The sequence below is a fragment of the Deferribacter thermophilus genome, assembly GCF_049472675.1.
GTDB classification, from domain to species: Bacteria; Chrysiogenota; Deferribacteres; order Deferribacterales; family Deferribacteraceae; genus Deferribacter; species Deferribacter thermophilus.
On record NZ_JAPNXM010000002.1, the window covers coordinates 171,517 to 229,187 of the forward strand.

The 57,671-nt window shown below is 29.7% G+C and carries 59 protein-coding genes, 2 tRNA genes and 1 pseudogene (2 of these 62 only partly in view); 58 read left to right on the top strand and 4 right to left on the bottom strand.

Translation table 11 applies throughout. The features are described from left to right. From OWM07_RS02975 to OWM07_RS03255, 57 genes and pseudogenes are all read left to right on the top strand, one after another. A protein-coding gene (locus OWM07_RS02975) for a type IV pilus secretin PilQ (protein ID WP_423302179.1) crosses the window boundary here: on the top strand, positions 1 to 11 show its final stretch. It extends 2,377 nt beyond the left edge of the window; 11 of the gene's 2,388 nt are visible here — the last part of the coding sequence; its start codon lies off the left edge, out of view; its stop codon occupies positions 9 to 11. After that, positions 11 to 1,114 (top strand): lipid-A-disaccharide synthase, encoded by a 1,104-nt coding sequence (lpxB, locus tag OWM07_RS02980; RefSeq protein WP_423302180.1) that lies wholly within the window; start codon positions 11 to 13, stop codon positions 1,112 to 1,114. Before OWM07_RS02975 ends, lpxB begins: the two co-directional genes overlap by 1 nt. Positions 1,115 to 1,216: 102 nt before the next feature. Beyond that, the gene (locus tag OWM07_RS02985) at positions 1,217 to 2,338 is read left to right on the top strand and encodes a flagellar hook-length control protein FliK (RefSeq protein ID WP_423302181.1); all 1,122 of its coding nucleotides are present in this window, start codon (positions 1,217 to 1,219) and stop codon (positions 2,336 to 2,338) included. Positions 2,339 to 2,352: 14 nt separating this feature from the next. Then, positions 2,353 to 3,018: a flagellar hook assembly protein FlgD gene (locus OWM07_RS02990; protein WP_423302182.1), complete on the top strand. Its 666-nt coding sequence runs from the start codon at positions 2,353 to 2,355 to the stop codon at positions 3,016 to 3,018. 18 nt (positions 3,019 to 3,036) lie between these two features. After that, entirely contained in the window at positions 3,037 to 5,511 is a 2,475-nt protein-coding gene (locus OWM07_RS02995) for a flagellar hook-basal body complex protein (protein ID WP_423302183.1), read from the top strand. Between the two features lie 61 nt (positions 5,512 to 5,572). Continuing rightward, positions 5,573 to 6,337, top strand: coding sequence for a motility protein A (locus tag OWM07_RS03000; RefSeq protein WP_423302184.1), 765 nt, complete (start codon positions 5,573 to 5,575; stop codon positions 6,335 to 6,337). Positions 6,338 to 6,344: 7 nt separating this feature from the next. Further along, entirely contained in the window at positions 6,345 to 7,094 is a 750-nt protein-coding gene (locus OWM07_RS03005) for an OmpA family protein (RefSeq protein WP_423302185.1), read from the top strand. Then, positions 7,094 to 7,603 (top strand): flagellar basal body-associated FliL family protein, encoded by a 510-nt coding sequence (locus OWM07_RS03010; RefSeq protein ID WP_423302186.1) that lies wholly within the window; start codon positions 7,094 to 7,096, stop codon positions 7,601 to 7,603. Before OWM07_RS03005 ends, OWM07_RS03010 begins: the two co-directional genes overlap by 1 nt. A 7-nt stretch (positions 7,604 to 7,610) precedes the next feature. Next, positions 7,611 to 7,901, top strand: a complete 291-nt coding sequence (locus OWM07_RS03015) for a FliM/FliN family flagellar motor switch protein (protein ID WP_423302187.1) — start codon at positions 7,611 to 7,613, stop codon at positions 7,899 to 7,901. After that, a complete protein-coding gene (locus OWM07_RS03020; RefSeq protein WP_423302188.1) occupies positions 7,894 to 8,661 on the top strand; it encodes a hypothetical protein in 768 nt (255 codons plus the stop codon). Before OWM07_RS03015 ends, OWM07_RS03020 begins: the two co-directional genes overlap by 8 nt. Before the next feature lie 5 nt (positions 8,662 to 8,666). Beyond that, complete coding sequence (gene fliP, locus OWM07_RS03025) at positions 8,667 to 9,398, top strand: flagellar type III secretion system pore protein FliP (protein ID WP_423302278.1); 732 nt, start codon at positions 8,667 to 8,669, stop codon at positions 9,396 to 9,398. Positions 9,399 to 9,407: 9 nt separating this feature from the next. After that, a complete protein-coding gene (gene fliQ / locus OWM07_RS03030) occupies positions 9,408 to 9,683 on the top strand; it encodes a flagellar biosynthesis protein FliQ (protein WP_423302189.1) in 276 nt (91 codons plus the stop codon). Between the two features lie 9 nt (positions 9,684 to 9,692). After that, positions 9,693 to 11,105 carry an HD domain-containing phosphohydrolase gene (locus tag OWM07_RS03035; protein WP_423302190.1) on the top strand — a complete coding sequence of 471 codons (1,413 nt, stop codon included), beginning with the start codon at positions 9,693 to 9,695 and terminating at the stop codon, positions 11,103 to 11,105. Continuing rightward, a complete protein-coding gene (mqnE, locus tag OWM07_RS03040) occupies positions 11,099 to 12,106 on the top strand; it encodes an aminofutalosine synthase MqnE (RefSeq protein WP_423302191.1) in 1,008 nt (335 codons plus the stop codon). Before OWM07_RS03035 ends, mqnE begins: the two co-directional genes overlap by 7 nt. Beyond that, positions 12,087 to 12,878 carry a hypothetical protein gene (locus OWM07_RS03045; protein WP_423302192.1) on the top strand — a complete coding sequence of 264 codons (792 nt, stop codon included), beginning with the start codon at positions 12,087 to 12,089 and terminating at the stop codon, positions 12,876 to 12,878. The genes mqnE and OWM07_RS03045 overlap by 20 nt, the downstream gene beginning before the upstream one ends. After that, on the top strand, positions 12,860 to 13,648 hold the full coding sequence (amrB, locus tag OWM07_RS03050) for an AmmeMemoRadiSam system protein B (protein WP_423302193.1): 789 nt from the start codon (positions 12,860 to 12,862) through the stop codon (positions 13,646 to 13,648). The genes OWM07_RS03045 and amrB overlap by 19 nt, the downstream gene beginning before the upstream one ends. 15 nt (positions 13,649 to 13,663) lie before the next feature. Beyond that, positions 13,664 to 14,530, top strand: a complete 867-nt coding sequence (galU, locus tag OWM07_RS03055) for a UTP--glucose-1-phosphate uridylyltransferase GalU (RefSeq protein WP_423302194.1) — start codon at positions 13,664 to 13,666, stop codon at positions 14,528 to 14,530. Positions 14,531 to 14,537: 7 nt separating this feature from the next. Beyond that, positions 14,538 to 14,939: an Hsp20/alpha crystallin family protein gene (locus OWM07_RS03060; protein ID WP_423302195.1), complete on the top strand. Its 402-nt coding sequence runs from the start codon at positions 14,538 to 14,540 to the stop codon at positions 14,937 to 14,939. 9 nt (positions 14,940 to 14,948) lie between these two features. Continuing rightward, positions 14,949 to 17,282, top strand: coding sequence for an endopeptidase La (gene lon, locus OWM07_RS03065; RefSeq protein WP_423302196.1), 2,334 nt, complete (start codon positions 14,949 to 14,951; stop codon positions 17,280 to 17,282). Between the two features lie 30 nt (positions 17,283 to 17,312). Further along, positions 17,313 to 17,723 carry a DUF2062 domain-containing protein gene (locus tag OWM07_RS03070; RefSeq protein WP_423302279.1) on the top strand — a complete coding sequence of 137 codons (411 nt, stop codon included), beginning with the start codon at positions 17,313 to 17,315 and terminating at the stop codon, positions 17,721 to 17,723. Then, a complete protein-coding gene (locus tag OWM07_RS03075; protein WP_423302197.1) occupies positions 17,724 to 18,608 on the top strand; it encodes a P-loop NTPase in 885 nt (294 codons plus the stop codon). It abuts the gene before it with no gap. 8 nt (positions 18,609 to 18,616) lie between these two features. Then, on the top strand, positions 18,617 to 20,236 hold the full coding sequence (locus tag OWM07_RS03080) for a chemotaxis protein CheW (RefSeq protein ID WP_423302198.1): 1,620 nt from the start codon (positions 18,617 to 18,619) through the stop codon (positions 20,234 to 20,236). 29 nt (positions 20,237 to 20,265) lie between these two features. Beyond that, positions 20,266 to 20,337, top strand: a tRNA-Val gene (locus OWM07_RS03085). A gap of 17 nt (positions 20,338 to 20,354) precedes the next feature. Next, the gene (locus tag OWM07_RS03090) at positions 20,355 to 20,717 is read left to right on the top strand and encodes a cupin domain-containing protein (protein ID WP_423302199.1); all 363 of its coding nucleotides are present in this window, start codon (positions 20,355 to 20,357) and stop codon (positions 20,715 to 20,717) included. 130 nt (positions 20,718 to 20,847) lie between these two features. Further along, positions 20,848 to 20,955 carry a twin-arginine translocation signal domain-containing protein gene (locus tag OWM07_RS03095; protein ID WP_423302200.1) on the top strand — a complete coding sequence of 36 codons (108 nt, stop codon included), beginning with the start codon at positions 20,848 to 20,850 and terminating at the stop codon, positions 20,953 to 20,955. A gap of 46 nt (positions 20,956 to 21,001) precedes the next feature. Further along, positions 21,002 to 22,402 (top strand): annotated as a pseudogene (locus OWM07_RS03100) (tetrathionate reductase family octaheme c-type cytochrome). 349 nt (positions 22,403 to 22,751) lie between these two features. Further along, entirely contained in the window at positions 22,752 to 24,074 is a 1,323-nt protein-coding gene (locus OWM07_RS03105; RefSeq protein WP_423302201.1) for an NAD(P)/FAD-dependent oxidoreductase, read from the top strand. A 994-nt stretch (positions 24,075 to 25,068) separates the two neighbouring features. Beyond that, positions 25,069 to 26,154 (top strand): hydrogenase small subunit, encoded by a 1,086-nt coding sequence (locus OWM07_RS03110; protein WP_423302202.1) that lies wholly within the window; start codon positions 25,069 to 25,071, stop codon positions 26,152 to 26,154. Further along, positions 26,138 to 27,040, top strand: a complete 903-nt coding sequence (hybA, locus tag OWM07_RS03115; protein ID WP_423302203.1) for a hydrogenase 2 operon protein HybA — start codon at positions 26,138 to 26,140, stop codon at positions 27,038 to 27,040. Before OWM07_RS03110 ends, hybA begins: the two co-directional genes overlap by 17 nt. Next, positions 27,040 to 28,284 carry a Ni/Fe-hydrogenase cytochrome b subunit gene (gene hybB / locus OWM07_RS03120; RefSeq protein WP_423302204.1) on the top strand — a complete coding sequence of 415 codons (1,245 nt, stop codon included), beginning with the start codon at positions 27,040 to 27,042 and terminating at the stop codon, positions 28,282 to 28,284. The genes hybA and hybB overlap by 1 nt, the downstream gene beginning before the upstream one ends. After that, positions 28,269 to 29,951, top strand: coding sequence for a nickel-dependent hydrogenase large subunit (locus OWM07_RS03125; protein WP_423302205.1), 1,683 nt, complete (start codon positions 28,269 to 28,271; stop codon positions 29,949 to 29,951). Before hybB ends, OWM07_RS03125 begins: the two co-directional genes overlap by 16 nt. Positions 29,952 to 29,993: 42 nt before the next feature. After that, positions 29,994 to 30,458, top strand: coding sequence for a HyaD/HybD family hydrogenase maturation endopeptidase (locus OWM07_RS03130; protein WP_423302206.1), 465 nt, complete (start codon positions 29,994 to 29,996; stop codon positions 30,456 to 30,458). A gap of 134 nt (positions 30,459 to 30,592) precedes the next feature. Then, on the top strand, positions 30,593 to 30,742 hold the full coding sequence (locus OWM07_RS03135) for a hypothetical protein (RefSeq protein WP_423302207.1): 150 nt from the start codon (positions 30,593 to 30,595) through the stop codon (positions 30,740 to 30,742). 725 nt (positions 30,743 to 31,467) lie between these two features. Next, positions 31,468 to 32,256: a hypothetical protein gene (locus OWM07_RS03140; protein WP_423302208.1), complete on the top strand. Its 789-nt coding sequence runs from the start codon at positions 31,468 to 31,470 to the stop codon at positions 32,254 to 32,256. A gap of 23 nt (positions 32,257 to 32,279) precedes the next feature. Continuing rightward, positions 32,280 to 32,978 (top strand): nucleotide-binding protein, encoded by a 699-nt coding sequence (locus OWM07_RS03145; RefSeq protein ID WP_423302209.1) that lies wholly within the window; start codon positions 32,280 to 32,282, stop codon positions 32,976 to 32,978. A gap of 181 nt (positions 32,979 to 33,159) precedes the next feature. After that, on the top strand, positions 33,160 to 33,354 hold the full coding sequence (locus OWM07_RS03150; RefSeq protein WP_423302210.1) for a hypothetical protein: 195 nt from the start codon (positions 33,160 to 33,162) through the stop codon (positions 33,352 to 33,354). Between the two features lie 15 nt (positions 33,355 to 33,369). Continuing rightward, positions 33,370 to 35,187 carry a primase-helicase family protein gene (locus OWM07_RS03155; protein ID WP_423302211.1) on the top strand — a complete coding sequence of 606 codons (1,818 nt, stop codon included), beginning with the start codon at positions 33,370 to 33,372 and terminating at the stop codon, positions 35,185 to 35,187. 801 nt (positions 35,188 to 35,988) lie between these two features. After that, positions 35,989 to 36,381: a hypothetical protein gene (locus tag OWM07_RS03160; RefSeq protein WP_423302212.1), complete on the top strand. Its 393-nt coding sequence runs from the start codon at positions 35,989 to 35,991 to the stop codon at positions 36,379 to 36,381. Beyond that, positions 36,368 to 38,779 carry a hypothetical protein gene (locus tag OWM07_RS03165; protein WP_423302213.1) on the top strand — a complete coding sequence of 804 codons (2,412 nt, stop codon included), beginning with the start codon at positions 36,368 to 36,370 and terminating at the stop codon, positions 38,777 to 38,779. Before OWM07_RS03160 ends, OWM07_RS03165 begins: the two co-directional genes overlap by 14 nt. A gap of 377 nt (positions 38,780 to 39,156) precedes the next feature. After that, entirely contained in the window at positions 39,157 to 40,239 is a 1,083-nt protein-coding gene (locus OWM07_RS03170; protein ID WP_423302214.1) for a toprim domain-containing protein, read from the top strand. Beyond that, positions 40,202 to 40,993, top strand: coding sequence for a hypothetical protein (locus OWM07_RS03175; protein ID WP_423302215.1), 792 nt, complete (start codon positions 40,202 to 40,204; stop codon positions 40,991 to 40,993). Before OWM07_RS03170 ends, OWM07_RS03175 begins: the two co-directional genes overlap by 38 nt. 97 nt (positions 40,994 to 41,090) lie before the next feature. After that, positions 41,091 to 41,246 carry a hypothetical protein gene (locus OWM07_RS03180; RefSeq protein ID WP_423302216.1) on the top strand — a complete coding sequence of 52 codons (156 nt, stop codon included), beginning with the start codon at positions 41,091 to 41,093 and terminating at the stop codon, positions 41,244 to 41,246. Beyond that, positions 41,236 to 41,601, top strand: a complete 366-nt coding sequence (locus OWM07_RS03185; protein WP_423302217.1) for a hypothetical protein — start codon at positions 41,236 to 41,238, stop codon at positions 41,599 to 41,601. Before OWM07_RS03180 ends, OWM07_RS03185 begins: the two co-directional genes overlap by 11 nt. 11 nt (positions 41,602 to 41,612) lie before the next feature. Further along, complete coding sequence (locus tag OWM07_RS03190; protein ID WP_423302218.1) at positions 41,613 to 41,888, top strand: hypothetical protein; 276 nt, start codon at positions 41,613 to 41,615, stop codon at positions 41,886 to 41,888. Between the two features lie 68 nt (positions 41,889 to 41,956). Then, a complete protein-coding gene (locus OWM07_RS03195; protein ID WP_423302219.1) occupies positions 41,957 to 42,865 on the top strand; it encodes a hypothetical protein in 909 nt (302 codons plus the stop codon). A gap of 18 nt (positions 42,866 to 42,883) precedes the next feature. Next, positions 42,884 to 43,405 (top strand): hypothetical protein, encoded by a 522-nt coding sequence (locus tag OWM07_RS03200; RefSeq protein ID WP_423302220.1) that lies wholly within the window; start codon positions 42,884 to 42,886, stop codon positions 43,403 to 43,405. 16 nt (positions 43,406 to 43,421) lie between these two features. Continuing rightward, a complete protein-coding gene (locus OWM07_RS03205; protein ID WP_423302221.1) occupies positions 43,422 to 44,237 on the top strand; it encodes a hypothetical protein in 816 nt (271 codons plus the stop codon). Beyond that, positions 44,230 to 45,918, top strand: coding sequence for a type IV secretory system conjugative DNA transfer family protein (locus OWM07_RS03210; protein ID WP_423302222.1), 1,689 nt, complete (start codon positions 44,230 to 44,232; stop codon positions 45,916 to 45,918). The genes OWM07_RS03205 and OWM07_RS03210 overlap by 8 nt, the downstream gene beginning before the upstream one ends. 60 nt (positions 45,919 to 45,978) lie before the next feature. After that, complete coding sequence (locus OWM07_RS03215; RefSeq protein WP_423302223.1) at positions 45,979 to 48,120, top strand: hypothetical protein; 2,142 nt, start codon at positions 45,979 to 45,981, stop codon at positions 48,118 to 48,120. Positions 48,121 to 48,216: 96 nt separating this feature from the next. Next, entirely contained in the window at positions 48,217 to 48,693 is a 477-nt protein-coding gene (locus tag OWM07_RS03220; protein ID WP_423302224.1) for a DUF1249 domain-containing protein, read from the top strand. A gap of 6 nt (positions 48,694 to 48,699) precedes the next feature. Beyond that, the gene (locus tag OWM07_RS03225; RefSeq protein WP_423302225.1) at positions 48,700 to 49,443 is read left to right on the top strand and encodes a hypothetical protein; all 744 of its coding nucleotides are present in this window, start codon (positions 48,700 to 48,702) and stop codon (positions 49,441 to 49,443) included. Further along, positions 49,430 to 49,687, top strand: coding sequence for a hypothetical protein (locus OWM07_RS03230; protein ID WP_423302226.1), 258 nt, complete (start codon positions 49,430 to 49,432; stop codon positions 49,685 to 49,687). Before OWM07_RS03225 ends, OWM07_RS03230 begins: the two co-directional genes overlap by 14 nt. Beyond that, positions 49,662 to 50,093, top strand: a complete 432-nt coding sequence (locus OWM07_RS03235; RefSeq protein ID WP_423302227.1) for a hypothetical protein — start codon at positions 49,662 to 49,664, stop codon at positions 50,091 to 50,093. The genes OWM07_RS03230 and OWM07_RS03235 overlap by 26 nt, the downstream gene beginning before the upstream one ends. A gap of 19 nt (positions 50,094 to 50,112) precedes the next feature. Continuing rightward, a complete protein-coding gene (locus tag OWM07_RS03240; protein ID WP_423302228.1) occupies positions 50,113 to 50,589 on the top strand; it encodes a hypothetical protein in 477 nt (158 codons plus the stop codon). A 19-nt stretch (positions 50,590 to 50,608) separates the two neighbouring features. After that, positions 50,609 to 50,989, top strand: a complete 381-nt coding sequence (locus tag OWM07_RS03245; RefSeq protein ID WP_423302229.1) for a hypothetical protein — start codon at positions 50,609 to 50,611, stop codon at positions 50,987 to 50,989. Between the two features lies 1 nt (position 50,990). Then, the gene (locus OWM07_RS03250; RefSeq protein WP_423302230.1) at positions 50,991 to 51,242 is read left to right on the top strand and encodes a hypothetical protein; all 252 of its coding nucleotides are present in this window, start codon (positions 50,991 to 50,993) and stop codon (positions 51,240 to 51,242) included. 428 nt (positions 51,243 to 51,670) lie between these two features. Continuing rightward, a complete protein-coding gene (locus OWM07_RS03255; RefSeq protein ID WP_423302231.1) occupies positions 51,671 to 52,873 on the top strand; it encodes an Arm DNA-binding domain-containing protein in 1,203 nt (400 codons plus the stop codon). Between the two features lie 32 nt (positions 52,874 to 52,905). On the opposite strand, the gene OWM07_RS03260 is transcribed toward OWM07_RS03255, so the two are convergent. Beyond that, positions 52,906 to 53,002 (bottom strand) — tRNA-Sec (locus tag OWM07_RS03260). 7 nt (positions 53,003 to 53,009) lie between these two features. Continuing rightward, the gene (locus OWM07_RS03265; protein ID WP_423302232.1) at positions 53,010 to 53,492 is read right to left on the bottom strand and encodes a cyclic nucleotide-binding domain-containing protein; all 483 of its coding nucleotides are present in this window, start codon (positions 53,490 to 53,492) and stop codon (positions 53,010 to 53,012) included. A 60-nt stretch (positions 53,493 to 53,552) separates the two neighbouring features. Between OWM07_RS03265 and OWM07_RS03270 the strand changes: the two genes are divergently transcribed. Beyond that, positions 53,553 to 54,932 carry a class II fumarate hydratase gene (locus OWM07_RS03270; protein WP_423302233.1) on the top strand — a complete coding sequence of 460 codons (1,380 nt, stop codon included), beginning with the start codon at positions 53,553 to 53,555 and terminating at the stop codon, positions 54,930 to 54,932. 22 nt (positions 54,933 to 54,954) lie between these two features. Here the strand turns inward: OWM07_RS03270 and ppdK are convergent, their stop codons facing one another. Both ppdK and glyS read right to left on the bottom strand, forming a co-directional pair. After that, positions 54,955 to 57,582, bottom strand: coding sequence for a pyruvate, phosphate dikinase (gene ppdK, locus OWM07_RS03275; protein ID WP_423302234.1), 2,628 nt, complete (start codon positions 57,580 to 57,582; stop codon positions 54,955 to 54,957). Between the two features lie 65 nt (positions 57,583 to 57,647). Further along, on the bottom strand, positions 57,648 to 57,671 hold the 3' end of the coding sequence (glyS, locus tag OWM07_RS03280; protein ID WP_423302235.1) for a glycine--tRNA ligase subunit beta. 2,025 nt of this gene lie beyond the right edge of the window; 24 of the gene's 2,049 nt are visible here — the last part of the coding sequence; its start codon lies off the right edge, out of view; it ends in the stop codon at positions 57,648 to 57,650.

A 57,671-nucleotide genomic window follows, 5' to 3' on the forward strand; every position in this document is an offset into this window, starting at 1 on the left:
TTGTGGAGTAATGAAGCTATTTTTAATAGCTGGTGAAGAGTCAGGCGATATACACGCAAGCAATATGATCCGCCATCTGAAAAAGATGGCGGATTTTTCTTTTTATGGCACAGGTGGTAATCGTTTAAAAGATTTAGGTCAGGTTCAGTTTTTTCATATCAATGATATGTCGATAATTGGTTTAGATGGTATTATTAAAAAAGCACCTTTTATTTTTAATATGTTTAAAACATTAAAAAGTAAATTGCTTGAAGTAAATCCTGATGCAGTGATATTGGTTGATTATCCAGGCTTTAATTTAAAATTTGCAAAATTTGCAAAAGAGAATGGATATAAAGTTATCTATTATATTGCTCCTCAAATATGGGCATGGCATTTTAGTAGGATAAAAAAGATACAAAAATATGTTGATTTAGTTTTGTGTATTTTACCCTTTGAAGAAGAGTTGTATAAAACTAACGGTGTAAATTCTAAATTTGTTGGAAATCCAATTATAAATAATATTAAATTTAATTTTAATAGTAAGGATGAATTTAAGAAAAAAATCGATTTAGAAGGTGATAAAAAGATTATTGGTATTTTACCTGGAAGTAGAAAAAAAGAAATAGATGCTTTGATCCCTATTATTAATGAAACAGTAGAAATGTTAGGAAATAATTACCAGTATCTACTGGCTAAAGCAAAGAATTTGGATCAAGATATTTTCAAAAATTATAAGTTGAGTGAAAAAATAAAAGTAATAGATGATTATAATTATGACATTATGAAATACACTGATTTATTATGGGTGTGCTCAGGAACAGCAACATTAGAAAGTGCTATTATAGGGACACCTCTAATTTTAATGTATAAAGTCAGTAAATTAACAGAAATTATAGGAAGAATAGTTATTAAAACTAAATTTATTGGTTTGCCAAATATTGTTGCAGGTGAGGAAGTTGTCCCCGAATTGATTCAAGATGAATTAACACCTGAAAACATAATCAAATATACATCAATCATTTTTTCTAAATACGAAACATATAAAAGTCGTTTATCTCAAATAGGAAAAATGTTTAATGTAGAAAACCCTTCTTATCAAGCAGCAAAGGAAATTTATTCCTATCTCTATTAATCCAAAGTAACAAGAATATCAAACAATTACATTACAGCGTTATTTTTGAATCTTCAAAAAATTCTGGCATATATTTTTCTAAAAAGTAGTCGGAGGTGTAAAATGGAAAAGATGGTTTTAAAAATGAAGCAAATTTTACCTATTGATAAAAGTATAGAAAAATCAACAAAAAAGGTAGCCAAACAGAATAATGGAGATTTTAAGAAAATTTTAACTGCTAAAATAAATGAAGAAAATAATAATAAAATAGCTAACAAAAAAGAAACAGAATTAAGTGATAAAAGTGAAAATATTAATGATGATATTGATAATTTAAATGTAGATATAGAAATGCTCAAATCCATTTTAAATATATTAAATATAAATATCGATGAAAAAATATTTGATGAGCTTAAAACTATTAAAAATTATAAAGATGCACTTCAAAAAATAGATGAGATACTTTCTCTAAAAGGGTTTTCTGAAAATGATATTAAGAAACTATTTGCATTGATAGAAGAAATGAAAAAGGAGCAATTTAGTGATTTTAAGAATAAAAATTTGGCAAACATAGATAGCTCATTAAAAAATACTGAAAGTCTACAAAATATAAAAAATAAAAATGAAGCACCAACTAGATTAAAAGATTTTGAAAACAAATTCTTTATCAGTGATAAAATAGATTTTAATAAAATTGAAAAATTAGAAAAATTTTTTCATGACATATTAAAGTCAAAAGAAGAGAACAGGCCTGTAATCAGAAGTATTCAATTAGATCTTATACAATCAGCAGATTTACACAGTGATAAACAAAACATGGTAAAAGCAGATTTTCATATTATTAAAGTAGAAAAACCATCAGATGTGTTAAAATTTGTAGATTTTATAAAACTAGTAAATATAAAAGATGGCCAAAAAATGGTGGTCAAATTACATCCTGCACATCTTGGAAATCTAAAAATAGAGCTAAGTGAAATAGCAGGAAAAATTACAGCTAAACTACTGGTCGATAATCATGAAGCAAAACACCTTTTGATGACAAATATTGATTCAATTAAACAACATTTGGAAACTAAAGGGATAATTTTGGCAGATGTAGAACTTGGTTATTTACATGATGATAATAATCAGGGTAGGTTTGATAGGGGAAACAATGGAAGTTCTGGTAATCCTAATGGAAGAGAATCTTTTAAAATAGAAGAGACAGAAAATTCTAAAGAAAATGATAGTGCAATTTATGCATAATTTGGAGGTTAGATATGATACAGCAAAGTAGTAATATAAATACAGTTACTTCTATAAGTAATATAAATAATAGAAAGCCGAAAAAAGAGTTGGATAAAGACGATTTCTTAAATCTTTTAGTTACTCAACTAAAAAATCAAGACCCTTTAAACCCTCTTGATAACAGTGAGTTTATTGCTCAAACTACTCAATTTTCTTCATTAGAGCAGTTAATTAACATATCTGAAAAGTTTGATAAATTGATTGATAATGAAGAAAGTAGCAATTTAAATCTATTTTCTGCAGTAAGTTTTATTGATAAAAATATAAATTTTTATGGAAACGATTTTAGTGCAGATGAAAATGGTGCTGTATTAAGATTTGATATTTCTGGTACTCCAGCTACTACTAACATAGAAATTTATAACGAAAAAGGAGCAAAAGTTAAAACAGTAAGCGTTGAAGGAGTAAATGGTTCAAATACTTTTAGCTGGGATTTGACAGATGATAATGGGATAAAACTAAATCCGGGGAATTATTCTTACAAAGTTGTTGCAAAAGATAAAGATGGTAATGAGCTACCAGTTAGATTGTCTTCTTCAGGTAGAGTGATAGGTGTATTGAAAGAGGGTAATTCTACGGTTTTTGATTTGGGTTTTACCAAAGTAAAACCTGATGAAATAATTTCTGTATATAATTAAAATTTTGGAGGTGCATAGATGCTAAGGTCACTATATGCTGGGATTACTGGTTTAAATGAGCATCAAAAAAGTATGGATGTTATTGGTAATAATATAGCTAATGTAAATACTGTTGGATATAAAACATCTCGTATTGTATTTCAAGATTTACTATTTCAAACGATTAGTGGTGGTAAGGCGCCTGCAGGAAATCTTGGTGGTATAAATCCTAAACAGATAGGAACAGGTACATCGACTGCCTCTGTTGATACCATTTTTACACAAGGGACATTGCAAAATACAGGAGTTACTACAGATATGGCGATACAAGGGAATGGTTTTTTTGTAGTAAGAAGTGAAAATGAAAATGAAAACTATTATACAAGAGCGGGAAATTTTACTTTTGATAAAGATGGATATTTAGTAACTCCTGATGGATTTATAGTTCAGGGTTGGATGGCAGATACAGATACTGGCGAGATTTTAACTAATACAGAAGTTTCTGACATTCAGCTATCATCAGCTTATACAAGCGTACCAGCAAAGGCCACAACTGAGGTTTCATTAGTGGGAAATTTGGACACAAGAGCAGAAGCAACAATATTAGAATTTCAGCCTTTAATGACAACAGCTGCAAACAATGATAATATATTTGATCTGTACAGTTCAAATGGTTTAAAGTTAGATTTAGTAGAAGGTGAGCCTGTAAGAATAAAAGCTCATGCTACAGATATTACTGATATGGCTGCAGTTTATAATGATAATGATGTTAACCTTGGATTAGATAGCAATCCAACATTAAACTTAATAGTGGATGGTAATAGTTATTCATTAACCTATAATTCAACTGCCCCTGAGACCAATACCAGTAGAAGTTTTACAACCTTACAAGAATTTTCTGATGATTTACAATTTATTTTAAATTATGCAGCTACTGGAGATGGGACTATTGGGCCTTTTACTGTAAATATTAATATGGGAAAGATTGAAATTACTTATAGTGGCAATAGTAATGTTGTAATAAATTCTTTTTCAGGTAATCCTAATTTGGCTGCTCTTTTACAACCTTTAGTTGGTACATATAATTCTACCACTGCCACTACCGTTCCGAAGACAAGTAATGAAATGTTTTACGAAAAAGTCTTAACTGCAGGTAATGATTTTAATAACTTGGGAGACTTAGCTGTTCAGATTCAAAGTGCAATAAACGATAATGTTTCTAATGGTTTTGTTGTGGATTACAATAACACATCAACTGGCAAATTTACTTATAATAATACTTCAGGTAACAATAATATAACAGGTTTTAGTATTGATAAGGCTTATAGTGGAACTGTTTTTGAAAGCAATATGGTTACATCTGATACAATCTCTGTTGGTAATTACACTGAAAGTAATATTTTTTTAAGATTGGCTTCTGAGACTGATAGTTTAAATAATCTATATACAAATTCTGGTGTTCCTCTAGGATTAGATAATAATACTACAATACAGTTTGATGCTCAAATTGGAGGTAATACTCCAAATGGTAATGGGGTAAACAATATTAGTGTTGCAAGTAATACACTTGGAGATTTATTAGATGCTTTAGAAGCATATATGGCATTACCTACAGATAGCATACAGATAGAAAACGGTAAAATAAAAGTAACAGGTGAAAAAGGTATCCCTAATAGTATTGACTATATAACTTTTACAGCAACTGGTCCAAGTACATATGCAACCTTTACGGACTATATGAAATACCAAACATTGCAAAATGCTTCAGGTGGGCAACTTGTAACAAGCCAGACAATTTATGATGCTCAAGGGAACCCTCATGTGGTAAATTATAATTTTGAGTTATATGATGAGGCAAATAATGAGTGGAAGTTGACTATTGAACCGGCTGATAGTAACGATTCTATTTCAGTAGATGGTACTACAGGAAATACTGTTATTGTGAGGTTTAATCAAGATGGTTCATTCCAGGGTGTTTACGATATTTTTACTAACAATGTGTTATCAAATTTATCATTTACTCTATCACCTGCTAATGGAGCTTCGATTATGAGTGGTGTTACAGTTAATTTGGGAACACCTGGTAGTTATGATGGTATGACATTATCTGCATCAGATTCCACTATAACTGAGACTGATCAAAATGGTTATCCAATGGGATCATTAGAAAGAATATCTGTTAATGATACTGGAGAAATAATTGGTGCTTATACAAACGGAGAGATTAAAAAGATAGCTCAAGTTGGTATTGCAATTTTTACAAATCATGAGGGTTTGTTAAAAGTGGGTGATACACTTTTTGCTGAAACTCCTAACTCAGGACAAGCTGCTATAGGTCAAGCAGCTACTGGAGGAAGAGGTTCAATTGCTGCAAGTGCGTTAGAAAATTCAAATGTTGATTTAGCTAGAGAATTTGTAAATATGATAACAACTCAAAGAGGTTTTCAGGCAAACTCAAGGGTTATTACTACAAGTGATGAGTTATTGCAGGAGTTGATGAATTTGAAGAGATAATATAAATTTTACTTTGAAACTTACAGTTTTTTAAACTATAATGAGTTAGGAGCGGATAAGTATGGATATTGCTACACTGCTTGGTATTGTTATTGCTTATGCTTTGGTGTTTGTATCCCTTTTGTTGGGGCCAGGTGTTGGTGTATATATTGATATCCCGTCTGTTTTGATAGTTATTGGTGGTACATTTGGTATTATTTTCATGAACTATCCAATGAATAAAGTTTTTAATATTATAGCAATAGTTATGAAAACATTTCTATTTAAATCTGAAGATCCTTCAAAACTTATAGAGCAGCTTGTAAACTTTGCTGTTAGAGCAAGAAGGGATGGTATACTTGCTCTTGAGTCAGCGGAAGGGGAAATAAGTGATGAATTTTTGAAAAAAGGGATAAGACTTGCTGTAGATGGTACAGAACCTGAAGTTATTAAATCTATTTTAGAGACCGAATTATCTTATATGGAAGAAAGACATAAAGAGGGTGTAGGTATATTAGAAAGTATTGCAAGTTTTGCACCTGCTATGGGGATGATTGGTACATTAATTGGTTTGGTGGCGATGTTGCAAACAATGAATGATCCTAGTTCTATTGGACCGGCTATGGCTGTTGCGCTTTTGACTACTTTTTACGGTGCAATTATTGCAAACCTTTTTGCTGCGCCTCTTGCTGGCAAATTGAAAACTAGATCAGCTGAAGAGATTCTTTTAAGAGAAATAATGATTGCAGGAATCATGGCAATACAGGCAGGGGATAACCCAAGAATAGTAGAGCAGAGGTTGAATGCCTATCTACCACCAAAAATGCGTAAATCACAATTTGATTAGGTGAAAAATGGCTGAAAAAAAATGTGAAGAGTGTAAAGCGGGGGCACCTCAGTGGATGGTTACATTTTCAGATATGACCACTTTACTATTAACCTTTTTTGTGTTGTTATTGTCTATGGCATCTCTTGATCAAAGGAAAATTAAAGAAGCACTTGGTTCTTTACAGGGCGCATTAGGTGTGTTAGAGGCTGGAAGAAAATCTGAGATGGGAAAAGAAGAAATATTGACTAAAATAGATTTTGTAGATAAAGTTAAAAAAAGTCAGGAGCAGATGCTTTCTGGATTACAAAATTATATTGAGCAAGCGAACTTAAGCAGCCAGATTTCTGTTGTTAAGACTGATAAAGGGATTTCTGTAAGAATTATGGATTCTGTTTTGTTTGCCCCTGGTAGTGCTGAAATTTTACCTTCTGCTATACCTATTTTAGAAAAATTGGCTGCAGTTATGAGAGATACGCCATACAATATTTTGGTTGAAGGTCATACCGATGATATTCCTATCAGTACTCCTAGGTATCCATCAAACTGGGAGTTATCTACTGCAAGGGCTGTATCTGTTGTAAAATTTTTAGTTAGTAGAGGTGTAAAACCTGAAAAATTGAGTGCTGCTGGATATGCCCAATATCACCCACTTGTTCCAAATATTACACCTGAAAATAGGGCTAAAAATAGACGAGTTGAGATAAACTTTGTAAGTCCAGAACTTGCAGAATCACATAAAAATATCTTTGAGGAAAATGAAGGTGGAGGTTTTTAATGGCTGATGAAGAAAAAAAAGAACAACAGGAAGAAGAAGGTGGGAAAAAGAAGAAAAAGTCGAAACTTCTACTTATCATTATAATTTTAGTAGTGTTATTGGTAGTAGGTGGTGGGGCAGCTTATTTCTTTGTTTTAAAGCCTAAAGCAGACAATCAAGCTGCTGAAGAGGCTTCAAAAAAGAAAGAGGTTAAGGCTGAACCTACAATAGGTCCGCTATATTCTTTAGATACATTTATAGTTAATTTAGCTGATCCAGGGGGCACTAGGTATTTAAAAGTGACTATGCAGTTAGAACTTGATGGTGAAAAGGTTCAAGAAGAGATGGATAAAAGAAAACCTCAGATAAGAGATGTAATTTTAACTGTTCTTTCTTCAAAAACGTACGCTGAGGTGAGTACTGCTCAAGGTAAGCTGGCATTGAAGCAAGAATTAATTAGAAGAATAAATCTGATTCTAACTAGTGGTACAGTGAAAAATATATATTTTACTGAATTTGTTGCTCAATAGGTGATAAATGGAAGAAAAAATTAAAAAAGTTAAAGAAGAATTCGGTGAAATAATTTTAAAAGTGGTTGTTGAGCTTGGAAGAGAAAAGGTTACAATACAAGAAATGTTAAATTGGCATACAGGATCTATAGTGAAACTGAACAAGACCTCTGGTGAATCGGTAGATATTTTAGTTGAAAACAGGCCTATTGCAAAGGGTGAAGTAATGGTTATTGATGAAAAGTTTGCAGTGCGTGTTTCTGATATTTATACTTTAGATAATATTATTGAGAAAAAGCGAAATGGGCTTTATGAATAAAATACTAAATATTGTTTTTGTCATTTTAATTTCGAGTAGATTATTTGCTTTTGATTATCAGATCGATGATAATAGTTTGAATTTCCAATTCAAAGTAAATAAAGATGTAAAGTTGATTAGTAAAGTTGTAGAAGAAAATAAAATTATTTTTAAATTAGACCACGAAATTAATGAAGTGATTAACAAGGAATTTTTAGGCATACCTGTTTCATCCATAAAAGTTTATAACGATAAAGGGGAAGGTTATTTAGAGATAGAGTTTGTTGAAAATATATTAGATACAAATGTTAATTTTCAAAATGGTTTTTTGATTGGTAAGGTAAATTTTGTAAAAAATGTTAATCAATTAAAAGGAGGGGTTACTTCTCCATATTTGCGTATTATAATTTCTTTAGCTTTCATTATCGTTCTAATATTAATATTATATAAAATAATTGCTAAAATATATAGAAGAAAAATTAATGATAGTATTCCTGGAGTTGGTTCTGTGTTGGGTAGGCTCGATATTTATCCAGGGGTTACACTGTTTTTTGTTGATTTTGAAAATTATCTTTATGTTTTAAGTTATACAAATAATGGTGTAAATTTAATAGATAAAATAGTTGATGAAAATGAAATGGTGAGATTAAGAACCGGTTTTGCTAAGAAAAAGGATTTTTCTAGTTATTTGAAGTTTTTTGGGAAAAATCTTACTAAAGATGAGGTAGAAGTTACTAAAACAATTGTTAAGGAGAAGGTGGAGTCATTAAGAAAAAGATAAATTTAATTTTATTTTGGCTGTTTTTATTTAAAGTTAAATTAGTTTTTTCTGCTGATACTATCCCTTTGCCCGCTGTTAGATTTGGTTTTGATACAGCAAATAGTCCAAATGATGTTGCAATTACTTTACAGATTATTTTGCTGATTACTATTTTGACCATTGCTCCTGCTATTTTATTAATGGTTACTTCTTTTACAAGGATAATTATTGTTTTTTCTTTTTTGAGAAGTGCATTGGGGACACAGCAGTCTCCACCAAACCAAGTTTTGATAGGCTTGGCTTTATTCTTAACTTTTTATATTATGTCTCCGGTTTTTAGTGATATGTATAAAAATGCTATTCAACCTTATTTAGATGGAAAATTAGGTTTTACTCAAGCACTATTAGAAGCTAAAAAGCCTCTTAGAAAATTTTTGTTGAAGAATACTCGCAAAAAAGAGTTATTAACTTTTATTGAGATTGCAAAAGTAAAAAGACCAAGAACAGCTGATGATATACCTGATATGGTTTTAATTCCAGCATTTATAACTAGTGAATTACAGACAGCTTTTGAAATAGGTTTTTTGTTATTTCTACCATTTTTAATTATTGATTTTGTAGTAGCAAGTGTATTGTTATCGATGGGTATGATGATGTTACCACCAGTGATGATATCTTTACCTTTTAAAATTTTACTATTTGTTTTAGTTGATGGTTGGGGTTTGATTGTAGGTTCGATTGTTAAGAGCTTTTATTAGGGGTGTTATATGACAGCTGATTTTGTGATAGAAATTACTACTAAGACATTGGAATTGACTATATTAATTGCTGCACCAATGCTTATTTTTGGTTTGTTAGTGGGTTTATTAATTAGTATTTTTCAGGCAGTTACTCAAATACAAGAGATGACATTGACTTTTATCCCTAAGATATTAGCTGTTGTTGTTGCTTTGATAATATTTTTCCCATGGATATTAGACAAATTGATAAACTTTACATATAATCTTTTTTTAAATATACCTGTGTATATTGGGAAGTTTTAGGAGTTTTATATGTCTCAAGATAAGATTAGAATTTTAATAGTTGATGATGAGGATTATGTTAGAGATAGTTTAAAAATTATACTTTTAACGGAAAACTATGATGTTGTGGATGTAGATAATGGATATAAGGCTTTAGAAATGTTGGAAAATATGTATTTTGATTTTGTTATTACAGATATAAAAATGCCTGAAATGGATGGAATTACTTTATTAAAGAAAATAAAATATAAATTTCCTGATATCCCAGTTATTGTTATGACAGGTTTCCCTAGCATAGATAATGCTATTGCAGCTTTAAAAGAAGGAGCTTTTGATTATGTTACTAAACCATTTAAGGTAGAAGATTTAGTTAATAAGTTACAAAAGGCTTATGAAACAAAAAACCTAAAACAACAAGTTGTGGAGCTTAATCATCTTGTTAAAATATATGATTTAGGTTTATATTTTAATAAAACTTTAAACCACGAAGATATTATGACTGCTATGGAAAAATCTTTATTTCTCGATGAAAATGTAGAAGGTTATTTTATTCATATATTTACAAAAGCGTTAAAGGTTTTTAAAAAATTAGATAAAAAATTAATAGAAAATATTGATTCTACTTATAATTTTAAAACTGCTTCCGAACTTTTTTATCAAAAAGAGTTTATTACCAACAAAATATCAATTGATGATAAAGATTATAATGTTTTAGTTATTCCAATGTTTTTTGAAAATTTTATATGGGGGATTTTTGTTATAGTAAAAAAGGGTACAACCATTTTTTCAGATGTGGATAAAAGATTATATTCCATATTTGTAAATCAATTTTCTATAGCTTTAAGAAATTCGTATACTTACGAAGACTTGGCTAAAGGTTATTATGAAACGATTAACTCTTTAGCTATAGCTGTTGATGCAAAGGATCATTATACCAGAGGGCATTCAGAAAATGTTAAAAATTATTCTTTAATGATTGTTGAGGAGATGTGTTTATCTGAAAAGTTCAAAGAGGTTATGACTTATGCAGGGTTATTGCATGATATTGGTAAAATAGGTGTACCTACACATATTATTGTTAAACCAGATAAATTGACTGACGAAGAATTTAATGAGATGAAAAAACATCCTGTTTATGGTAAAGATATTCTTGAGCCTATAGAATTTTTAGGGGATGTTCCTGATTATGTATTGTATCATCATGAAAAGATGGATGGCAGCGGTTACCCTTATGGCATAACTGATAAAGAAATTCCATTGGGTGCAAAAATCTTACAGGTAGCAGATTCTTTTGATGCTATGACAACAGATAGAAGTTATAGAAAAAGAAGAACATTAACATGGGCAATAGAAGAATTAGATAGGTGTAGCGGCACTCAGTTTGATCCAGAAATTGTGAAAGCTTTTAAATCAGCGTTAAAGAAAAAGGGGTATAAATGGTAGATTTACACTTGGATGATCTAATAGAGTTAGGTAAAAAAGCAAACAAGATAAAAGAAGAAAAATGGGGTAAAAAAGTTTTTTTTATTAAAAATATACACCTTAATTACACAAATATTTGTGTTAGTAAGTGTAAATTTTGTGCTTTTGCGAAAGATGAAGGGGATGACTCAAGTTATGCGATGAGCATAGATGAGGTTGTTAATTATATTGCTGAAAAAGGGAGTGAGGCAAATGAAATTCATATAGTTGGCGGGCTTCATCCTCATAAAAAGTTTGAATTTTATGTAGATATGGTTAAGAGTATAAAATATCACTTTCCTAATAAGGCTATTAAAGCTTTTAGTGCTGTGGAAATAGATTATTTTACTAAAATATCTGGGTTATCAGTTAGTGAAGTGTTAAAAAGGTTGAAAAAAGCTGGTTTAGATATGATGCCTGGAGGTGGGGCTGAAATTTTTGAACCAAAGGTAAGAAAAGTTATCTGTCCAGAAAAAATAAGTGGGGATAGATGGTTAGAGATTATGGAAGTTGCACATAAAGAAGGAGTGATGACAAATGCTACTATGCTTTATGGCCATATTGAGAGCTTAGATGATAAAATAAGACATTTAGAAAAAATAAGAGAATTGCAGGAAAAAACAAAAGGGTTTGTAGCATTTATCCCATTATCTTTTCATCCTGAAAATACTTTTTTAAAAAATTTAAAGCCTTCTACTGGAGTTGAAGATCTTAAGGTTATAGCATTATCAAGAATTATTTTGGAAAATGTGCCACATATTAAAGCGTATTGGGTTATGTTGGGTGAGAAAACAGCACAGGTAGCATTAAAATTTGGGGCTGATGATTTAGATGGTACAATTGTGAAAGAAAGGATAACACATTCTGCTGGTGCAAAAAGTAAAGAAGGGTTAACAATTGATGAGTTAGTTTTTATGATAAAATCAGCTAATCTTATACCTGTTGAGAGAGATTCATTCTACAATGAGCTTAAAATTTACTGAATTTATTATTCACAATCCATCCCCAAATCTTCATAAACTTGGTAAGATATTGATGAGAAAAGGTAATAAAGTATTGTTCACTTCAGATGATTTGTTTTTTCCAAAATTTATTGAAAGAATTTATATTATTGATGAATCAAATGTTAATGTTGTTAGGCCTACTATTGATAGTCAGTATAATGATAAATCAATATTTAAATTGAAAAAAGGATTATTTACTAAAGTGTTTAATTCAAAAGATAATAATCTTCCCTTTATAAAAGCTTTGAAAAAAACAAAAAACTTTAAAGAATATAATCCAATAAATGATACTGAGAAAAGAGATTTAGAAGATATTATTAAAGAAAAAGTTAATACTAATATTATAGCCCCTTTTGTTCATTATAATTTTTCTGAAAAATATAGAATAAAAGGGGATCTTTTTTCAATATACAAAGTAGAAGGTGAGATAACAGATATATTTTTTGATAACGGATTTTATATATTGGATAATCACATTGAATTTTTTAAAAGAGATGATTATCTTATTTTTATTACTTCGAACGATGAATTCAGCATTAAAAATTTATATAAACATGCTAATAAATATGAAATTAAAATAAGTAAGTTAGGAAAGATAGTGAAAAATAATAATCCCTGGGTATTGAAATATAAGATAGACAATAATAATTTAATATTAGTAAATGACTATAGTTTGTTGAACATTTCTGCAAAACTCAGTGAGGAGTGGTTTGAGAAAATGGAGAGGTTTTTATGTTTAGAAAAGCGGTAGTAAAAGGTTATTTTTATCCTGATAATAGAGAAGAACTAGTAAATTTTTTTGAACAAAACAAAGAAAAACAGAAAAGTGATGCAATCTTAGCCATTGTTCCTCATGCAGGATATATTTATTCAGGAAAGACTGCAGTAAAAACTATATCTTCTATTAATTTAAAAAAGAAAGTTTTGATGCTTGGTCCAAATCACACTGGATTTGGAGAAAAGGTTGCACTATTCCCAGATGGTGAGTGGGAAACCCCTTTTGGAATTTTGAAAGTAGATAATGTATTAAATAGTAAATTAAAGCTTGTTGAAGATATAAAAGAGGATATTGTAGCACATGTTAGAGAGCATTCTTTAGAAGTTATCTTGCCTATTTTACATTATTTTAGTGGTGATATAACTTTTTCTGCAATTACAATGATGCCAATGAGATATAATCAGTGCATAGAGCTGGCAGAAAAGATATATCAAAATGTTAGAGATGAAGAGTTTACTATAGTGGTGAGTTCTGATTTCAATCATTATGAAGATGCTGAGACTACAAATAAAAAGGATATGATGGCTATAGAAAATATTTTAGCTTTGGATTCAAAGGGGCTTTATGATGTTGTATTTAGTAAAGATATAAGCATGTGTGGTGTATATCCTGCAATAGTGGGGATAGAATTGGCAAAACTATTTGGTGCTAAAGAAGCTAAATTAATTGAGCATACTCATAGTGGTTATGTAAATGGTGATTATTCTCAGGTGGTAGGGTATGCTGGAATTTTGATTCAATAATTTAAGGGGGTTATAATGAAAAAAGTTAGGAAAGCTATTATACCTGCTGCTGGTTTTGGGACGAGGATGCTTCCTGCAACTAAGGCTATTCCAAAAGAGATGATTACTCTGATAGATAAACCTGTTATTCAATATGCAGTAGAAGAGGCCGTTAGTTCTGGTATAGAAACAATTGTTTTGATTACATCTAAACACAAGAAATCTATTGAAGACCATTTTGATAAGAATTTTGAGCTTGAAGAAATATTAAAAAAGGGTGGCAAGGAGAAAGAGCTAGAAAAAATTTTGGAGCTTGCTAATTGCTGTGAAATTGTTTCAATAAGACAGAAAGAGCAGAGAGGTTTGGGGGATGCTGTTTATTGTGCAAAAAATATTATAGGTGATGAGCCCTTTGCTGTTATATTACCAGATGATGTTATGTTAAGCAAAGAACCTGTCATTGGTCAACTTATTGAATGTTATAATAAAGTTGAAAAGAGTGTAGTAGCTTTACAGGAAGTGCAAATGGAAGATGTCTCAAAGTATGGGATTGTTTCTGTAAAAGAGAAAATAGAAGAAAGATTATTTCTATTAGACGATATGGTGGAAAAGCCTAAAGAGAATCCACCGTCAACTTATGCAATAATTGGAAGATATGTATTAGATTCAAATGTAATGAAAAATATTGGTGAAATTACACCTGGTGCTCTGGGAGAAATCCAGCTTACAGACGCCATTAAGAAAGAAGCAATATCCAGTAAAGTGTTTGGTTATCTTTTTAAGGGTGAGAGGTATGACTGTGGTAATGTGAACGGTTACTTAGATGCTATAATAAATTTTGCTTTAGAGCGTGATGATCTTAGAGATTATCTTGTTCAAATAATTAAAAATAAGTTTTTATGAGGAAACTATGTCAAATATCCCAGAAATTAGAATAATTCATGGTATAATAAACAGAGAGTTATCTGATCTGTTAGAAGTTTTGGAGAAAATTCTAAGCAAAAAAGGTGTATTTGAAAGTAATTACCCTTTGATGGATATTGCAATAACCAATGACAAAATAAAAATTTATGTTGATTTACCTGGTGTAAAGCTTGAAGATTTTAAGGTTTTTTTATATAACAAAAACCTTATTATAGAGGGGTATAAGTCCGATATTAGGATAGGGGAAAAAGTCAATTTTTTGCGTATGGAAAGAGATTTTTTCCCATTTAGAAGAGTTGTTCAATTACCTGAAAATATAAATGAAGATAATATTACAGCTGTTTTAAAAGATGGAGTGTTAGAAATTACTATTGATAAGAAGTTATAAGGAGGAATAATGGAGCATTTAGAGCAGGATATAAAAATTCCAGAACAGTTACCTTTATTACCAGTTAGAGATATAGTTATTTTCCCATACATGGTGTTACCTTTATTTGTAGGTAGAGATTCAAGTATTGCTGCAATTGATGAATCTCTAAATTCTAATAGATTGATCTTTTTAGCAGCACAAAAAGATGCAATGATAGAAGCTCCAACTCCAGATGATATCTATAAAGTTGGTTGTATTGCAATGATTTTGCGAATGCTCAAGCTTCCTGATGGCAGGGTAAAAATTTTAGTTCAGGGTTTAAAAAGGGGCGAGATAGAAGAATATGTTCAAAATGAACCTTTTTATAAAGTTAAGGTTAAATCTATTGATGAAATTCAGGTTGAAAAGGATTTAAATGTCGAAGCTCTAATTAGGTATGTAAAAGAGCAAATTAGTAAAGCAGTAAATCTTGGAAAACCGATGTTGCCTGATTTACTTGCAATAATAGATACTCTGGATGACCCAGGAAAACTTGCTGATATTGTAGTGGCAAATATTGGATTGAAAATCGAAGAAGCACAGGAAGTTTTAGAGATTGTCAATCCTGTGGAGAGACTTAAAAAAGTATCAGATTTTTTGAATAGGGAAATAGCAATTTTAGAGGTTCAGCAAAAAATTTTAAATGAGGCAAAGGGGGAGATTGACAAAAGTCAAAGGGAGTATTTCTTAAAAGAGCAGCTTAAAGCTATAAAGAAAGAACTTGGCGAGGAAGATGACTTTCAAAAAGAGATTGAAGAGTTTGAGAAGAAAATCAAAAAGGCAAAAATGCCTAAAGATGTTAGAGAAGAAGCTAAAAAGCAACTTGATAGATTATCTAAAATGCATCCTGATTCTGCAGAGGCAACAGTAATAAGAACTTATCTAGAATGGTTAGTTGAGCTTCCTTGGAGTAAAAGTAGTAAAGATAATCTTGATTTAACTCATGCTAAAAAAATCCTCGATGAAGATCACTACGGATTAAAAGAGGTAAAAGAGAGGATTTTAGAGTTTTTAGCTGTTAGGAAGTTAAATCCAAATATGAAAAGCCCGATTTTATGTTTTGTAGGTCCGCCAGGTGTAGGTAAAACATCACTTGGAAAATCTATTGCAAGAGCTATGGGAAGAAAATTTTATAGGATTTCACTGGGAGGGATGAGAGATGAGGCAGAAATAAGGGGGCATAGAAGGACATATATAGGCGCTATGCCAGGTAAAATAATTCAAGGTATTAAAGTGTGTGGGACAAACAATCCAGTTTTTATGCTTGATGAAATTGATAAGATAGGGATGGATTTTAGGGGTGATCCAGCTTCTGCTCTTTTAGAGGTACTTGACCCAGAGCAGAATAATAGTTTTGTGGATCATTATTTAGGTGTTCCCTTTGATTTATCAAAAGTGTTGTTTATAACTACGGCCAATTATTTGGATCCTATCCCTCCTGCTTTAAAAGATAGAATGGAAATTATTTATCTACCTGGTTATACAGAAGAGGATAAGATTAAAATTGCAGAAAAATATCTAATCCCAAGACAGGTAACAGAAAATGGGCTAGATATAAAACAGATAAAGTTTACAAAGAAAGCAATTGAGAAGATTATTACAGGTTATACTCGTGAATCAGGGCTTAGAAACCTTGAAAGGTTAATTGGAAAAATATGTAGAAAAGCGGCAAGGCTTTATGCAGAAAATAAGAAAACAAATTTTCTAATAAATGAAAAAGTGGTTGTGAAATATCTTGGTCCAGTAAAATTTCTAGATGAAGATGAGTTGAAAAATAATGAGATTGGTATTGTTACTGGGCTTGCTTGGACACCTTTTGGGGGTGAGATACTTTTTGTAGAGTGTACAAAATACAAAGGGAAAGGTAACCTTATTTTAACAGGTCAGCTTGGGGATGTGATGAAAGAATCTGCTAGGGCAGCTTTATCCCATATAAGATCAATTGCTTCAAATTATGGCATTGATGAAAATCTATTTGATCAACATGATATACATGTGCATGTTCCAGCCGGTGCTATTCCAAAAGATGGCCCATCAGCTGGGATTACAATTGCTACTGCAATATATTCGGTTTTTAAAAATGTTCCTGTAAGAAAAGATGTGGCTATGACGGGAGAAATTACAATTACAGGGAAAGTCTTACCAATTGGTGGTCTCAAAGAGAAGCTATTAGCAGCAAAAAGACATAATATAAAAAAGGTACTACTACCTAAAAAGAATGAAAAAGATTTAGTGGAAATAGATAAAGATATAAGAAAGTCATTTGAACTGGTTTTTGTTGAAAAGTTTGAGGATGTTATAAAACATGCAATAATAGAGTAAGAGGGGTATATAAATAAGTTACAACTTAAGATAAAAAAACTTTTTGAAATTAATAGAAGTGCAAATGTAGTTGCATTTTCTTTTGCATTAGGTATTTTTATTGGTTTTTCACCGTATATAGGTTTTCATACTGTTTTGGCAATAGCTGTTGCTTATGTTTTTAATTTTCCTATTTATCCGTTAATTTTAGGTGCTTATATTACTAATCCTTTAACTTTAATATTTATTTATGCATTTTGCTATAAAGTCGGTCTCTGGATAACCGATTTAGAAGTTACTATTTCGATAAATTGGAGTAATTTGACATGGCAAGCACTTTTTACTAATATTAAGGAGATATTAATACCATTTTTTGTGGGGACACATGTTGTGGGTATTATTTCATCCATTATTGTATATATTGTATCATATTTGTTATTGAAAAAGTTTAGAGGCTGGTAGGTGACTAAAATAATTGCTGTTGCAAGTGGTAAAGGAGGGGTTGGTAAAAGTTTTTTTTCTGCTAATCTCGCTATAAGTTTAAATAACAAGGGGTTTAATACATTATTGGTCGATGGTGATCTTGGTGGTGCTAATTTGCATAATTTTGTTGGGCTAAAGGTTGCTAATGTTGGTATATATGAATTTTTGAAAAACAAATTAGATATAAAAGAAATAATTATAAAAACTCCAGCAAAAGTTGATTTTATAGGTGGTGCTAGTGATATTTTAGGAATGGCACATATTACAAATTATGAAAAATTAAAAATAATTAATACATTAAAAAGATTAAATTATAATTATGTAGTAATGGATTTAGGTGCTGGTACAAGTTATAATATGTTAGATTTTTTCAATTTTGCTGACAAAAAAGTGATTATATTGAACAGTGAACCAACATCAATTGAAAATTCGTATGGTTTTTTAAAAATATCTCTCTATCGTGTAATTGAAAAACTTATTAAAAATAATCCTTTATTGGAAAAAGTAGCTGTTAGATTAAAGAGTAGAAGCAAGAATTATAAAAGGGTAGAAGATATTTTAGAAGATATTAAGGGTTATGATAGTAATTATGTTGATAAAGTAAAAGAGCTTATAAGTTCCTATAGGGTTGGACTTGTTTTAAATATGTTAAAGTTTAAAAAAGAATTAAATGTATTTTTCGGTTTTGAAACTGTAGCAAGAAAATATTTAAATATTCAAATAGAGAAATTAGGTTTTATCCCTTTTGATACAGAAATACAAGAATCGTTAAAAAGACTTGAACCTTTTTATTATTATTCCGATAATAGATTTATAAAGGAAAGATTTGATGAAATATCAGATAAAGTAATTTCAAATATGTGAGGTGCAATATGCAAGGTAATAATATGGTTGAAAAAAATGATTTTGATATAGATTTGGTTGAGGAAGAAGTTATACAGTTAGTAGGTTTTAAATTGGGCGATGAAGAATATGCAATAGATATTTTAAAAGTTCAAGAAATTATTCGAATGGTAGAAATTACTTCTGTTCCTAGGGTTGACCCTTTTGTTTTGGGTGTAATGAACTTGAGGGGTAAAGTTATACCAGTTGTGGATTTAAGATTAAGGTTTAATTTGGATAAAAGTGATTTTGATAAAAATACTAGGATTATAGTTGTAAATTTTGAAAAGGAAAGTATTGGGTTTGTAGTTGATGAAGTTACGGAAGTAATGAGAATAACTAAAAGTATAGTAGAACCTACACCACCATTGGTTGGTACAATAGGTCAAGAGTATATTTTAGGAATATGTAAATATAACGAAAGATTAATTATTTTGTTAGATATAGATAGAGTTATTTTTGGTGATAGTAAGGAAGAGAGTGAATTAAAAAAGAAATTTTCTAAAACTGATAGTGCAGATAGTGCTGTTGTGGACGAAAATGAAGTTTCAACCACTGCAAGCTCAACTATATCTAATTCTAATAAAAGTGAAGAAAAACAGGAAGATATTGTAAAAGAGATTGAGACAAATAATGAGTTAACTAATGAAGTTAATGAAGACAATTACGACATCGATGCTTTAATTGCTGCTGAGTTAGAAAAGAGAGAAAAAGAGACAGAGGAGCTTATAAAAAAGAAGAAAAAAGGTGTAGATACTCCTGTAGAAGAAGTCCTTAATGATGCTCTAGAACAAAGTGAAAAAATTTATAATGAAAGCGCTGATCAGGTTACACAAGAGGATTTAGATGCTTTGATTGCTGCGGAATTGGAAAAAAGAGAAAAAGAAACAGAAGAGCTAATTAAAAAGAAAAAAAGTAAAAAAAAAATAGTTGAAAATGATACAAATGAAAATTCAGTTGAAGTAGATATAACTTTAGAACAAAAAGAGGAAGAATTAAGTGATACGCTATTAGTTATTAAAAGAGATTCTCTAGAAGAGATTAAAAGTATTGCAGATAAGATTATAAATGGTGAAGTAACTGATTTAGATTTTGATATTAAAGGGGAGATAGGTGAGCTTTTAAAACTTTTATTAGAAACAAAAGGTAAAATTGATGAGTTAGAGCCAACAATTGATGATTCATCTAAAAAAATTCCTACTGTTAAAGAGTCATTAGATGATGTTACAGAAAAAGCGGAAAATGCGGCTTTAAACCTTATGAACAATACTGAAAAAATGATAGAAATATATAAAGATATGGAAAATTTAGTCAGCAATCTTGAAAATGTAATTAATATGAATGATGAAAATAGTGCAATGGAAATTTTAGGTCAGGTTGAAGAGAGAATATCAAATCTTGATAGCATGGGTTTTGAGATGCTTAATTCATTGGAATTTCAAGATATTACTGAGCAAAAAATTAGAAAAATTATTAATTATGTTGAAGAGATTGGCGCAAAGTTCGGTGCCATATTAGGTTATATGAAAGTAAAACAAATCAAAGGTGAAAAAATTGAAGTAAGTCAGGAAGATGTAGATAAACTGCTGAGTGATTTTGGCTTGAATTAAAAATTAATTTTTAATATAATTGTTTATATAGGCGCGTAGCTCAGTGGGAGAGCACTGCGTTGACGTCGCAGGAGTCGGCGGTTCAATCCCGCCCGCGCCTATTTAGTGGGGGAAGATTATGAAGGTTGTTAGATTTGATTCAGCAAAAAGATATCAACCTGAGAAAGGTTGGGAGAGACTTTCATTTTGTGAAGAGGAAGATATTTCAATCGAATATTTTGTAAAACCTCCAAAGCACTCTTCACCTAAGCATAGTCATCCAAATTCTCAGATTTTAATTGTCTTAGAAGGGCAGCTTTCTATTTGGACTGAAAAAGATGGAGATGTATTGCTAAACAAGTTGGATACTGCTTATATTGAAGGTAATGAAGTTCATATTGTTACTAATCCATTGGATAAAGTCTCAATTGGTTTAGATATATTCGTTCCTGGACGAAGTTTTGATTTTTGGCTCAAACGCAAAGAGATGTTGAATAAATAACAAAAAGTTAAATAAGTGGAATTGATTTAAACATTTTTTTAAAAAAGTTGTATATTGTATACATTTTTTATTGACAATATTAGGATATAGATATATTCAATAAATTAAATCCTATGCAGGGAGGTAAAAAATGTCTTTATTGAAATCAAAAATCACGAGAAGAAAATTCCTTGGAGCAACGAGTGGCGCAGTAGCTGCTACTTTGGTTGCTACTAATTTAATATTTAATTTGGAGTAACATGTAACATAAAAATAAGTACTATAATATCTTGTAGGAGGTCAATATGAAAAAGCTTAGTGTATTATTTACCTTTTTATCGTTTTTCATTTTTTTAGGAATGGCTGTAGCATCTGTAGACCATTCTGAGTTTATTGATGGCGAATTCAAAACTGGCAAAGATGTAACTAAGAAATGTTTAGAGTGTCACGAGGAACAAGCAAAAGAAATACTATCTACTTCACATTGGAAATGGAAAGGGGAGCCAAAACTTTTAGTAGATGCTCCTAACGAAGAGCTTGGGAAAGCTAATTTGATTAATAACTTTTGTATTGCAGTGTTAGCTGATAATTATAAAGGTTGTACAAAATGTCACATAGGCTATGGTTGGAAAGATGCTAGCTTTGATTTCAATAATCCAGAAAATATTGACTGTTTAGTATGTCACACAAAAGAAAAAAGTTATTTTAAAGCCAAAAAAACAGGAAAAGCTGGCGAGCTTAACCCTGCTGCAATCAGTGCGGGGATTGTGGATCTAAAGAAAGCAGCGCAAAATGTTGGAAAACCAGATAGAGATAACTGTGGGACTTGTCATTTTTATGGAGGTGGTGGAGATGCAGTTAAACATGGTGATTTAGACTCAACAATGGCTAACCCTTCACCTGAATTAGATGTGCATATGGGTAAACTCAACTTTACTTGCCAAGAATGTCATAAAACTGAAAATCATAAAATTGCTGGTGCTTCTACAATGTTGGCTACTTATGAAGGGCGTGTAAGCTGTTCAGACTGCCATGATAATCCACATGCAGAAAATAAAATACTTAATCAACACACAAAGTCAGTTGCTTGTCAAACATGCCACATACCTGCCTTTGCTAGAGAAATGGCAACAAAAATGTACTGGGATTGGTCTAAGGCTGGTAAAGATTTTGATGAAATAGAAGAACAGTATGGACATGAAACCTATAAAAAAATAAAGGGAGAATTTTTCTGGGATAAAAATGTAATACCTACTTATGCTTGGTATAATGGTAAAGTTAAGCGCTATTTAATAGGTCAAACTATTGATCCAGCGAATATTGTTAAAATAACTAGTCCTGTTGGAAGTATCAATGACCCTAACTCTAAAATTTATCCTTTCAAAGTACACAGAGGTTGGCAGCCTTATGATACAAAATATAAATATCTTTTAACACCTAAAACTGTTGGTGGTTTCTGATCTCACTTTGATTGGATAAAAGGTTTAAAAGATGGTGCTAAAGCTGCTGGTATAAAATTTAGTGGTAATTTTGATTTTGTAAGAACTCAAGAGTGGATAGCTATATCACATATGGTTGCTCCTAAAAAGGATGCTTTGAAGTGCAATGATTGTCATGGCACTAATGAAAGGATTAATTGGGAGGAACTTGGATACGAAGGTGATCCAATTGCTGTTGGTAGTAAAAGAATGGAATATATTAAGTAATACTTCATTATGGGTAGTATGCTCATTATGGGTGTACTACCCTTTTTTATAAACTTTATAATTTAAATATTATGATAAAAAATTAACAAGTATAAATTTTCCAATTTGGATTAAGCTTATTGTTTGATTTAACTTTTTTATGTTATAACCTTTTTTATATTACCTTTTTATTAGAAATATTCCTTAGTTAATAAATTTTCAAAAGTACAAAGTATATTTATTAGAATCAGTCATTAAGTAATTTAGCTTGTTGTACTATAAATAAAACTAAACATATTTAAAAATTTATATATATTAATATGTAAAGAATTGTAAAATGATTAAAGTTCTTAGGATGAAGGAGGATTTGATGAAAAAGGTTGTTATAATAGGGGGTGGGCCAGCTGGTAGAGTCACAGTTCATACATTACATGCTGCAAAAGAAGAGTTTGATATTACTCTCATTAAAGATGAAGAGATAAATGTAAACAGATGTGCAGTTCCTTATGGGATTATTGATAAAAAACCAGTAGATAAATTTTGTATCCCAAATTCACTTGTTACAGATTTTGGTGCAAAGCTGGTAATTGATAAAGCAACGAAAATTAATACAAAAGAGAATTTTGTTTTAACAGAAAATGGTGATAGATACGATTATGATTATTTACTTCTGGCCACTGGTTCAAAACCTATTATTCCACTAATAGAAGGGGTTAACCTTGGAAATATTACAACTGTAAGATCAAAGCAAGACATGGAGAGATTAAGAGAGTTTGCTAAAAGATATAAAAAGTGTGTTATAGTTGGTGGTGGATATATTGGTGTAGAGGTTGCAGTTGTTTTAAAAAAATTAGGATTAGATGTAACAATTGTTGAGATGTTAGAACATATTTTGCTTGCCACTTTAGATGATGATTTTGCAATTGAGGTTGAAAATCATCTGAAAGAAAAAGGGATAAATGTTGTAACAGGTGATAAAGTAATTGCTTTTGAAGGTGATGAATCTGTTAAAAAAGTTGTTTTAGAAAGTGGTGAGAAGATAGATACTGATTTTGTAGTAATTTCTGTGGGAGTTGTTCCAAATGTGGAATTAGCTGAGAAATCAAAGATTAAGGTTTCAAAACTTGGGATAAAAACAGATGAATATTTAAGAACCAATATAGAAAATATCTTTGCTGCTGGTGATTGTGCTGAGAAAAAATCCTTTATCACAAAAAGAACTATCCGTGGGGAATTTGGTACGAATGCTGTTTTTATGGGGAGAGTTGTTGGAGCTAATATTGCTGGTAAAAATGTAAAATTCCCAGGAGTGATAAATGCTAATGTTTCTACAGTATTTGAATACAGTTTTGGATCAGCTGGTTTAATAGAAAAGGCTGTGAAAAATGAAGGGATTGATGTTGTAGTGGGGGAATCTGAGGTAATGGATATGTATCCCATGATGGATGGTGTTAGTAAGATTAAAACTAAGCTTGTATTTGAAAGAAGCACAGGAAAACTAATTGGTGGAACTGTTTTAAGAAAAGGGCATTGTGTTGCTGCAAATATTGATTTTATCTCTTTTGCTATACAAAAAAGTGCAACAATAGATGAGATTTTGCTCCATCAATATTCTACTCATCCTGAGCTTGCTGCAAAACCTTCTGATAATATTTATGTTTTTGCTGCAAGAGATGCTTTGAAAAAAATATAAATTAATGGCGGGAGTGGGAAGGGTTCAAATATAAAAATTACCATTATTAACAGTTATATAAAATTATTTAAATATTTGTATAATTATTGATAGTAATAAAAATTCAAATTCTTATAATCATTAAATATCCAAAAATATCTGCTTTTGTCAAAATATAGTAAGAATTTAACAGAAAATATAATAAATATTTTTTAGCTATATTTAACAAATTTATTTAATATAGCTTTAAAAAAAGATAGGGTGGGTGTTTGTCTATTGAGCTTGACAACTTGCACAAATAAGCTTTCTATATCAAATAGATCTTCAGGCTTTTAGGTTTTTAGTTAAAAAAAACTGGTAATACCTTCTTTGTCTTAGAATGATTTTAAATGATAGCACGTTGTGATGTTTTCAAGATCATCTAAATAACTCTCCTGAAGTCACTCTATACTTCAATAGGCAAATAAATGGTTACGAAATATTATATTATTGGTTTTAAGTAAATCTAAAAAATAGGCTGCTAGCTATCTTAACTTTTTGGTATGATAAGGAAATAAAATAAAGATGTTTTATTAGACGAGATTAATATCGATAATCATTTTTAATGATTAGTATTGAATAAATCTATAGCTATTTGAGTGTGATATAAATTTTATAAATATGTGTTATTTGGATTTTTAATTAACTATACATGTTGAAAATAGAGGGTTGTTGGAAGTTTTAGTTGTCGTGCGTGAGAAAGCGGAAGGAAGTTTTGTTACTTTTTTGCTGTTTTTATGGCGAAACGTTGTTATTAAAACCATTTATTTGAAAATTAATTATTAGCTAAAAAAAGGATTATTGGTAAAAGAATAGCAGTAATATATAGATTGAAGTATAATGTAAGATAGAACACTGTATTATAGATATGAATAATAATAATTATTATATTTTTTTATAAAAACTATTGCTCTCTATAAATTTTGTTGTTAATTGATTTTTCCAATATGCCTTTATAAACATTAATGGAGGTGATATGAAAAGATTTAGCATCAGTAGGCGTGATTTTATTAAAACATGCATCAAAACATCAGCTTTAATGGGACTGCCTTATGGAATGCATACAAAGGTTGCAGAAGCAGCTGAAAAGGCAGAAAAACCATCAGTAGTTTGGTTGCACTTTCAAGAGTGCACTGGTTGTTCAGAGTCGCTTCTTCGTTCTAGCCATCCTGGCTTGTCAGAGCTGATTCTTGACCTGTTGTCGTTAGATTACCATGAAACTTTGATGGCAGGCTCAGGTGTTCAAGCAGAGGAATCTTTGCACAGTACTGTTACAGAAAATAAAGATAATTATATTTTGGTTGTTGAGGGGGCAATTCCTACTAAAGAAGATGGTGTTTACTGCAAGGTGGGAGGAAAAACAGCTATAGAATCATTAAAAGAAATGGCAGAAAAGGCAGCTGCAATTATCTCTATAGGTACCTGTGCATCATATGGCGGTATTCAAGCTGTTGAGCCCAATCCCACAGGTGCAGTTGGTGTCTGGGATATCGTGAAAGATAAACCAGTTATTAATGTGCCTGGTTGTCCACCTAATCCTTATAACTTTTTATCGGTAATATTGTATTATATGACATTTAATAAGTTCCCTAAGCTTGATAAATTAAACAGGCCTTTGTTTGCTTATGGTAGAAAAATTCATGAACACTGTGAGAGAAGACCGCATTTTGATGCTGGTAGATTTGCTGAAAAATATGGTGATGAAGGTCACAAAAAAGGTTACTGCCTGTATAAACTAGGGTGTAAGGGGCCTGCTACATTTGCAAACTGTTCTGTCCTCAGATTTAATGATGCAGGTGTTTGGCCTGTTTCTGTTGGTCATCCATGTATTGGATGTACTGAGCCTTCCATTCTTTTCAAAAAATCTATTGATGAAAAAGTTCAGATACACAATCCAACACCTCCTGATACTTATCCGTCAACTAAACCAACTGAACGTGGTAAAGGTGCAGATCCTGTGACTACAGCTGTTGTCGGAGCAGTAGCAGGAGCAGCAGTTGGTGCAGGTGCTGTTTTGGCAAAGAGGTTGCCAAAGGGGGAGGATAATGAAAAAGAAGACTAGGAGAGAATTTTTAAAAACTACAGCTGGCTTGATAACTGGTGCTTGTGCTTCAGGTGTTGTTACAGCAGAAGCTAATGAAGAAAATTTTGTGAAAGATGATGCCTATGCAATGTTTTATGATGCTAACGCGTGTGTAGGATGCAAAGCATGTGTTGCAGCTTGCAAAAGGGTTAATGGTTTGCCTGCAGAAAAAGCAGATTTTGATCCGGATGGGAAATGGGATGCTCCTACAGATTTGGATAGTAAAACAAGAACAATTATAAAGTTGTATAAAGAAAATGAGAATGTATGGTCATACATTAAACATCAGTGTATGCACTGTGCAAAACCATCATGTGTTTCAGTATGTCCTGTTGGGGCAATGAGGCAGGATGAAAATGGTGTGGTTTATTACAACGAAGATATATGTATAGGATGTCGTTACTGTCAGGTGGCTTGTCCTTTTAATATTCCTAAGTTTGAATGGGAGAAGGCATTTCCAAAGATTGTCAAGTGTGATATGTGTAAATTTACCAACCTTAAAGAGAAAGGAGAGCCTGCTTGTACAGAAGTTTGTCCAGCAAAAGCGGTTACTTTTGGTAAAAGAAAGGATCTTTTAAATGAAGCAAAAAGACGTTTAAAGGAAAATCCTGATGAATATGTTAATCACATTTATGGAGAATTTGAAGCTGGAGGAACAAATGTAATATATTTGGCTTCTGTACCTTTTGAAAAATTAGGTTTTCCAAAATTAGATAGTAAATCTCCAGCAGCATTTACCGAAAAGATTCAACATACAGTGTATAAGGGGTTTATTGCTCCGGTTGCTTTGTATGCGGCACTTTGTTTAATTGCACTTAGGAATAGAAAGAAAAATGAACAGTCTGATGAGAGGGAGGATGAGTAATGGCACATGAAAATGAATATACTGTGTTAAAAAGAAAGATAGTAACAAAGCCATTTTTGTTCTTGCTGGCCATTGTTATTGTTGGTTTTGTGTTTATTGGTGTTCGCTATGTAAAAGGTATTGGAGCTGTGACAAATTTAAGTGATGGATATCCATGGGGGATATGGATAGCTTATGATGTGGCTACAGGTACTGCGCTGGCTTGTGGTGGATATGCTATGGCAATTTTGATTTATATAATGAATAGATGGAAGTATCATCCTCTGATCAGGTCTGCCATTCTAACAAGTTTGTTTGGATATGGGCTGGCAGGTTTATCAGTGGTTATTGACCTTGGAAGGTTTTGGAATATTTATAACTTTTTCATTCCTTCAAGATGGCAATTTAATTCAGTGATGTTTGAAGTGGCACTTTGTGTAATGACATATACTTTAGTGTTGTTTGTTGAGTTCTTACCAGCAATTTTAGAAAGATTAAAAAATCAGGATAATTTTTTAGCAAAATATGCTAAATGGTTGTATCCAAAGTTAAATAGTATCCTTATCTTTTTCATTGCTCTAGGTATTACGCTTCCTTCAATGCACCAGTCATCTTTAGGTACAATGATGACAATAGCTACGCATAAATTGCATCCACTTTGGCATACTGGATTTCTTCCACTGCTTTTCCTTATTAACTGCGTGTACCTAGGTTTTGCAGTTGTTATATTTGAGTCAATTGTATCCTCATTTGCATTCAATAGGCCTTATGAGGTAAAAGAATTATCTGGACTTGCTGGTATAATACCTTGGTTAACAGCAATCTGGATTTCAATAAGAATTGGAGATTTGTATTATAGAGGGCAATTATCATCTGCTTTTAAAGGTGATTTTTATTCAATAATGTTTTTGATTGAGTTTATGTTGATAGTAGTCGGTTCTATAATGTTATTGAATGATAAAATTAGGAAATCTCCCAGATGGTTATTTGTAACTGCATGTTTGATAATGTTTGGGGGAGGGTTATATAGAATGAATGTTTATATTGTAGGCTTTAACCCAGGGCCTGGTTGGAGATATTTCCCATCACTACCTGAGTTTATGATAACTCTGGGAATAGTTGCGTTGGAAATTTTACTATATTTGATTTTTGTAAAACTGTTTCCAGTTTTACCATCTGGTCACAATCCAGATGAAATTTTAACTGAAGAAGCTGTTGAAAAAAGTAAAGCAATATCAAGGAGGTTTGGATGGCAAAAAAGATAACTATAGACCCAATTACAAGAATTGAAGGTCATTTAAGAATTGATGTTGAAGTGGATAATGGCAGAGTAGCTAATGCTTGGGCATCTGCACAGATGTGGAGGGGGATAGAGGTAATATTAAGAGGTAAGGATCCAAAAGATGCTTGGTCATTTGCTCAGAGATTTTGTGGAGTATGTACTACAGTTCATGCGATTGCTTCTATCAGATCGGTAGAAAATGCTTTGAATGTTGAGGTACCTTTAAATGCTCAGTATATCAGAAACCTTATAATTGCTCAGCATTCAGTTCAGGATCACATTGTTCATTTTTATCATTTATCAGCTCTTGACTGGGTTGATATAGTATCTGCTTTAAAGGCAGATCCTAAAAAAGCTGCATTTATAGCTCAAAGTTTTTCAGACTGGCCAGGCAACAGTGTAAAAGAATTTGAAGCTGTCAGAGATAAATTAAAAGGTTTTGTTAATAGTGGCAGACTTGGTATCTTTGCTTCAGGTTATTGGGGACATCCAGCTATGAGATTATCTCCTGAACTCAATCTTATACTCGCTACTCATTATTTAAAGGCTTTGGATTATCAGAGGAAAGCAGCGCAGGCAGTTGCTATTCTTGGTGGTAAGAATCCTCATATACAAAACTTGTGTGTTGGCGGAGTTGCAACAGCGGTAAATGTAGATAATCTGGCTACAATCAATATGGAGAGATTGAGTTATTTAAAAAAATTAATGAAAGAAACAGCCGAGTTTGTTGAGAAAGTTTATTTCCCTGATTTGGTGATATTGGCAAATTATTACAAAGATTGGTTTGGTTATGGAAAAGGGGTTGATAATTATTTGGCTGTACCTGAGTTTCCTCTTGATACGAAAAATGAGAAGTTTGAGCTTGCTGGTGGAGTGTTTTTCAGTGGCAATATAAAACCTTACAAAGTGCTTAAAAATCATAGTGAACAATATTTGATAAACTCCATAACAGAGTCAATTGTACATTCATGGTATGAAGGTAAAGATGGACTTCATCCTTGGGAAGGTGAAACAAAACCAAATTACACTGATTTTCAAGCTAATGGAAAGTATTCATGGTCTAAGGCTCCTCGCTTTGAAGGGAAACCTATGCAGGTAGGACCAGTGGCTCAGTTGTTTGCCATTTATGCTTCTGATAATACTGAGGCAAAACGTTTTATTGATGAAAGTTTAAAAAGAATAGGTGTGGAAATTTATGATTTGCAGTCAACTATGGGAAGACTTGTTGCCAGAGGAATAAGAGCAAGAATAATGGCACATCTTTCATTAAAATTTTTAGATATGTTTGTGGAAAACATTGCAAGAGGAGATACTGAGTATGCTAACCATACAGACATTCCTGAAGGTGAGTTTAAAGGTGTAGGTTTTCATGAAGCACCTCGTGGAACACTTTCACACTGGATTATTATCAAGGATAAGAAAATCAAGAATTATCAGGCTGTTGTTCCTTCTACATGGAATGCTTCTCCTCGTGATGAAAAAGGAGCTATGGGCCCGTATGAAGCGTCTCTTGTAGGTAATCCTGTACTTGAGCCTGAAAAACCTTTAGAAGTATTAAGGACAGTACATTCATTTGATCCTTGTATTGCATGCGCTGTGCATACTATAGATCCAGAAGGTAATGAAATTGTGAGGGTAAAAGTTCTTTAGAGGGGTATTTTCCCCTCTTTATACATTTAAAGGAGGTATTTGTTGGACAATATTATTATTTTTGGTGCAGGAAATGTTTTATTTTCAGATGAAGGATTTGGTGTTCATTTTGTAAATTATTTGGAGAATAATTATTCTTTTCCTGTAAATGTTAAAATTTTTGATGCAGGGACTCTTGGAATAATGGCAATGCATGTGATTGAAGAAGCTGATTATCTTTTTATAGTGGATGTTGTTGATGTTGATGGAAAGCCAGGAGAAATGAGGATATATGACAAAGATGATATTATTCTTGATAGGATCCCAACAAAAATGTCTCCACATCAGATTGGATTACAGGAGGTATTACTTTTAAGTGAAATAAGGGGAAGATTACCGAAAGTAGTAAAACTATTTGGTGTGATTCCTGAGAATATAGAAGCAGGTACAACTTTATCAAATAGTTTAGAAGAAAAATTGCCTATACTGGCAGAATTACTGTTTAAAGAGATAAAAAAAATAACTTAATAATATAGCAGAATTGTATTGAAAGCCAATGTTAAAAACCTTGGTATTGAATATAGAAATATGTATCAATTGAGACATACTCATGTTGTTTTGAGTTTTTAGCTAGCGATAATCCACATGATATAGCTAAAAGAATGGGACACTCAAATTTAGAAACTTTTTTCAGAAGATACGCTAAATATGTTAAAACATATCAAACAAAGAGTAAAATCTCAGATTTATTTAATAATCAGTTTGTCAGAATTATGTCAGAAAATGAAAATCTTAAAAATATAACTAATTGATAATTAATAACTATATGGCGGGAGTGGGAAGGGATCGAACCTAATTTTCTTAAGTTTTTATATCAATTTAAGTCACAAAAAGTAAATAATAACTTATTAATATTTAATAAAATATTCCATTTTTAAAATGATTTTAAATTGATTAATTTTTATAATTTTTGTCGAAATTCTGTCGAATTTTTTAAACAGCCTTTTCACATTAAATTAATTAATTTGATATATTTTATAGATATTTTTATGTCATTTCAGTTAATTACAAAATTATTTTTCTGTTAACTGCTTATTTTACAGTTAGTTGGAATATAATGTTCCCTTATAGTATAAAACTTTGCGTAAGCAAAGTAGCTTAAACTTTAATGCAAGTTTTAACTTGCAGATAGTTTCAATTATAAATGCTTGTTTCATTTATATTTCATATATAATTCATTCTAATTTCATAATTATTTCACCTTAAATTCATTATATTCCGTTATAATTCACTTTAATTTCATTATTATTCATATTATGCCATTATAATTCGTTATTTTTCATTTAAGGTTTCATTAAAATTCATTCTAATTCATTATTTTTCACTTTAAATTCATCTTAATCCATTAAAATTCGCTATAATTTATTATATTTCGTTATTTTTCTTTCGTTATTTCACTTTATTTGTCAATAAGTTATAAGTTTTATTCCTTAAAATTCGTTATAATATAAGAGAGAGAAGAAAGGGGTGAAAAATTATGAGTGTAGATATTCAAACAAAATTGAAAGAGTTAAAAGAAAAATACGAAAAAGAAAAAAACAAACACAAATATATATTTAGAAAACTTAATGATGAAATAATACATAAAGTATTACATTCGGATTTACCTTTAAAATTACAATATGAGTTCTTGAAAAAAGAATTTAAATTAAAGAAAGGTAGTTTATCAAGCTATCGAAGATATTTAATTGCTTTTTTTAAAGATGACTATGAAAACTACTTACGAAGAACGGGAAATAAAAGAAATAAAAAACAAAAGAATACTATAGAAAAAGAAGAAAACTCTCTAGCAACGCCGACACAAGCAACAATTACAACCGAAACAACCAATCAGGCTCCTTCTTCTTTTTCTGTAGCAAATGAATTTATTATAAAAACTACTGACTGTTACAAAATAACTTTTGGGAATTATGAAAACCTAATCATTGATGAAAAAGATACTTACATAAGAAAATTAGAAGAGTTAAAACAAGAAATTAATTTGAACACTTACAAACAAAAACAATTTAATTTTTATAGGCATACCGCAAGAGGGTTTGTCGAGGAAATTGTAAATGGCGAAATAGTGCAAATTCGCTTTCCTTTTCATGCTAAATTAAAAACTGATATTGAAAATCAGGTTTTATTAAAACAAGAATTTCTCGGCGAAGAATTACTAATAGCAATTAAACAAGGGTATATTTACATTGTCTGGGATGCGATAACTCCTATCAACTACTATAGCTACGATACTATACAAACATACCAAAATTTAAAATTATCATAAAATAAAGTTAAGGGGGTAATATTATGAAAAGCAAAAAAAATTTTAGCTTAATACTGCAAGGCAAGGGTGGTGTTGGTAAAAGTTTGTTAGCAGCTATGCTTACACAATATTTTACAACACATCAAAAAGATGTTGTTTTACCCTATGATGTAGATGCAGAGCAAAACACTTTAGCAAAATGGGTTAAAGATGCTGTAACTGTGGATGTATTAAATGCTGAAATTGAAGACATAGATAAGGAAAAGTTTTATGATTTCTTCGAACAAATTATGCAAGAACAAGGTAAAAATATAGTTATAGATGTTGGTACAAGTATAAGTAAGAGCTTTTTAACTTTTTTAAAGGAATTACAAGTACTTAAGTATCTTACTGACATTTATAATGTGCATGTGTTTACGATCGTGACAAGTGATGATGATACAGTAATGTATTTAAATAATTTATGGGAATTAAATCAGCCTGTATATGTATTTAAAAATGAATATTTCGGGAAAGTAAACTATGAAACTGATTTTAACTTTTATCCAATACATGATCTAAATAAAAGAATAGTTAGAAAAGTAACAGAGTTAAAAATACCTTATGAAAATATTAATAAAGATAAAAGGTTAATGGTATTAGAAAAACAGTACGCGTCTCAATTTTATCTTCATTTCTGGAGACATTTCAGGAAGATTTTTAAACATAAAAAACCGGACTTTATTGTTGGTAAAGAAGACTAACTGCTTTAGAAAAGCAGCATTGTTGCTGCTTTTTCCTGCTTCTGAAGCAACAACCATAAGAGGTGATCAAATGAAAAAAGTTTTAATTGTTTTACTAATACTATTTTTTTCGAAAATTTTTTTCGTCTCTGTTATATATCTGTTATATAGATATAAGAAGAATAAAAGGGGGGGTGATAATATGGCTAATAAAAATAATAAAAAAAGAATCTATAAGAAAAAGATGACCTGTTTGTATATTGATCCTGAATTTTTAGAAAGATTAAGAGAATTAAGTAAAAGATCTGAAGTTTCAATAAGTCAATTATTCATTAATGCAGTTAAACAAGTATATTTTTCTAATGAATATAAAAATAATATAAATATAAAATACTAAACAAAGAGGTGGTACATGGCAGATAAAGAAAAAGCTGCTCTTCCCCAACAAGAGCAGCTTGCTAAATATGAAAACAAAAACTCCAACTCCATGACTAAAAGTAATATAACACATCAAAAAACAAATCGCAACCATAAAGTTAAGCAATATATAATAAGCATATGTGATAAATATGAAGGTGGACTACAAAACTTAACTAATGATATTTTCGTTAAAAAATTAGTTGATAACATAACTACAAAGCTCAAGATAAAACAAAAAAAGTATGTTAAAGACTTAATTGATGAAATTAAACAACAATATAATATTTCAAACTCATTACAAAATATATACAACATAGTACAAAATAATTTATATGAAGGATTTAAACTTTATTATGACTTTACAGCACAGCAATTTTTAAAAATAAACCTAGAAAGTAAAAATAAAGAGTATTTTAACAGGGAAGCGACAAAAAGACTATTCAAAAGTTATTTTAGCTTGACTGATAAAGATACAGTAAAAATACTTATAGAAGAGATGATACCTTCCGTCAAAACTGTTTTTGATCCGCATATGCCAGCTGAATTTATAAAAGACGGTGTAAAATATGTTAATTTGTTTCAGAAAAACAAGTATATGCTACTTAATACTAAAAAATATGATTTAAATGTAAATTATATAAAAAGTAATTTTCCGCATATTTCTACACTACTAAAAAACCTTTTTGTATATGACGATAGAATTGAATATGCTATCAACTGGATCAGTTATATTATTAATACACTTAATAAAACAAGAAATGTTATACTTACAAAAGGAATACAAGGAACAGGTAAAGGTGTATTTCATAACATTGTATTAAAGCCTTTGTTTAATAATTATACGATCGAAGCTTCGAACACAGAACTACAAAGTAGCTTTAATAGTTATATAGAAAATAAACTATTAGTTATATTTAACGAAGTGAAAGGAAATTTTAATGAAAATAGTATTATTTTCGAAAAGTTAAAACAGTATATAGCCGATGATGAAATTATTATAAATGAAAAAAACATAAAACCATACGCAGTAAAAAATTATGCTAATATAATTATGTTTAGTAATATGGAAAATCCCGTTCGCATAGAATTTTCGGACCGACGTTATACTATATTTGAAACTGCAAGTATGAAACTTGTTGATGTTGTTGAGCAAAAACACAATATAACTATAACTGAATTTATTGAAAAGCTAAAAAAAGAAAGAGAAGCTTTTTATAATTATATAGCAAATTTAAAGTATGATGAACAAAAAGCCATAACAATATATAATACAGAAGAAAGAGAAAATATTATTTTTAATACAAATAATACTGTAAAATTAGCATTAAACTATATAAAATACTGTAAGTTACTTGAATTAGCTAAAGTTATAATCAAAGAAAATGAAAATGTTGAATATAAAAATATTGAAGATTTTTTATACAAATTACAACAGGAAATAAGTTTATACAGCAGTGTAACAAATGAAACATTAAATATGCTATACAATTTACTTATAAAAAATGAAGAAAGCTTATCAAGAGATAAATTTTATAAAATTTGTAATACTTTTTTTGAAAGCAAAAAAAAGAATATTAAAGGTAAAAGTATACGTGTTAAGGTTGTTAATGAAAGTACTATACAGCTTTATAAAAACATAAATATTAACTTATTAGCAAAAGAAATAAAAAACTTATACTTTGAAGATGATGAAATAGATATAGACAAAATGAGTGAAGAAGAAAAACAAGAGTTTGATGAATTGATGGAAGAAAGGGAAAGTATAGAAAATGAAGATATATATGATGATGAACAAATAACCTTTCCATAAAAATAATAATAATAGGTCAGCTTTAAAAAAAAAGAGAAGGCATACTATCTTTTCTAATTTGTTTTTTGGGACGGGTATAAGGTACTTCAAAAATATTCTTATAATCTAATAACTTATTGATAGTAGACAAAAAAAAAGCAGTCCTAGGACATATCGGGACGGGTACAACTTTTTTTTGGGACAGGTTTGGGACGTGTACGCTATTTTTTGGGACGCCTTTTGCAGTCTGGTATCCTGTTAATAATAAATGAAAATTTAATTTTGGGACGGGTCGGGACGGGTAGACGGGGTATATACAGAAAATTTTGTATATTTTTTTATAACTATTACTGACTATTATCGACCTATTATCGACTAAAGTAGTCACCTTTAGTCACAAAAAAAAAAATTTTTTTTTAATATGCCTCAAACCCGTCCCAAGGTGTCCCAAGCTTGATTTTATGCGGTTCTTTGCGTCCCAAAGGTGTCCCAAACGTGTCCCAAAGGTGTCCTACTGGTGTCCCAGACGATTAACTATACTATAATCATAATATATTTTTTTAAAATCTTTATAAAAAAAATCTTTTTTTTATAAAGATATTTTATTTTTGATATTATGAATGCTTCAGAAAAAGGAAAGGCGCAAGGATATTGACAAATGATTTGTTGCTTTTTTATTCGTGATAGAATTCTCTCTTCTCTCAACCCCTTTTCCCTTTTCTGAAGCAGTATTTTTCAAAAATTATAAATAAGTTATGTTAATTTTACTGCAAAATTCGTTATATATAAGAGAAATAATGAATCATGTTTTGAGGTGTAGCAATGCTACGAAAGGTAGTGAAGTACTTTGCCGAGAGAGAAAATAGAGAAAAACATAGACTCTTTCGAAGAGAGCTCGAAAAACATAAGGAAAACTTGAGAGATTTTGTTGAATATACACTACAGGCAAACAAGAAGATCGGAAATAGGATCGATTTCCAAACAATTCATGCCCTCAACATAGAATATGTAGAAGCTGTTGTTCAGCAGGCGAAAATTGTGAGTAATTACAATATCTTATGTTATGTTTATTTGGTTTTTGTTTCGAAAAAAAAATTTGCACTCATAAAAAAAATATATAAAAAACATAATATAGATATCTCCCTGATTGAAAGAGAATTGCTTTTGTGTATCAAATATTTTCATGAATTATCGGCGAGGTATGCATATGTTTAGTTTGCCACCGATACCAATACATATATATGATAACTGGTTTGGTTTTTTATACAATTTTGTATTAGCACTATCAGAAAAAGTATATAGTTATCTGACTGGTGGATTTAATCCGGTTGTTATTGCAAGTATTTCATTTTTATTTGCTTATTTACATCCGTTTTTGAGATACACTTTTTCGTTTGGGACAGTTTTTGGGCAATATGCAGAAGGTGTTAATGAAGTTGTTGAAAAAGTAATAAAAAGAGATTTTTGGATGAAATTAATTGCAAGTGCTGCGCTGATTGGATTATTAATGATGCCAGTGCAGTTAAAGATTACTAATTCTTCTTCGATATTAGTTCCCAAAAATGTTTTTACAATGTATTTACAAGATGCAAAACTTGATTATGCGTTAAATTATTTTGATTTTGATAAAGATGAATATACATTGCCTGCTGTTTTAGCTTTAAGTGTCAGTATTGTTGATACGGTATTTTACGCAGTTACGGAAACAATAATGCACTTAACTGGGACAACTGATTTTGATGAGATAAATGTTGAAGTGCTGCAGAAATTTATGGATAGCTGGGATTTAAAAGATATTGAGACTGCGATACAGGATAAAGTTGTTAATAATTTGTATGGTTTAGATTTCAATATCCCGCAAGCTTATAATGAAGATACAGATAAAAACATAGATAATTTAAAATATAGTTTAGCTTTATACGTTATTATAGCAAAGTCATTATATGGTATGTATTATGAAGGAAGTACTAATTATATGGATCCTTCTAGTAATGTATTATATGCAGAATTTATAAATAATATAATGCGTTTTTTAAGTGGCAAGGAAAAAGATTTTACGAATTATTTAGCTTCGGCTGATAGCAATGTAAAGATAAGGATACAGTATAATGAAACTAATAAAATTTTAAATGAGACTTATAAAGATATGAATACCATACAAAATTTATTATTAGCACATCCTGAACTTGCAAAGGTATTTACACTTATGCTTAGTTGGTATGACAGTAAAAACTGGTTTTTAAGAGAGTGGTTAAAAAGTGATATTAAGCAAATTTATAATTTAAAAGATTTGAGAGATGTAATGGCTTATTATAATAATAATTTAAGTAAAGAACAGTTAAATAAAATGATAAATTTACTATTCGTTGATTCGAATAGTCCATATAACAAGCTATTAGAATTAATTCGTGAGGGGAAAGATATTCCAGTAAACACGTTTGCTGATGAAGATGAGCCTGATGATTATTATGAGCAGTTAAAGAGTGTATTACTATACGAGAAAGATGAATTGGATAATACATTGCCAATTATAAGGAATTACAGGGATTTATATTTAGGTTTAAAATATGCTGTAGAGAAGGACGAACAAAGTTTAGATCAGCTGATAGCTACAACTGGTGATAATATAGTAAAACAAGTTTTACAGGCTATAAAAACGAATATAAGCGCATTTACGCTTATCAGGGGGCAAGAAGCTGGTTATGTAAAACAGGTTGCTCAATTTTATTCTAATATTTTTCTTTTATTGCAGCGTTTTGAGATTGCTTTAAACAATGGTATTACGACTATAGAGAAAGCACAGGAGACATATGAAAAATTAATTCAAGGTGCAGATGGTGATTTAAAGCAGACATTGCAGGATAGAAAAGAAGATTTTGTTTTATTCGAGTTATTAAATATACCTGTAAAGACTCTTGATGGGCATATAAAAGAACCTGGACTTATGAATAAAGTAGCGTTAATAACAAAGGAAAGTTTTATTTATGCATTAGTAGTCTTATTTTTCTTTATATTTTGTATTTTATCGATATTTTTATTTATTTTGTATATTATACAGAGATTTATAGCGTTTACATTATATTTTATATTATCACCGCTTTACATTATTAAAGCTATTACAACGCAGACTTTCAACGAGACGATCACTGCTTATTTTGTGAGCTGGGTAAACTTTAGAGCTTATGATTTTGGTTTGTTGATTGGGTATATTATTTTAAGTTTAATTGTTAAGATACTTAATATTTTTTCGGTATATTTAGTATTTTTGTATAAGACAAATATGCTTGGTATTAAGTTGGCTTATATGAGTATATTAGTTATGGGTATGTTTATAAGTGTGCAAGTAATGAAATTTATATATCGAAAGATAACAAGTATTGTTAATAATAAGTTTGATGTAATAGCCGAAAGTTTTGCCAGAGTGAGTGATATGGCAATGGGGCAAGCTATGGCTCTTGGTAGTGCAGGTGCTAGATTGCTTGGAATAGCGAAGAGTATACCTGTTGTGGGTACGGTTGGGAAAGTGGCGGAAGGAAGCATAAAAGCGATAAAATACATTGGAGAAAATTTGAAGGAGAAATTCAAGGATAATAAAGAAGATGAAGAGGAATAACATTGCTTCAGAAAAAAGGAGTGTCACTTCTCTTTTTTTCTCAAGCCTTCTTTTTTCATTATTTTTTTAAATTGTAAAATTATTATATAATTTTTTATCATTAAAGTCAATTTTTACTAAACATTAATAATAAAAATAATATTATTTTTATATAAATTATCTTTGTTATTATATAAATTAATAAAACATTCCAACAGTTTTTAAAGATTTACTGACTAAATTTTCCTTTCAATAGCAATAATTTAGTAAAAATTTTATTTTTTTAAAAAAATTTTTTTCGAAATCTGTTATATTTTGTTATATATAAATATAGAAGATATTTATATAAAAAATGAGTTAATGCTGTTAAGTGGTAATAAAAGAGGTGATATAGAAAGATGGGTTGGAAAGTAGAAAAAGCAAAAAATGTTGATCCTATTCTGATATTGCAGATGTTCGAGCATGTATATATGCAGAAAGGTGGCAGATTGTTTACACGTTTTCGAGACAACGACAAAAATCCTTCCACAAATATATATTTTTCGGGGCGACATGGGAAATTTCTGTGGCATGACTTTGGAACTGGTATGACTTACGACAACATACAGGCAGTCCAGTATCTTGCAAAGTACCTGTACGATGTTGACTTGAGTGGAAAAGAAGCTATCGATCTGCTGCTTGAGTTAATAAAAAATCCAGATTTGAAATTTTTAAATAAATATGATTATGATGTAAAAAATAAGAATACAAAATATTCAAATAGATATATAGATAATAATAACAGTAATATAATGAGCTTAACAACCTATAAAAACAATAAAAATACGTTTGTTTTTAAAATAATTGAAGAAAAGAAAGATCAAAAAGCTTATAATAAGTGTTTAAATTATTTAATTAAAACTCGTTTTTTAGATATTGATTTAGTAAAGAATAGTAGTATTCGATTTTTCAAGGAGACTAAAAGGAATCTTCTAGGTGTTGGTGTTCAAAATTTTCATAATAAAAATATTAGGTTTATAAATAGCTTACGTTACAGATTTGTAAATGAAGGTAGACAAGATTTGTATGTAGTATACAAAGATCAGAGAGTGAAGAAAATTTATATTGCAGAAAGCTTTATTGATGCATTAAGTATTAAAAATATAAAACAACTTGGTAGGGATGATAATAACAGTGCATACATCTCTATTTCTTCGAAGACGAACAAAAAAGCAATTCGGGAACTTGCAGAAAAATTTGCAAATAGAGATATCGAGTTTGTTTTTGCACTAGACATCGACGCAGAGAAAGAAACACAAGAATATATACAGATATTTCAAAAATACAATATCAAATCAAAATCTATTTCTTTTCTTCTTCAGCAGCATAAAGTCAAAGATTTCAATGAATACTTACAAAAATTGGTTAAACAACAACAAGTTACAAAAAATAGAGGGGTGAAGAATGAAAAATATAGCGTACCTACAATTGCAAAGAGATGAAAGAAATGTAATGTTTTGGTTAGTTAAATCCTTTGTAAAAAAGGAAATATCCGTGGAGCAGTTGATTGATATTTTTGTGAGTCTTGATAGTATTAGGAATGTCGTCAATGTAACAAGTGAGATAAAACGAGCAATTTTGTTTAAAGTTAAACAGGATGACATATTAAAATATATAGATGAATCAAAAATTTCTGATACAGCAGATGTTGATAAGTTATTAAAAAATAAAGAAAAATACAAAGAGGAAATAAAAGAGTTGAACAAAATAATATATTATTTCACAGGGGTAAAAAATACTAAAAACGTATCTATTTTTTGTAAAATATTGTCAAATAAAGCGAAAAATGTCAACAACAGCAAATATTTTCTTGCAAAAGTAGATTTATTAGAGTTTACTAACAGTAAACAAATTACTTATAATGAAATGTGGGAAGAGCATAATAAGGTTGAAAATAGTAATGATAATAATGAGTTATTCATAAATAATAATTCAGAAAAAGTTTACAGATTTTTAAGTGGCATAATTAGCAGGAATAGAGTGTACAATGAATTTGTAAGCGTTTTTGATAGAGAGAGCTTAGAATCTTTTCTATTTAACATATACAAAAATTATGAAAATAATATAAAAATTAAAAAAAGACTAAAAGAGTTAGCAAAAAAGTTAAAAAAGCATAATTTTATTAGCCAAAATTTTAGCTTTACAAAAGAAATGCAGGCTTATAAAGCAAACGTGAATAGAGGCTTTATAAGGTAGCTGAAAATATATTATGTATCAATTGGTTATCAAAATTTTACATTAAAATTCGTTATAATATAAGAGAGAGAAGAAAGAAGAAGAAAGGGAAAAGAGGATGTGGACAACAGTAGCTATAAAAAAAGATGTCTATAATTTATTAAAGAGAATTTGCAAAGAGCAAAATTTAAAGGTTAGTTTTGTATTACAACAGTTGGTACAAATTTATATTGATACCTATCTAAAAGAAAAGGGGGTAAAAAATGAAAAGTAAGTTGTTGGTAGTTTTAACATTTTTTGTTTTTGCTATAGCTTGTAATAATAAAAATGTAGATGTAGATTTAAACTATATTTTACAGCATAGCAACTACGATTTCTTAGCGGATAAAGATAAAATAGATTGTGTAGTTAGTGATAAAAATGTTGATAAGCCGATTGTAAAATGTATTGAACATGACTATAAAGATAATCCTGTTTATTTCTACTTAAACAAAATGAATGATTTTTATAAAATTATGAAAATTGAAATTTTTGCTGATGGTGTAAAGCATGTTATTGATGACCAAGTGCAAATTGCCGAGATGGTAAGAGAAGCAAATGCAGAGTTTTATAAAAAAAGAAGAAAATAGAGAGGTGTAAAATGGGATTGATAGATTGGATTGTAGGGAAAATAAACAAAAGTCTTGATGACGACATAAAAGAACATAGAAAACAGATTGATGAATTTCGGGAATTTGTTCGACAGAAAGACAAGGAGCTAGAGGATTGGAGAAAGAGGGATAGAGAAGGAAGGTTGAGTAAAGAAGAGCAGGAAGAACAAGAAAGGTGGTATCAGGAAGATTTGCAATGGGCGAAAGAAAATCCTGAAATGTTCATGAAGGCCTATGAAACATTTGTTTTGAAGAAAAAAAGATGATGAAGCTTAAGAAAAAAAAAGGAATGGCAACTCCTTCTTTTTCTTAAGCATAAAATAAGAGGTGCAATATGGCGGTAACTATCAATCTCGATGAAATATATAAAAAAATTGAAGAGGAAATAGAACAAGAAGAAGAGCAAGAGCTTGAAGAAGAAAAAACATACAAATTCTTTGAACATTTGCTTCGAACACTTGCCTTGAATAGCGATGAAAAAGTTGTTTTCAAATTGCCTTTTGACTTGAAGTTAAATAACGCGTCCCAACTATATGATGACATAAAGGATTTTCTAGTGGCAAAAGGTATCGATGAAGAACAGTTTGAAATGTATATTGAATATGCAAGACAAAATATTTTTGTTGATTTGGAAGAAGATTTTGGAAAAAAAATTGATAGGAATATGAAAATAAAAGATTTTTTGGATAGAGTTAAGGATGAAGGATTTCGGTCGATAAACACGAACATAAAAACAGGCAATGCGATAATTGACCTTTCGATACAGTCTGCACAATTTGTTCTGTCTGTATATTTCTTTTTTGTGATGCTTGCATTGTATATGTTGTTGCAGATGAAGCATGAGCACGACAAAAGAAAACAGAGAGAACAATTCGAAAAATACAAAAAAGCAGTCGAAGCAATGCAAAAGGTGACAAAAAGACATGAAAAATTCCTGAAAAATCTAGAAAACCCTGATTTTAAAAATCAATTTATACAAATGCAAAAAACTCAAAATTTGTTAAAAAATAAAGAAGATTTAACGATGAAAGACATTGTAAAACATATACATCAAAATGCACTTTTAATTAAAACTGAAAAGCAACTAAAAAAACAGCTTAAACAGTTAACTAAAACTAAGCAACATAATAAAAAAGCTAAAAGTAAAAATATTAGTTATTTTGAAAATAAAAAACATAAACAAGGTATACAGCAAACACTTAAACCTAAACCTGCACCAACACCGACATTTAAAATAAGGTAAAAAAAAAGGGGGGGAATTATGTTAAATAGTAACACTAATTTTGCTAAAAACATAAATTTAAAGAATGTAACAAAGTTGGATAAATTAAATAAGGACGACTTTATTATCGTTATTAAAAACTTTAGGTATATTGTCACTAATCTTAATAAAGATGATAAAATTGAATTTTTGGAGCAGTTTTTTATAGTTGTTAATAATAAATATAGGAAAGATGAAGATATACAAAAACAAGTAAAACACTTGTTAAGTGATATAAGTAAAGATTATTTTATTGAAAATACAATAGTTAAGAATATAAACAATTCTCTGATAAACAATTTCTTTAATATTATTAATAAATTACAATTTTTCAATTATGCTTTAAATATTGCTTTTATTACTGGTAAGCTATTACAAAATAATAAAAATAAAGAATATGATGCTGTTTTGCAAGCAATAACTGAAAAGTATCCAGATACTGAAATTGCAAGGGAAATAAATTTGGAACTAAAAAAGGAACAAAACATACAACGCACTTTCTCTTTTTCTAAAGCAAGATAAATAAAGGTGTAGAAAAATGTATGAACACAAAAAATATGCTGCAAAGGGTAATATATATAAAATAACAATCGGTATAGTGCTTGCAATTCAATTGACAATATATTTTGCACAAAAAAACATCAATGGTTTTAAATTACCAATTTATTTTATTTTCAAGAAATTCTTATTTTACAATCTTTTAGTATACAATTATGTTTTACAGTTTGTTTATAATGTATTAGTTGATAAATACAAATTAACATTTTTAAGTTCTATTTTTGCTAAAGATTATGATTTTGCTACTCAATTAATCACAATATATCAAAATAATTATCAAAATTTAAAATATTTTTTACTTACCAAACATCTAGTTTTATTTTATTTAAAATTATTCGTGATTATTATATTGATTGTAGTTATTGCTAAGTTACTAATAAATATAATAAAAAAAGCAAAAGAAAAACAAAAATATGAAGTCGACTATGCTGAAGAAATAAAAAATATTGATGATTTTATTGAGTATATTAACGATTATGCAAAAATAAAAGATTTACTACGTTTAAAAGCTAATTTTTATAATTATGTTAATAATTGGGGGACTGATACTATTTTATTTATTAATAACAAAGAGAAATTTGAAAATAGCAATATATATTTTATGTATTTGTTCGAAACTTTTAAAAAGCATAAAAATATTAATTATTTAGCTTTTCAAGAGTTGTTGAAGTATGTAAAAAATAAAGATTTTGTGCAAGTAATTAAAGAAACACCCGAACAAAGTAAATCTGTGAAATATAGAAAAATATTTGATACGTATAGAAAAATTAAAACAGGGGAGTTTTTATATGAATAATAAAATTGTTAAAACAGAAAAACTGAAAAATTACGAGAGTATGCTAAAAAAGAGAAGAGCATTATTCTTAAGCAATTTAATTTTTACCCTCGGTACACTCAATACTCCGCTTTGTATACCGAGTTTTCTGTTTAATTTAGCTACATATAAATTTTATAAAAATATCAAAGATTTACATCGAGAAGAATTAAGAAGGAGCTTGAGAAAAGGGGAGATAAAGATCGGAAAATGCACACTTTATGAAAAAGATATAGATTTAAGCAAAATAAAATATGATGAAGATTTTTTTTTCAATTATGATGAAATGACATATCATACAAGCATTCTTGGGACGACAGGGAGCGGTAAAACGAGTTTGTTTTTAAATATTATTAAGCAGCATTTGGAAAATGGTGGTGGATTGCTTTTCGTGGATGGAAAGGCAGACAAGGACATCTACAACAAGTTGGTAAATATAGCAAAGATGGTGCATAGAGAGGATGATCTTTTTATTTTGGATTTTGGAATTGGAGCAGAGACAAATACACTGAATTTGCTGGAGAACGGAGATAGCGAGAAGATAAAAGAGGTACTAACTAACCTTGTAGTCCCAGAAGGTGTAAGCGGCGACAATCAGTATTTTTACAATAATGCTTTAAAATTGTTAAGTGTCAGTTTACAAATTCTGTTATATAAAAGAGATGTAAAAAGAAAAAAAATAACATTAAAAGAATTAGATAATATAGCGGGTAACATAGCAAGTTTGATTTGTATAATGCAGGATAGTCCTGACAAAATTCCTGCCGAATATCAGCAATTTAAAGATTATTGGTTGCCTGATGATTATGTTGATAAAGGGACGGGAGAAAAAGTTAAAGATAATATAAAAAAGTATTTAAATATAATGGGGCATATAAATTATACAAGCTTTGAATTTAATGAAGAGACTGTAAGGCAACATCAGTATGCGTACGGGAGTTTAGCAGATGCGTTGGAACTACTTAGTATGACTTATAAAAATATATTTGACGGAGAAGGAGATATAAATTTATCTGAAATAATACAAAATAGTAAAATAGTTTATATTTCACTTCCCGCTCTTGAAAAGAGTAATGAAACATTAAGAAAACTCGGAAAGATGATCATTACTTTATTACGGCAAGTAACAGCAACACAATTGAGCAATAAAAAAATGCGTCCACCTGTACCTTTTTTATTAATGTTAGATGAATTTGGTGCATATGCAACAGGGGAACTTACGACTATAATGCAACAAGCACGATCATTAAATGTTGCAGTTATAGTTGCGATGCAGGAATATACAAGTTTAAAGAATAGAGATGAAGATAAGCTTTTAGATAGTGTTATAAGTAACTGTAATACAAAAGTTTTTTTAAAATTACTTGAACCAAATAGTATTCGAAAAGTAGAGGAAATAGCTGGGAAAGAGAAGGTTTTTGAGCGGACAGAATATGCGGTGAATAGCGTAGATATACTGAAGGACGTGACTGCATACGAAAAAACATACAGAGTAAGTGAGCAAAATCGATTGAATGCTATACATTTGCAGGAATTTTCAAAAGGGCAGTGTCTGATTTTGCAAAACGGAAAGATATTTTTGTGCCAGTCAGACTATCTATCCGTCGATGGTCGAGCTGAATTTGTATTTAATCGAAAATATAGAGATACTGCTATCGTTTGATTTTGCTATAGAAAAAAGAGAGGCTTGCCACCTTTCTTTTTCTCAAGCAAGGAAAAGCAGATGAAACAAGATTGGAATCTACACGCACATATCGAGAAAAACAATGTATACGGAAAAGAAGTCGGCTTTTCGAAAGAGACTTTTGAAAAGCACAAGCAAAATTACGTACATTTAAAATTTAGTTTTAGCGATATATCTTTTTTTAAGGCTGGGTATAGAGATACAGATAAAATATTATCAGTATTACAAGAAATTACTGATGAGTTTAGTGAAAAAATAAAAAGATATGAATATGAAGATATAAGAAAAAATGGTAAAAAATATAACCGTATATTACAAGTTAACGATTTTAAAATAGCTGTTCATCTTGATAAGATAGATCATCCCCACATCCACTTTTTATTTGATAAAAAAAAATCAAAAAATTTAGGTAATAAATATAAACAGTTAAGAAAAATTTTAGCACATATATCAAAGAGTTACGGATTAGAAAACTTAAGTTTTGAAAATGAAAATAAAAATAAAAAAAACTATATTGAAATTAAACTCGAAAAATTTTTTTGGTATTTAACAAGAAGAACTGCTGAATTAAATAACAATAAAGTTAAATTAGATGAAATTATATTAAACATGTTTAAACCGAAAAATAAAGGTAATAAAGAATTTTATGATGAATATAAGCAATATGAAAACATTTTTCGTTTAAATTACGGTTTTTTCAATGCTTTTAATAAGGGAGAATTGGAAGAATTTAAAAAGTTTCTAAACACAAAAGCAGCAAAAAGTTATGCTGCGCTGGTAGATGATAAAGAGAAAGTTTATGAAGATAAAAATTATTGGAATATACACACAGAAAACGTTCTTGAGTTTTTATTACAATATAGAAATAGCAATGAGATAATAAGTAGAATTTATGAAGCACATACAGTTACAGAAGCAGATAATATAACTGATGAAAGTACATACAGAGATATATACTATAGCAGAATACAAATGTATCAAAACAAAGAATTATATGGGAAGGCAGAGAAAATATATAACAAGAAATTTAAAGAGCAAGAAATGATAAAAACAGAAAAACAAAAACAAAGAGAAACAGAAGCAGCGTACAATAATTTATTGTGGCATTTACAAAAATATACAGAAATTACAAATAATTATAGTTTTGTAAATAAGTTAATACATGAAATAAACAGTTTAAGTAATAGTAAAAAATTTGATTATATGTATGAACAAGATTTTTTTAATATTATTAATGCATTACAAAATAAAGATATAGAAACATTAAAACAGTATAATAGTAGCATACTTGTAAAAGAATATATTAGATACTGTCTTAATTTTAACACAAAACAATTTTATATAAATTTTAAAAAACTTAATATTGATAAAGATTTAGAGTTTGCAAATGAATTAATAAATATAATAAGTTTAAAGACAAAAAAGCAAATAAGACAAGATAATTACAGTAAAATATTTAAAATTATTAATAAGTTAGTTAATGATGTGATAAGTATAAGCAGCAATGAAAAAGAATTATTACAAAATTTAAATATGAATAGTAACATAAAAGTAAAGTGGAAAACTAAAAACAAAACAAGAGTTGGTTTTACTTTTATTATAAATGAGCAAAAATATAATTTTGATTTTAAAAAAGCAGGATTAAGCTTAAGGAGAATAAGAAAACAACTTCAAGAGAATAACATGAAGCAGTTAACATATATATTTCAAAATGGTGAAGATGAATATAATGCAGGCATAAATGCAGTAAAACAGCAAATACAAGAATTTTATAATACTATTTATAAAATACAAGAAAATATGAATAATGAAAATGAGATAGATTTTAATTTAATATTTAATAATGCAGTTGTAAATGATTTTCTGAATATTTTGCATGAAAATAAAAATAAAATACGTAAAAAGATTTATTTTAAGGAAATAAAAAATTTGTATGAAAAGAGAAGAGAAAGAGTAGAAAATGTATTTCAATACCGAAAAGAAGCTTTTAAGTATAGAAATATCAAAAGTTTTTTGGAAGATGAAAAAGAACTAAAAAAGGAGATATTTGAATATTTATTTAAGAAAGATAAGCTTAAGAAAAAGGAAAAAGGTGAAACAGAGTTAAAATATGTTAAATCATACGAAAAATACAGAGAACAGCAGGAAAAAATAAAACAAAAGTTAAAAAGAACTATTTAGTTTTAGTTTTAATCCTTTATTCGTTAATTTTATCTTAAATTTTCATTTAATATCAACAAGTTGTAATAATTTTTATCCAAAATTCGTTATATATATATGAGAGAAAAAGGAGATATGATAATGATATATGAGCAGATCTATAAAAAATTGAAAGATATAGCTGGGGTCAATAATTTTAGAGATTTGCAAATTGGAGATTTTTTCACCGTTAAACAAGAAGGTTTTATGTCTTTAAACTTTGAAGTGTTAGCTAAAGATAAAGATAGTTTAATAATTAGTTTAAACCATTATTATAAACAAAACGGAGATATGGTTCCCGATCCTGATGTAGTAATTAAAATAACTGATAAATATGGGATAGCTGAAGTACTTGAATATCAAGATACCTATACATATAAACAAGTTTATTATACAAAAAATAGTAAAAAGTATATAAATATTAAATATAAAGAAGAATTAAATAAATTTTTAAATAAATGGTTAAACATATTACAAAAACAAGGATTTAAATTTAATATAAACAAACAAAAAAGTCCCGTTTCTTATTTTTCTAAAGCAAATAAAAAGAGGTAAAAAAGAATGGATATAAAAACAGCAATAATATATGGTGGCATATTTGTAGGTGGTTTTTTCTTTCGGCACTGGTTTTTTGGAGATGATAATAGTGACGAAGAGAGTTTGTTTTATGAAAAGAAAAAAGAAGCAGTGAAATTTTTAAGAGATAAATTAAATACAAATTATGTTATTTATAATAATAGAGAAATTTATTTAACAAATGATATGAATGAGCAGGATTTAATACTTGCTTTTAGTTGCTTATTGAATGAAAATAATAGAGTTACCAACAGGTTAGATGGTATTGTGTTGACGGCTTTGTATTTTCCTGAACTGGTTTCTGTACTCCGAAACGACGCAGATTTTCTTGCTTTTTGGAAAAAGGAAAACGAGCAAAAACAAAGAAAACTGAATGCAAAAAAGGTTGTTGATGAGAATTTTATCAAGGAAATTATGAAACTTGTTGATACTAATAAATATTTTGAAGAGTTTGAAGGTGATACACAATTAAACTTAAGTAAATTATTAATAGATTTAAAGAAAAATTTTATTGATAAAGTTGAAAATGAGTTGAACACATATTCAGTTGATCTGCTTACACAGTTTGACGCACTTGCACAAGCTCTGGGTTTCGAAAATTTCGCACAATTGCTTATAAATACAATAATTTACGAGAATGACGAAAAGACAATGTATGTCACTGTAGATAGAAATTTAAATACAGAAACTACAGAAAAAGAAAAAGAGGTGAACAATGAACAAATTTAAAAAGCTTTACCATTTTTTAACTGATAATGCATATATATATTTAACTAAAAAGCAATATTATATAATTAGTTTTATTTATAATGGGTTATGGTTTAGTACATTAATATTACTTGCTATTTTGATTAATTCGCTTAGTGTAAAAAATATAGAAATGCAAAATACAATTAATAAACAGCAACAACAAATTTACATGCTAAAAAAACAATTAGAGGTGAAAGATGAAAGTAGTAAAAGAACAAACTAAAAAGTTGGCTGACGAAATAGGTTTGAAAAATGAATATGTAGAATTATTAGAAATGCTTTTAAATAATGCAGTTACTAATATTATAGCATCATTAAAAAAAAATAAAAATGATATTGATTTTTTAATTCTGGACTTAATACACGATGTTAAAAAACTTAAGTTAGCACAAGAAAAAGAAAAGATGAAAAAAAATAGCTTGAGTAATGAACAGAAAGAAAAGTTAAATAAAGTAATAGAATGTATACAAACATTAGAATTAAACGACATAAATAAAGAATTAGATTTGTTTTTTGAGGTTATTTATTCGGCTAATATATTTGATAATGTGAGTAAAATTGAATTGGAAAATTATTATTTAGAAAAAGTTGGAAATATTGGTAATAATGATAATTTAGACTTTTTTTAAAAAATAAAAGGTGTAAAAAATGGAAAATATAAATTTGCAAGAAATTAAAGAAGCTAAACAAAGTATATTAAATATACTCAAAGAGTTTAGTGCTGATTATGACGAAGCGGATCCTGTACTAATATTGTTGGCTATACAGCAGACACAAATAAATACTTTAACCGAAAGAAATAAAAACTTACAAGAAATTATTAATAGTTTTAATATTAAATTAAATGAAGAGACTAAAGATCTTAATAAAAAAATTGATGAACATATACAACAGGCTGTCCAACATCTGAATATAGCTAGTACTGAAATATATAGGACACAACAAGCTTTAAAAGATAAAGTTAATAATTTAGATGAAACTACTAATTTACTTAAAAATAAGCTAAATACAAGTACAGTGATGCAGTATAAAAATGAAGTAAAACGTATAGTAAATTACACAAACTTATTATTATATGCTAACATAATATTTATTATTATAAATTTTATAATAAATTTTTTATAATATATTTTTGAGGTAATTTATGCATCAGTTGTTAACTGTAAATGATGAAATAGTTTTGTATATAAAAAACAAAGATACTGAAAAATTTGATATATTATGTGTTTTAAGGTATGCTAAAATTAAAACCTTAGAAGTTACAGATGATTACAGCATAATTAAAATAGAAAGTTATAAAATTGATAAAACTAATTATCCCGAAAGTTTTATCAAAAACATAACAGAAAACAAAGAATTTTATACTGTAACAAATGAATTAGATAAAGGTAAGAAATACGAATTAAGCACTATTATTATAAATGCAGATAATTATATAGACTGTAATAATACAGAAAAGATAATAACAGGTGCAGAAATTAAATACTTTTTTGAAAAACATATATTTGTTAAGGAGTGTGCTTAAAATGTTTAATGATATTGCTGAAATAATAATTGATATGTATAAACATAAAATTATAAATAATGACATTATTTTGCATTTTGTTACACGTGTACATGCAACAAGAAATCGTGAGCTATATAAACAAGCCGTTAAGGTACTGGAGTATGTTAAAAATGATTTTTATGAAGATAATAATTTAAGTGTAATAAAAGCGGAATATAACATATTAAATAATTTATTAAAGGATGAAAATGAAAAATTTTTTGAAAAATGAGATATTTTTGCTAACCCATTTCTCTTTTCCTCCCCATTCTTTCTTTTCTTAAGCAATTTTATATGATTTTTACAAATTTTCGAAAAATTAATTTTGTTCTGTTATATAAATATTAACAACATTAAATAAATTTATATAAAGAGGTGTAATATGTTAAAAATTGACAAACAAATTTATAATGATGATTATTTAACGTATGAAGAATTAGCTAATATTCTACACTTGAAGGTGTGTACTTTAAGGAGGTGGATGGTGCAAGGGAAGTTTAAGGTGGGCAGGGATTACATAAAACTTGGGAAAGCAAGAAAAAGTAGAGTATTATTTAAAAGAGATGTTTTAAGTAGGATTGATAAATTAGTATAGATATAGTATGCTTTAGAAAAGGAAAAGCTGGACAACTTTTCTTTTTTTCTAGAGCAAGGTGATATATGGCAAAGGTAAGTGTTGGTGTTGACAGAGGCAAAATATTCATTAGGTTTAAACATAAAGGCATTTATTGCAAGGAATATTTAGGTTTAGATGATACAAAACAAAATAGGCGGTACGCTGAAAATCTGGCTTTTGATGTTGAAAGAGAATTATTACTTGGAACTTTTGATTATGCTAAATATTTTCCAAATTCTAAAAAATTAAAGTTATTTGGAGTTACTCAAAGAAAAGAATACACTTTTGGTGAATATGCTGAAAGGTGGTTAGCTCGTTTACAAAAAAAAATAGATGCTGGACTCTTGGATACAGGAACATTTAAAGGCTATATGTCTGGTTATAAAAAGATAATGGAAAGTGAATTTTGGGATAAAAAAATTAATGATATAACTAAGGTAGATATAGAAGATTATATTATATATTTAGCTAATGGTAGAAATGGTAGAAATGGTAGAAAAAATAAAACAGTAAATAATTTACTTATTCCTTTAAGATTGATCTTAAAATCTGCTTTTGAAGAAGAGATAATTGATAAAGATTTATCAAAATATGCAAAATGTTTAAAGAATGAAAAAGTAGATATTGACCCATTTACTGTTGAAGAGGTAAAACTAATATTAGATTATATGCAGAAAAAATACCCACATTTACATTTATTTTTTGCAATAGGTTTTTTTACAGGAATGAGATTATCAGAAATAATTGCTATGAAATGGAAGAAATTTGATTTTAATAGAAATATTTATTTAGTCGACACAGTTATAGTAAAAGGAGAAGAAAAGAATAAGACTAAAACAATTGAGAGTCATAGAGAAATCATTTTACCCGATGTTTTATTACCTTTTGTAAAAAATCATAAGCAATATACTTTTTTAAAAAGTGAATATGTTTTTGTAAATCAGTATAATAAGCCTTTTTCTCGTCCAGATAAAATAAGTGAACTATATTGGAAACCTGCATTAAAGAAACTTGGTATTCGGTATAGGAATATGTATCAGATGCGACATACTCACGCTGTATTATCCATAATAGCGGGTGATAATCCTCACGATATTGCTAGAAGAATGGGACATTCAAATCTTGAAACATTTTTCAGAAGATATGCAAAATACATTAAAGGTTATACTGCAGAAAGTAAAATATCTAATCTGTTTACAAATGGATTGCCAGAAAATTGTCGAAATAGTGTCGAATTTAAAAATTGAAATCTATAACTATTTGTTGCTATTATAGAAAATGGCGGGAGTGGGAAGGGATCGAACCTTCCGCCCGCTAAAATAACGGGCCGATCGGCTTTGAAGGCCGCGGGGAGCACCAGCTTCCCAACCACTCCCAATTTTTTTAAATTATATCTTTTATTAGTGAAGCTTTTAAAATTAATTTTATTCTTTCTTCTACTTTATATAATCTTTCTGCGAGGGTCATTGCAAAAATTGAATTTAATTTGGAATAAATTATTTTATTTTCTCTTTTCAATGTATCATAAGCTATAGAATCAAAGCTTATTAATACAACATCTGTTTTAGCGAAGACATTAGCTGATCTTGGATGATTTGTAAGAATAGCCATTTCACCAAAAAATTCACCTTCATTTAAAGTGGTTAGGAAAAATACTACTTCTTCAGTAATTGATTTACTAACACCTACTTGACCCTCTATTATTATATAAAATTTATCCCCTTTGCTCCCTTCTGATACAATAGTTTCCCCTTTATTATACTCTTCTACTTTACAGTATGAGATAAAGAGCTCCAATTCTTCTTTTGAAAAATCGATAAATTTTGGGTTGAGCTTTATTTTAGCTAAATATTTACTTGCATCCATATTTCTCCTCCGTATATTTAGAAGTATATTATAAAAAAAAGATTTTGAAAAGAGGTAGTTATGAAGTACAGAGAAGAAAAAGATAGTATGGGGATTATGAAAGTTCCTGAAAATGCTTATTATGGGGCTCAGACTGCAAGAGCAGTTGAAAACTTTAAAATCAGTGGAAAAGGGCTTCCTAAAGAGTTTATTTATGCTGTTTGTGAAATAAAAAGAGGTGCAGCAATAGCAAACAGGAAGTTAGGATTATTAGATGAGAAAATTGCAAATGCTATTGTTCTTGCAGCAGAAGAGGTTATTGCTGGGAAATTTGATGATCAATTTCCTATTGATGTATATCAGACAGGTTCAGGGACTTCAACAAATATGAATGTAAATGAAGTAATTGCTAATAGAGCATGCGAAATTTTGGGTGGCAAAAAAGGGGACAAACATTTGTGCCATCCAAATGATCATGTTAATAAAGGGCAATCAAGTAATGATGTAATTCCATCTGCCATTCATATCTCTGCTGCGATTCTAACTAAAAACAATTTATTGCCTGCCTTAAAAAAGCTAAAAGATAGCTTTTTAAAGAAGGAAGTAGAATTTAAAGATATCATAAAGATAGGCAGGACTCATTTGATGGATGCAGTTCCTGTTACTTTGGGACAGGAGTTTTCCGGTTATAGAACTCAGATAGAAAAAGGGATTAAAAGAGTTGAAATAGGGCTAATGGAGCTTTTAGAGCTACCTTTAGGAGGAACTGCACTGGGAACAGGTCTCAATACGCATAAAGATTTTGGAAAAATTGCAATAGAAGAGATAAGTAAAAATACAAAATTAAATTTTAGGCAAGCTGATAATCTGTTTGAGGGGATTGCAGCTAAGGATGGAGTAGTAAATTTTTGTGGTGCATTAAATACATTAGCTGTCTCTTTAATGAAAATTGCAAACGATTTGAGACTACTTAATTCTGGGCCAAGATGCGGTATTGCAGAAATTACTTTACCATCATTACAGCCTGGAAGCTCCATTATGCCTGGAAAAGTAAACCCTGTAATCCCTGAAGCAGTTATACAAGTTGCTGCAAGGGTTATGGGGAATATGCAAACTATTACAATTGCTGGCAGTAGCGGTCTTTTAGATTTAAATGTGATGATGCCTTTGATTGCAGATACCTTGATAGAGTCGATTAAATTGCTTACCAATGCTTCAATTTCATTGGCTGAAAAGTGTGTTGATGGAATTGTAGCAAATGTTGAAAGATGCAATGAGCTTGTGGAATGGTCGATGGCACTTGTAACACCTTTAGCACTCAAAATTGGTTATGATGAAGCTGCAAAGATAGCTTATGAGGCTTTTAATAGAAAAATGAAAGTTAAAGATGTTGTAAAAGAAAAGAACATTTTAAGTGATGAAGAGATAGAAGAGATTTTTGACCCAAGAAAAATGGTATAAAAAGAGGGGGTAGCCCCCTCTTTTAATTTTCTTCCAATAAAGCAGCGTGAGCTGCTGCTAGTCTTGCAACAGGAACCCTATATGGAGAACAACTAACATAATTTAAACCTATCTTATGACAGAAGAATATTGAGTCAGGGTCTCCACCATGCTCGCCACAAATACCTGTTTTTAGTTCTGGTCTTGTGCTTCTACCTTTCTTAACACCCATTTCTACAAGCTGGCCAACACCTGACTGGTCGAGAGAAACAAATGGGTCTTCTTTGTAGATACCTTTTTCCACATAAAGTGGGAGGAATTTACCAGAGTCATCTCTTGATAATCCAAGAGTTGTTTGAGTAAGGTCATTTGTACCAAATGAGAAAAATTCTGCATATTGAGCCACTTCATCGGCAGTTAAAGCAGCCCTTGGTAATTCGATCATTGTTCCTACAAGATAATCGATGTTTACACCATAACTTTCCATAACTTCTTTTGCTACTCTATCGACCATTTCTTTCAAAATGGCTAATTCTTTGTAATGCCCAACAAGTGGGATCATTATCTCTGGTTTTACATCAACACCTTCTTTTTTACATTCACATGCTGCTTCCATTATTGCATAAACTTGCATTTCATAAACTTCTGGGTATGTGATACCAAGACGGCAACCTCTATGACCAAGCATTGGGTTGAATTCTTTTAATTCTTCAACTTTTGCTTTTAATTTATCAGCAGGTATACCTGATGCTTTTGAAACTTTTTCAATATCTTCATCAGTATGTGGTAAAAATTCATGCAAAGGTGGATCAAGTAAGCGGATAGTTACAGGAAGTCCATCCATTACTTTAAAAATACCAATAAAATCTTCTTTTTGATAAGGTTTAATTTTTTCTAAAGCTTTTCTTCTACCTTCTTCAGTATCGCTTAAAATCATTTCTCTTACAGCATCAATTCTATCACCTTCGAAGAACATATGTTCTGTCCTACAAAGTCCTATCCCTTCAGCACCAAAATCTCTTGCTACTTGAGAATCTTTTGGTGTGTCAGCGTTTGTCCTTACTCCAAGTTTTCTAAATTCATCAGCCCATTTGAGGATTTCAGCAAATTCACCAGAAAGCTCAGGCATTATAAGTTTTACTTTACCAAGAATTACTTCACCTGTAGAACCATTGATAGTGATATAATCACCTTCTTTTATTACTTTTCCATCAACCTCAAACTGCTTTTTCTCTTCATCTATTTTAATTGCACCACAACCAGCAACACAGGTTTTACCCATACCTCTTGCCACAACTGCAGCATGGCTTGTCATACCACCTGTAGCTGTTAATATCCCTTTTGCTGCGTTCATACCACCAATATCTTCGGGAGATGTTTCATTTCTTACTAAAATAACATCTTCACCTTTTTCTGCCCAGATTTCTGCATCTTCTGCAGTAAAGACTACTTTACCTACTGCAGCTCCAGGGGATGCTGGCAAACCTTTTGCCAAAACTTCATATTTTTCATTTGGGTCAATCATTGGATGTAGAAGTTGATCAACTTGCTCTGGTTTAACCCTTAATACAGCAGTTTTCTTATCAATTAAGCCTTCTTTATACATATCGTAAGCTATTTTTACTGCTGCTCTTGCAGTTCTTTTACCACTTCTTGTTTGAAGTAGATAGAGTTTCCCTTTTTCAACTGTAAATTCTATATCCTGCATGTCTTTGTAGTGCGTTTCAAGCTTTTTATAAACTTCTTCTAACTGTTTAAATACCTCTGGCATTTCTTCTTTTAATTTTGCAATTGGTTCTGGTGTTCTGATACCTGCAACAACATCTTCACCTTGTGCATTTATTAAAAATTCACCAAAGAATTCTTTTTCACCTGTAGATGGGTTTCTTGTAAAAGCAACACCAGTCCCAGAGTCATTGCCCATATTACCAAATACCATCGCTACTATATTTACTGCTGTTCCCCAATTATCAGGAATTTTGTTGATTTTTCTGTAAGTGATTGCTCTTTGATTATTCCATGAATCAAAAACTGCATTAATAGCTAGTTTTAACTGCTCCATGGTATCTTGAGGGAATGGTTTACCCAATTCTTGCTCAACTAATTTTTTATAAAGATCTACAACTTTTTTGAAGTCTTCAGCATCTAAATCAGTATCGTATTTTACACCTTTTTCTTCTTTTACCTTATCAAGTATCCTCTCAAATTTACCGTGCTCAATACCTAAAACAACATCAGAGAACATCTGAATAAATCTTCTATATGAGTCATAAGCGAACCTTTCATTGTTTGATACTTCAGCAAGCCCTTTAACTGTTTCATCATTTAAGCCTAGGTTTAATACTGTGTCCATCATCCCAGGCATTGAAACTCTTGCCCCTGATCTTACAGAAACCAAAAGAGGATTTTTTGGGTCACCAAATTTTTTACCTACAGTCTCTTCAAGCCTTTTTAGTGCTTCTAAAGCCTGCTCCCACATCCCTTCTGGATATTGCTTATTATTGTTGTAATACTCAATACATGCTTCTGTAGTAATTGTGAAACCAGGAGGGACTGGAATACCAAGATTTGTCATTTCTGCTAGCCCTGCTCCTTTCCCCCCTAAAAGCTCTTTCATGGAGCCAGAGCCTTCCGCCTTACCATTCCCAAAAAAGTAAACATACTTTTTCATTTATGCTACCCCCTTCTCTCATTAAGTTTATTAAATAATACCACTTAAATTAGTGGTATAAAATCTCAGTTTATTGAGCTCAATTCACC

What these genes read in the sequence shown, in the direction of transcription:
- hybA (WP_423302203.1), top strand. Translation starts at nt 26,138, where the DNA reads ATGAAAAAGAAGACTAGGAGAGAATTTTTAAAAACTACAGCTGGCTTG.
- OWM07_RS03210 (WP_423302222.1), top strand. Translation starts at nt 44,230, where the DNA reads ATGAATAATAAAATTGTTAAAACAGAAAAACTGAAAAATTACGAGAGT.
- OWM07_RS03140 (WP_423302208.1), top strand. Translation starts at nt 31,468, where the DNA reads ATGAGTGTAGATATTCAAACAAAATTGAAAGAGTTAAAAGAAAAATAC.
- OWM07_RS03200 (WP_423302220.1), top strand. Translation starts at nt 42,884, where the DNA reads ATGTTAAATAGTAACACTAATTTTGCTAAAAACATAAATTTAAAGAAT.
- OWM07_RS03125 (WP_423302205.1), top strand. Translation starts at nt 28,269, where the DNA reads ATGGCAAAAAAGATAACTATAGACCCAATTACAAGAATTGAAGGTCAT.
- OWM07_RS03090 (WP_423302199.1), top strand. Translation starts at nt 20,355, where the DNA reads ATGAAGGTTGTTAGATTTGATTCAGCAAAAAGATATCAACCTGAGAAA.
- OWM07_RS02990 (WP_423302182.1), top strand. Translation starts at nt 2,353, where the DNA reads ATGATACAGCAAAGTAGTAATATAAATACAGTTACTTCTATAAGTAAT.
- OWM07_RS03000 (WP_423302184.1), top strand. Translation starts at nt 5,573, where the DNA reads ATGGATATTGCTACACTGCTTGGTATTGTTATTGCTTATGCTTTGGTG.
- fliQ (WP_423302189.1), top strand. Translation starts at nt 9,408, where the DNA reads ATGACAGCTGATTTTGTGATAGAAATTACTACTAAGACATTGGAATTG.
- OWM07_RS03170 (WP_423302214.1), top strand. Translation starts at nt 39,157, where the DNA reads ATGGGTTGGAAAGTAGAAAAAGCAAAAAATGTTGATCCTATTCTGATA.
- OWM07_RS03110 (WP_423302202.1), top strand. Translation starts at nt 25,069, where the DNA reads ATGAAAAGATTTAGCATCAGTAGGCGTGATTTTATTAAAACATGCATC.
- OWM07_RS03270 (WP_423302233.1), top strand. Translation starts at nt 53,553, where the DNA reads ATGAAGTACAGAGAAGAAAAAGATAGTATGGGGATTATGAAAGTTCCT.
- OWM07_RS02995 (WP_423302183.1), top strand. Translation starts at nt 3,037, where the DNA reads ATGCTAAGGTCACTATATGCTGGGATTACTGGTTTAAATGAGCATCAA.
- OWM07_RS03155 (WP_423302211.1), top strand. Translation starts at nt 33,370, where the DNA reads ATGGCAGATAAAGAAAAAGCTGCTCTTCCCCAACAAGAGCAGCTTGCT.
- OWM07_RS03205 (WP_423302221.1), top strand. Translation starts at nt 43,422, where the DNA reads ATGTATGAACACAAAAAATATGCTGCAAAGGGTAATATATATAAAATA.
- OWM07_RS03160 (WP_423302212.1), top strand. Translation starts at nt 35,989, where the DNA reads ATGCTACGAAAGGTAGTGAAGTACTTTGCCGAGAGAGAAAATAGAGAA.
- OWM07_RS03225 (WP_423302225.1), top strand. Translation starts at nt 48,700, where the DNA reads ATGGATATAAAAACAGCAATAATATATGGTGGCATATTTGTAGGTGGT.
- OWM07_RS03215 (WP_423302223.1), top strand. Translation starts at nt 45,979, where the DNA reads ATGAAACAAGATTGGAATCTACACGCACATATCGAGAAAAACAATGTA.
- OWM07_RS03060 (WP_423302195.1), top strand. Translation starts at nt 14,538, where the DNA reads ATGTCAAATATCCCAGAAATTAGAATAATTCATGGTATAATAAACAGA.
- OWM07_RS03265 (WP_423302232.1), bottom strand. Translation starts at nt 53,492, where the DNA reads ATGGATGCAAGTAAATATTTAGCTAAAATAAAGCTCAACCCAAAATTT.
- hybB (WP_423302204.1), top strand. Translation starts at nt 27,040, where the DNA reads ATGGCACATGAAAATGAATATACTGTGTTAAAAAGAAAGATAGTAACA.
- OWM07_RS03150 (WP_423302210.1), top strand. Translation starts at nt 33,160, where the DNA reads ATGGCTAATAAAAATAATAAAAAAAGAATCTATAAGAAAAAGATGACC.
- amrB (WP_423302193.1), top strand. Translation starts at nt 12,860, where the DNA reads ATGTTTAGAAAAGCGGTAGTAAAAGGTTATTTTTATCCTGATAATAGA.
- OWM07_RS03235 (WP_423302227.1), top strand. Translation starts at nt 49,662, where the DNA reads ATGAAAGTAGTAAAAGAACAAACTAAAAAGTTGGCTGACGAAATAGGT.
- OWM07_RS03080 (WP_423302198.1), top strand. Translation starts at nt 18,617, where the DNA reads ATGCAAGGTAATAATATGGTTGAAAAAAATGATTTTGATATAGATTTG.
- OWM07_RS03005 (WP_423302185.1), top strand. Translation starts at nt 6,345, where the DNA reads ATGGCTGAAAAAAAATGTGAAGAGTGTAAAGCGGGGGCACCTCAGTGG.
- OWM07_RS03190 (WP_423302218.1), top strand. Translation starts at nt 41,613, where the DNA reads ATGGGATTGATAGATTGGATTGTAGGGAAAATAAACAAAAGTCTTGAT.
- OWM07_RS03135 (WP_423302207.1), top strand. Translation starts at nt 30,593, where the DNA reads ATGGGACACTCAAATTTAGAAACTTTTTTCAGAAGATACGCTAAATAT.
- OWM07_RS03145 (WP_423302209.1), top strand. Translation starts at nt 32,280, where the DNA reads ATGAAAAGCAAAAAAAATTTTAGCTTAATACTGCAAGGCAAGGGTGGT.
- OWM07_RS03180 (WP_423302216.1), top strand. Translation starts at nt 41,091, where the DNA reads ATGTGGACAACAGTAGCTATAAAAAAAGATGTCTATAATTTATTAAAG.
- OWM07_RS03240 (WP_423302228.1), top strand. Translation starts at nt 50,113, where the DNA reads ATGGAAAATATAAATTTGCAAGAAATTAAAGAAGCTAAACAAAGTATA.
- OWM07_RS03255 (WP_423302231.1), top strand. Translation starts at nt 51,671, where the DNA reads ATGGCAAAGGTAAGTGTTGGTGTTGACAGAGGCAAAATATTCATTAGG.
- ppdK (WP_423302234.1), bottom strand. Translation starts at nt 57,582, where the DNA reads ATGAAAAAGTATGTTTACTTTTTTGGGAATGGTAAGGCGGAAGGCTCT.
- lon (WP_423302196.1), top strand. Translation starts at nt 14,949, where the DNA reads ATGGAGCATTTAGAGCAGGATATAAAAATTCCAGAACAGTTACCTTTA.
- OWM07_RS03230 (WP_423302226.1), top strand. Translation starts at nt 49,430, where the DNA reads ATGAACAAATTTAAAAAGCTTTACCATTTTTTAACTGATAATGCATAT.
- OWM07_RS03015 (WP_423302187.1), top strand. Translation starts at nt 7,611, where the DNA reads ATGGAAGAAAAAATTAAAAAAGTTAAAGAAGAATTCGGTGAAATAATT.
- mqnE (WP_423302191.1), top strand. Translation starts at nt 11,099, where the DNA reads ATGGTAGATTTACACTTGGATGATCTAATAGAGTTAGGTAAAAAAGCA.
- OWM07_RS03095 (WP_423302200.1), top strand. Translation starts at nt 20,848, where the DNA reads ATGTCTTTATTGAAATCAAAAATCACGAGAAGAAAATTCCTTGGAGCA.
- OWM07_RS03010 (WP_423302186.1), top strand. Translation starts at nt 7,094, where the DNA reads ATGGCTGATGAAGAAAAAAAAGAACAACAGGAAGAAGAAGGTGGGAAA.
- OWM07_RS03245 (WP_423302229.1), top strand. Translation starts at nt 50,609, where the DNA reads ATGCATCAGTTGTTAACTGTAAATGATGAAATAGTTTTGTATATAAAA.
- OWM07_RS03045 (WP_423302192.1), top strand. Translation starts at nt 12,087, where the DNA reads ATGAGCTTAAAATTTACTGAATTTATTATTCACAATCCATCCCCAAAT.
- galU (WP_423302194.1), top strand. Translation starts at nt 13,664, where the DNA reads ATGAAAAAAGTTAGGAAAGCTATTATACCTGCTGCTGGTTTTGGGACG.
- OWM07_RS02985 (WP_423302181.1), top strand. Translation starts at nt 1,217, where the DNA reads ATGGAAAAGATGGTTTTAAAAATGAAGCAAATTTTACCTATTGATAAA.
- OWM07_RS03165 (WP_423302213.1), top strand. Translation starts at nt 36,368, where the DNA reads ATGCATATGTTTAGTTTGCCACCGATACCAATACATATATATGATAAC.
- OWM07_RS03020 (WP_423302188.1), top strand. Translation starts at nt 7,894, where the DNA reads ATGAATAAAATACTAAATATTGTTTTTGTCATTTTAATTTCGAGTAGA.
- OWM07_RS03220 (WP_423302224.1), top strand. Translation starts at nt 48,217, where the DNA reads ATGAGAGAAAAAGGAGATATGATAATGATATATGAGCAGATCTATAAA.
- OWM07_RS03195 (WP_423302219.1), top strand. Translation starts at nt 41,957, where the DNA reads ATGGCGGTAACTATCAATCTCGATGAAATATATAAAAAAATTGAAGAG.
- OWM07_RS03185 (WP_423302217.1), top strand. Translation starts at nt 41,236, where the DNA reads ATGAAAAGTAAGTTGTTGGTAGTTTTAACATTTTTTGTTTTTGCTATA.
- OWM07_RS03035 (WP_423302190.1), top strand. Translation starts at nt 9,693, where the DNA reads ATGTCTCAAGATAAGATTAGAATTTTAATAGTTGATGATGAGGATTAT.
- OWM07_RS03250 (WP_423302230.1), top strand. Translation starts at nt 50,991, where the DNA reads ATGTTTAATGATATTGCTGAAATAATAATTGATATGTATAAACATAAA.
- OWM07_RS03105 (WP_423302201.1), top strand. Translation starts at nt 22,752, where the DNA reads ATGAAAAAGGTTGTTATAATAGGGGGTGGGCCAGCTGGTAGAGTCACA.
- OWM07_RS03175 (WP_423302215.1), top strand. Translation starts at nt 40,202, where the DNA reads ATGAAAAATATAGCGTACCTACAATTGCAAAGAGATGAAAGAAATGTA.
- lpxB (WP_423302180.1), top strand. Translation starts at nt 11, where the DNA reads ATGAAGCTATTTTTAATAGCTGGTGAAGAGTCAGGCGATATACACGCA.